At 52.6% G+C, this 56,727-nt stretch carries 53 protein-coding genes and 3 tRNA genes (2 of these 56 running past the window's edge); 20 read left to right on the top strand and 36 right to left on the bottom strand.

Features of this window, described 5'->3' with window-relative positions:
* The 6 genes from mnmE to Abin_RS12880 all read left to right on the top strand — a co-directional run.
* Positions 1-1,175, top strand: the 3' portion of a protein-coding gene (gene mnmE / locus Abin_RS12905) for a tRNA uridine-5-carboxymethylaminomethyl(34) synthesis GTPase MnmE (protein WP_048847554.1). 148 nt of this gene lie to the left of the window's left edge; 1,175 of the gene's 1,323 nt are visible here — the last part of the coding sequence; the start codon falls outside the window, past its left edge; its stop codon occupies positions 1,173-1,175.
* Positions 1,176-1,196: 21 nt separating this feature from the next.
* A complete protein-coding gene (gene mnmG / locus Abin_RS12900; protein ID WP_048847552.1) occupies positions 1,197-3,065 on the top strand; it encodes a tRNA uridine-5-carboxymethylaminomethyl(34) synthesis enzyme MnmG in 1,869 nt (622 codons plus the stop codon).
* A 2-nt stretch (positions 3,066-3,067) separates the two neighbouring features.
* Entirely contained in the window at positions 3,068-3,658 is a 591-nt protein-coding gene (rsmG, locus tag Abin_RS12895; RefSeq protein ID WP_048847550.1) for a 16S rRNA (guanine(527)-N(7))-methyltransferase RsmG, read from the top strand.
* Complete coding sequence (locus tag Abin_RS12890) at positions 3,651-4,442, top strand: ParA family protein (protein WP_048847548.1); 792 nt, start codon at positions 3,651-3,653, stop codon at positions 4,440-4,442. The genes rsmG and Abin_RS12890 overlap by 8 nt, the downstream gene beginning before the upstream one ends.
* 2 nt (positions 4,443-4,444) lie before the next feature.
* Positions 4,445-5,359: a ParB/RepB/Spo0J family partition protein gene (locus tag Abin_RS12885; RefSeq protein WP_048847547.1), complete on the top strand. Its 915-nt coding sequence runs from the start codon at positions 4,445-4,447 to the stop codon at positions 5,357-5,359.
* Positions 5,360-5,425: 66 nt separating this feature from the next.
* A tRNA-Lys gene (locus Abin_RS12880) sits at positions 5,426-5,501 on the top strand.
* An 881-nt stretch (positions 5,502-6,382) separates the two neighbouring features.
* Here the strand turns inward: Abin_RS12880 and Abin_RS12875 are convergent.
* The 9 genes from Abin_RS12875 to Abin_RS12835 all read right to left on the bottom strand — a co-directional run bounded on the left by Abin_RS12875 (position 6,383) and on the right by Abin_RS12835 (position 13,558).
* Positions 6,383-6,952: a recombinase family protein gene (locus Abin_RS12875; RefSeq protein WP_048847543.1), complete on the bottom strand. Its 570-nt coding sequence runs from the start codon at positions 6,950-6,952 to the stop codon at positions 6,383-6,385.
* Positions 6,953-7,178: 226 nt separating this feature from the next.
* Positions 7,179-9,098, bottom strand: coding sequence for a DUF927 domain-containing protein (locus tag Abin_RS12870; RefSeq protein ID WP_048847541.1), 1,920 nt, complete (start codon positions 9,096-9,098; stop codon positions 7,179-7,181).
* Positions 9,067-10,134, bottom strand: coding sequence for a DUF7146 domain-containing protein (locus tag Abin_RS12865; protein WP_048847539.1), 1,068 nt, complete (start codon positions 10,132-10,134; stop codon positions 9,067-9,069). The genes Abin_RS12870 and Abin_RS12865 overlap by 32 nt, the downstream gene beginning before the upstream one ends.
* On the bottom strand, positions 10,121-10,777 hold the full coding sequence (locus Abin_RS12860; RefSeq protein WP_048847537.1) for a hypothetical protein: 657 nt from the start codon (positions 10,775-10,777) through the stop codon (positions 10,121-10,123). The genes Abin_RS12865 and Abin_RS12860 overlap by 14 nt, the downstream gene beginning before the upstream one ends.
* The gene (locus Abin_RS12855) at positions 10,774-11,079 is read right to left on the bottom strand and encodes a hypothetical protein (RefSeq protein WP_052948228.1); all 306 of its coding nucleotides are present in this window, start codon (positions 11,077-11,079) and stop codon (positions 10,774-10,776) included. Before Abin_RS12855 ends, Abin_RS12860 begins: the two co-directional genes overlap by 4 nt.
* A gap of 142 nt (positions 11,080-11,221) precedes the next feature.
* The gene (locus tag Abin_RS12850; protein WP_048847535.1) at positions 11,222-12,448 is read right to left on the bottom strand and encodes a hypothetical protein; all 1,227 of its coding nucleotides are present in this window, start codon (positions 12,446-12,448) and stop codon (positions 11,222-11,224) included.
* Positions 12,445-12,873 carry a hypothetical protein gene (locus Abin_RS12845; protein WP_255319293.1) on the bottom strand — a complete coding sequence of 143 codons (429 nt, stop codon included), beginning with the start codon at positions 12,871-12,873 and terminating at the stop codon, positions 12,445-12,447. The genes Abin_RS12850 and Abin_RS12845 overlap by 4 nt, the downstream gene beginning before the upstream one ends.
* Positions 12,870-13,316, bottom strand: coding sequence for a hypothetical protein (locus tag Abin_RS12840; RefSeq protein WP_048847533.1), 447 nt, complete (start codon positions 13,314-13,316; stop codon positions 12,870-12,872). Before Abin_RS12840 ends, Abin_RS12845 begins: the two co-directional genes overlap by 4 nt.
* Positions 13,313-13,558: a hypothetical protein gene (locus tag Abin_RS12835; RefSeq protein ID WP_048847531.1), complete on the bottom strand. Its 246-nt coding sequence runs from the start codon at positions 13,556-13,558 to the stop codon at positions 13,313-13,315. Before Abin_RS12835 ends, Abin_RS12840 begins: the two co-directional genes overlap by 4 nt.
* Before the next feature lie 144 nt (positions 13,559-13,702).
* Between Abin_RS12835 and Abin_RS12830 the strand changes: the two genes are divergently transcribed.
* Positions 13,703-13,933 carry a helix-turn-helix domain-containing protein gene (locus Abin_RS12830; RefSeq protein ID WP_255319292.1) on the top strand — a complete coding sequence of 77 codons (231 nt, stop codon included), beginning with the start codon at positions 13,703-13,705 and terminating at the stop codon, positions 13,931-13,933.
* An 871-nt stretch (positions 13,934-14,804) separates the two neighbouring features.
* On the opposite strand, the gene Abin_RS12825 is transcribed toward Abin_RS12830, so the two are convergent.
* From Abin_RS12825 to Abin_RS12815, 3 genes are all read right to left on the bottom strand, one after another.
* A complete protein-coding gene (locus Abin_RS12825; RefSeq protein ID WP_146867633.1) occupies positions 14,805-15,377 on the bottom strand; it encodes a hypothetical protein in 573 nt (190 codons plus the stop codon).
* Positions 15,349-15,822 carry an ImmA/IrrE family metallo-endopeptidase gene (locus Abin_RS12820; protein WP_158319919.1) on the bottom strand — a complete coding sequence of 158 codons (474 nt, stop codon included), beginning with the start codon at positions 15,820-15,822 and terminating at the stop codon, positions 15,349-15,351. The genes Abin_RS12825 and Abin_RS12820 overlap by 29 nt, the downstream gene beginning before the upstream one ends.
* A gap of 350 nt (positions 15,823-16,172) precedes the next feature.
* Entirely contained in the window at positions 16,173-17,507 is a 1,335-nt protein-coding gene (locus Abin_RS12815) for a tyrosine-type recombinase/integrase (RefSeq protein ID WP_084593639.1), read from the bottom strand.
* Between the two features lie 580 nt (positions 17,508-18,087).
* On the opposite strand from Abin_RS12815, the gene Abin_RS12810 reads away from it, so the two are divergent.
* Positions 18,088-18,585, top strand: a complete 498-nt coding sequence (locus Abin_RS12810; protein WP_371862211.1) for a DUF4186 domain-containing protein — start codon at positions 18,088-18,090, stop codon at positions 18,583-18,585.
* Between the two features lie 271 nt (positions 18,586-18,856).
* Here the strand turns inward: Abin_RS12810 and ubiM are convergent, their stop codons facing one another.
* The 7 genes from ubiM to hisH are packed head-to-tail and all read right to left on the bottom strand — an operon-like array spanning position 18,857 to position 24,364.
* Positions 18,857-20,062: a 5-demethoxyubiquinol-8 5-hydroxylase UbiM gene (ubiM, locus tag Abin_RS12805; RefSeq protein ID WP_048847519.1), complete on the bottom strand. Its 1,206-nt coding sequence runs from the start codon at positions 20,060-20,062 to the stop codon at positions 18,857-18,859.
* A gap of 6 nt (positions 20,063-20,068) precedes the next feature.
* Complete coding sequence (locus Abin_RS12800; protein WP_048847517.1) at positions 20,069-20,659, bottom strand: nitroreductase family protein; 591 nt, start codon at positions 20,657-20,659, stop codon at positions 20,069-20,071.
* A gap of 43 nt (positions 20,660-20,702) precedes the next feature.
* Complete coding sequence (locus Abin_RS12795; protein WP_048847515.1) at positions 20,703-21,077, bottom strand: histidine triad nucleotide-binding protein; 375 nt, start codon at positions 21,075-21,077, stop codon at positions 20,703-20,705.
* Positions 21,077-21,586, bottom strand: a complete 510-nt coding sequence (locus tag Abin_RS12790) for a phosphoribosyl-ATP diphosphatase (RefSeq protein WP_084593637.1) — start codon at positions 21,584-21,586, stop codon at positions 21,077-21,079. The genes Abin_RS12795 and Abin_RS12790 overlap by 1 nt, the downstream gene beginning before the upstream one ends.
* Positions 21,583-22,371 (bottom strand): imidazole glycerol phosphate synthase subunit HisF, encoded by a 789-nt coding sequence (gene hisF, locus Abin_RS12785; protein ID WP_048847512.1) that lies wholly within the window; start codon positions 22,369-22,371, stop codon positions 21,583-21,585. The genes Abin_RS12790 and hisF overlap by 4 nt, the downstream gene beginning before the upstream one ends.
* Positions 22,371-23,702, bottom strand: a complete 1,332-nt coding sequence (gene hisA / locus Abin_RS12780) for a 1-(5-phosphoribosyl)-5-[(5-phosphoribosylamino)methylideneamino]imidazole-4-carboxamide isomerase (protein WP_048847691.1) — start codon at positions 23,700-23,702, stop codon at positions 22,371-22,373. The genes hisF and hisA overlap by 1 nt, the downstream gene beginning before the upstream one ends.
* Positions 23,702-24,364, bottom strand: coding sequence for an imidazole glycerol phosphate synthase subunit HisH (hisH, locus tag Abin_RS12775; RefSeq protein WP_048847510.1), 663 nt, complete (start codon positions 24,362-24,364; stop codon positions 23,702-23,704). The genes hisA and hisH overlap by 1 nt, the downstream gene beginning before the upstream one ends.
* Between hisH and Abin_RS15930 the strand changes: the two genes are divergently transcribed.
* The gene (locus Abin_RS15930) at positions 24,363-24,494 is read left to right on the top strand and encodes a hypothetical protein (RefSeq protein ID WP_255319290.1); all 132 of its coding nucleotides are present in this window, start codon (positions 24,363-24,365) and stop codon (positions 24,492-24,494) included. The genes hisH and Abin_RS15930 overlap by 2 nt on opposite strands.
* Here Abin_RS15930 and hisB read toward each other — a convergent pair.
* Both hisB and Abin_RS12765 read right to left on the bottom strand, forming a co-directional pair.
* The gene (gene hisB, locus Abin_RS12770; protein WP_048847689.1) at positions 24,491-25,087 is read right to left on the bottom strand and encodes an imidazoleglycerol-phosphate dehydratase HisB; all 597 of its coding nucleotides are present in this window, start codon (positions 25,085-25,087) and stop codon (positions 24,491-24,493) included. The genes Abin_RS15930 and hisB overlap by 4 nt on opposite strands.
* A gap of 143 nt (positions 25,088-25,230) precedes the next feature.
* Positions 25,231-27,315, bottom strand: coding sequence for an NAD(+) synthase (locus Abin_RS12765; RefSeq protein WP_048847687.1), 2,085 nt, complete (start codon positions 27,313-27,315; stop codon positions 25,231-25,233).
* Between the two features lie 156 nt (positions 27,316-27,471).
* On the opposite strand from Abin_RS12765, the gene Abin_RS12760 reads away from it, so the two are divergent.
* A tRNA-Gly gene (locus Abin_RS12760) sits at positions 27,472-27,546 on the top strand.
* A gap of 184 nt (positions 27,547-27,730) precedes the next feature.
* On the opposite strand, the gene Abin_RS12755 is transcribed toward Abin_RS12760, so the two are convergent.
* The gene (locus tag Abin_RS12755; RefSeq protein WP_052948227.1) at positions 27,731-30,061 is read right to left on the bottom strand and encodes a glycosyltransferase; all 2,331 of its coding nucleotides are present in this window, start codon (positions 30,059-30,061) and stop codon (positions 27,731-27,733) included.
* Positions 30,062-30,354: 293 nt separating this feature from the next.
* On the opposite strand from Abin_RS12755, the gene Abin_RS12750 reads away from it, so the two are divergent.
* Complete coding sequence (locus Abin_RS12750) at positions 30,355-33,195, top strand: glycosyltransferase (protein WP_255319289.1); 2,841 nt, start codon at positions 30,355-30,357, stop codon at positions 33,193-33,195.
* Between the two features lie 582 nt (positions 33,196-33,777).
* Positions 33,778-35,169: a beta strand repeat-containing protein gene (locus Abin_RS12745; protein ID WP_048847508.1), complete on the top strand. Its 1,392-nt coding sequence runs from the start codon at positions 33,778-33,780 to the stop codon at positions 35,167-35,169.
* Between the two features lie 108 nt (positions 35,170-35,277).
* Here Abin_RS12745 and Abin_RS12740 read toward each other — a convergent pair whose 3' ends face one another.
* The gene (locus tag Abin_RS12740) at positions 35,278-36,204 is read right to left on the bottom strand and encodes a rhamnan synthesis F family protein (RefSeq protein ID WP_048847506.1); all 927 of its coding nucleotides are present in this window, start codon (positions 36,202-36,204) and stop codon (positions 35,278-35,280) included.
* Between the two features lie 112 nt (positions 36,205-36,316).
* On the opposite strand from Abin_RS12740, the gene Abin_RS12735 reads away from it, so the two are divergent.
* On the top strand, positions 36,317-36,586 hold the full coding sequence (locus tag Abin_RS12735) for an HU family DNA-binding protein (RefSeq protein WP_006557723.1): 270 nt from the start codon (positions 36,317-36,319) through the stop codon (positions 36,584-36,586).
* A gap of 135 nt (positions 36,587-36,721) precedes the next feature.
* Here the strand turns inward: Abin_RS12735 and Abin_RS12730 are convergent, their stop codons facing one another.
* The 4 genes from Abin_RS12730 to Abin_RS12715 form a co-directional block, all read right to left on the bottom strand.
* Complete coding sequence (locus Abin_RS12730; RefSeq protein WP_255319288.1) at positions 36,722-37,957, bottom strand: MFS transporter; 1,236 nt, start codon at positions 37,955-37,957, stop codon at positions 36,722-36,724.
* A gap of 65 nt (positions 37,958-38,022) precedes the next feature.
* Positions 38,023-38,955 carry a methylisocitrate lyase gene (prpB, locus tag Abin_RS12725; RefSeq protein WP_048847501.1) on the bottom strand — a complete coding sequence of 311 codons (933 nt, stop codon included), beginning with the start codon at positions 38,953-38,955 and terminating at the stop codon, positions 38,023-38,025.
* Positions 38,952-40,124 (bottom strand): bifunctional 2-methylcitrate synthase/citrate synthase, encoded by a 1,173-nt coding sequence (gene prpC, locus Abin_RS12720; RefSeq protein ID WP_048847500.1) that lies wholly within the window; start codon positions 40,122-40,124, stop codon positions 38,952-38,954. Before prpC ends, prpB begins: the two co-directional genes overlap by 4 nt.
* A gap of 53 nt (positions 40,125-40,177) precedes the next feature.
* Positions 40,178-41,740, bottom strand: coding sequence for an MmgE/PrpD family protein (locus Abin_RS12715; protein ID WP_048847497.1), 1,563 nt, complete (start codon positions 41,738-41,740; stop codon positions 40,178-40,180).
* Positions 41,741-41,858: 118 nt separating this feature from the next.
* Between Abin_RS12715 and Abin_RS12710 the strand changes: the two genes are divergently transcribed.
* Entirely contained in the window at positions 41,859-43,277 is a 1,419-nt protein-coding gene (locus Abin_RS12710) for a helix-turn-helix domain-containing protein (RefSeq protein WP_048847494.1), read from the top strand.
* Positions 43,278-43,295: 18 nt separating this feature from the next.
* Here the strand turns inward: Abin_RS12710 and Abin_RS12705 are convergent, their stop codons facing one another.
* Entirely contained in the window at positions 43,296-44,708 is a 1,413-nt protein-coding gene (locus Abin_RS12705) for a DUF2142 domain-containing protein (protein ID WP_084593636.1), read from the bottom strand.
* 218 nt (positions 44,709-44,926) lie between these two features.
* Between Abin_RS12705 and Abin_RS12700 the strand changes: the two genes are divergently transcribed.
* Positions 44,927-46,366, top strand: coding sequence for a DUF2142 domain-containing protein (locus Abin_RS12700; RefSeq protein WP_084593635.1), 1,440 nt, complete (start codon positions 44,927-44,929; stop codon positions 46,364-46,366).
* A gap of 55 nt (positions 46,367-46,421) precedes the next feature.
* Positions 46,422-47,390, top strand: a complete 969-nt coding sequence (locus Abin_RS12695; protein WP_255319287.1) for a glycosyltransferase family 2 protein — start codon at positions 46,422-46,424, stop codon at positions 47,388-47,390.
* Positions 47,391-47,470: 80 nt separating this feature from the next.
* Here the strand turns inward: Abin_RS12695 and Abin_RS12690 are convergent.
* The 5 genes from Abin_RS12690 to Abin_RS12670 form a co-directional block, all read right to left on the bottom strand.
* Positions 47,471-47,545 (bottom strand) — tRNA-Gln (locus Abin_RS12690).
* 75 nt (positions 47,546-47,620) lie between these two features.
* A complete protein-coding gene (locus tag Abin_RS12685; protein ID WP_048847489.1) occupies positions 47,621-48,268 on the bottom strand; it encodes a TetR family transcriptional regulator in 648 nt (215 codons plus the stop codon).
* 102 nt (positions 48,269-48,370) lie between these two features.
* The gene (gene proC / locus Abin_RS12680) at positions 48,371-49,192 is read right to left on the bottom strand and encodes a pyrroline-5-carboxylate reductase (protein WP_048847487.1); all 822 of its coding nucleotides are present in this window, start codon (positions 49,190-49,192) and stop codon (positions 48,371-48,373) included.
* Entirely contained in the window at positions 49,192-49,692 is a 501-nt protein-coding gene (locus Abin_RS12675; protein ID WP_048847485.1) for a type III secretion system chaperone family protein, read from the bottom strand. Before Abin_RS12675 ends, proC begins: the two co-directional genes overlap by 1 nt.
* 88 nt (positions 49,693-49,780) lie before the next feature.
* The gene (locus Abin_RS12670; protein WP_048847483.1) at positions 49,781-50,071 is read right to left on the bottom strand and encodes an accessory factor UbiK family protein; all 291 of its coding nucleotides are present in this window, start codon (positions 50,069-50,071) and stop codon (positions 49,781-49,783) included.
* Between the two features lie 242 nt (positions 50,072-50,313).
* Here Abin_RS12670 and Abin_RS12665 point away from each other — a divergent pair, with 242 nt between their 5' ends.
* From Abin_RS12665 to Abin_RS12655, 3 genes are all read left to right on the top strand, one after another.
* The gene (locus Abin_RS12665; protein ID WP_048847481.1) at positions 50,314-51,270 is read left to right on the top strand and encodes a bifunctional enoyl-CoA hydratase/phosphate acetyltransferase; all 957 of its coding nucleotides are present in this window, start codon (positions 50,314-50,316) and stop codon (positions 51,268-51,270) included.
* 154 nt (positions 51,271-51,424) lie between these two features.
* Positions 51,425-51,595, top strand: coding sequence for a hypothetical protein (locus Abin_RS12660; RefSeq protein WP_170237851.1), 171 nt, complete (start codon positions 51,425-51,427; stop codon positions 51,593-51,595).
* On the top strand, positions 51,592-52,497 hold the full coding sequence (locus Abin_RS12655) for a DnaJ C-terminal domain-containing protein (RefSeq protein ID WP_048847479.1): 906 nt from the start codon (positions 51,592-51,594) through the stop codon (positions 52,495-52,497). Before Abin_RS12660 ends, Abin_RS12655 begins: the two co-directional genes overlap by 4 nt.
* An 81-nt stretch (positions 52,498-52,578) precedes the next feature.
* Here Abin_RS12655 and Abin_RS12650 read toward each other — a convergent pair whose 3' ends face one another.
* A complete protein-coding gene (locus tag Abin_RS12650; protein ID WP_048847477.1) occupies positions 52,579-52,995 on the bottom strand; it encodes a hypothetical protein in 417 nt (138 codons plus the stop codon).
* A 177-nt stretch (positions 52,996-53,172) separates the two neighbouring features.
* Here Abin_RS12650 and Abin_RS12645 point away from each other — a divergent pair, with 177 nt between their 5' ends.
* The gene (locus Abin_RS12645) at positions 53,173-53,475 is read left to right on the top strand and encodes a hypothetical protein (protein WP_048847475.1); all 303 of its coding nucleotides are present in this window, start codon (positions 53,173-53,175) and stop codon (positions 53,473-53,475) included.
* 81 nt (positions 53,476-53,556) lie between these two features.
* On the opposite strand, the gene Abin_RS12640 is transcribed toward Abin_RS12645, so the two are convergent.
* A complete protein-coding gene (locus tag Abin_RS12640; protein WP_048847473.1) occupies positions 53,557-54,315 on the bottom strand; it encodes a 2OG-Fe dioxygenase family protein in 759 nt (252 codons plus the stop codon).
* On the bottom strand, positions 54,308-56,727 hold the 3' portion of the coding sequence (locus Abin_RS12635; RefSeq protein ID WP_048847471.1) for a mechanosensitive ion channel domain-containing protein. It continues 88 nt past the right edge of the window; 2,420 of the gene's 2,508 nt are visible here — the last part of the coding sequence; the start codon falls outside the window, past its right edge; it ends in the stop codon at positions 54,308-54,310. Before Abin_RS12635 ends, Abin_RS12640 begins: the two co-directional genes overlap by 8 nt.

The following is a 56,727-nucleotide window of genomic DNA, read 5'->3' as shown; positions in this document are numbered from 1 at the left end:
TACGGTCTGTATGGCAGGACGCCAGAACGCAGGATAACCTGCTTGATGAGGCACTGGTATTATGGTTCCCGGGGCCCAAGAGTTATACGGGTGAAGATGGGTTTGAACTTCATCTGCACGCGGGGCCGGCAGTCATACAAGCCGTTGCAAATGCTTTGGTGGAAGCGGGGGCGCGGCCCGCAGAACCCGGTGAGTTTACGCGCCGGGCCTTTACAAATGGGCGTATGGATCTGGTCGAAGCAGAAGGCATTTCAGATCTGATAGAGGCGGAAACTGAAAGCCAGAGAAAGCTGGCTTTAGCGCAGACCGATGGTGCATTAAGCCGATTGTATGGGGCATGGGCAGAGCGTCTTAAACGGGTATTGGCGCATCAGGAAGCCCTGATTGATTTTCCAGACGAAGATTTACCGCCTGAGGTTGAACAGGGTCTTCTGGATGAAATATCTGCGCTTATTGAGGCTATGCAATCCCATATTCAGGAAGGTGAACGGGGTGAGCGCATCCGCCGTGGTGTTGTGTTTGCCATTGTTGGGCCACCAAATGCGGGTAAATCAAGCCTGTTGAACTGGCTGGCGGATAGAGATGCTGCCATTGTTTCCCCGGTTGCGGGCACAACGCGTGATGCCATTGAGGTCAATGGCAGTCTTGCTGGTGTCCGGGTTACATTTATTGATACAGCCGGGATGCGGGAAACTGAGGATGAAATTGAGGCTGAAGGCGTAAAGCGCGCTCTGTTTCACGTGAAACATGCAGACTGTGTGCTGCAAATGTTCGCGGCCCAAAACGTGCCAGAAGACGTTTTTCCGAATGCTATCCTCATTGGTAATAAAACAGACCTTGGGTCTGTGCCGGCAAAAGTGTTAGATACACCTGTCATTCCTGTCAGTGTGCGGTCAGGCGAGGGGTTAAGTGCCCTTAAAAAGCTGCTTGAACAGAAAGTGGAGAGTTTGACTGCCCGATCTTCTTTCGGTGCGCCGCTTCTGACGAGGGCACGCCACAAAGCCGGCGTGCAGGAGGCTTGTGCCTGTCTTGAGGCTGCATTGCAGCAGGATTGGCCTGAAATGAGGGGTGAAGAACTCCGGCTGGCCATGCGGGCACTCGGAAGGCTGACAGGGCATGTAGGGGTAGAAGATCTGCTGGATGCTGTGTTCGGACAGTTTTGTATTGGGAAGTAAGTTTCAAAAGGTCATGGTATAATGGACCGTTTTTTTGATGTGATTGTTGTCGGAGGTGGGCATGCAGGGTGTGAAGCTGCTGCTGCTGCTGCGCGTTGTGGCGCCCGTACACTTTTGCTGACGCATCACAAAAGCACTGTCGGGGCCATGTCATGTAATCCCGCTATTGGTGGGATAGGCAAAGGCCATCTGGTGCGCGAAATTGATGCGCTAGATGGGCTGATGGGCCGTGCAGCGGACCGTGCAGGGATTCATTTCAAACTGCTTAATCGGTCTAAAGGCCCTGCGGTACAGGGGCCCCGGGCACAGGCAGACCGGATGCTCTACAAGCAGGCAATTCAGGATCTTCTGGCTGAAACGCCTAATCTTGAGTGCGCAGAAGGTGCTGCCGGTGATTTACTCTGTGGGGCCGATGGGTCAGTCCAGGGTGTGGTTTGTGAAGATGGTACCACCTACCATGCTGGTGCAGTTGTGTTGACCACAGGCACTTTTCTTGATGGCGTCATTCATATTGGCCACGAGTCACGACCAGCGGGGCGCGTGGGGGAGCAACCGGCTATCGCTTTGGCGAAGCGGCTCAAGTCACTTGGTTTGACCACGGGGCGTTTGAAAACGGGCACGCCTGCGCGTCTTGTTAAAGACAGTATCGACTGGGCCTCTTTGGCTGAAGACAAAGGGGATGTTCATCCTGAACCCTTCAGTCGGCTGACCAAAGAAATCACAAACCCGCAATTGGTCTGTGGCATCACGTCAACAAACCAGAAAACGCATGATATTATCAATAAATATCTGCATCTTTCTGCTGTTTACGGGGGGGCTATTTCAGGCAGAGGGCCGCGCTACTGCCCATCTATCGAAGACAAGGTCGTTCGTTTTTCTGAAAAAACCGGGCACCAGATCTTCCTTGAGCCTGAAGCATTGCCAGACCATGACGGTGGCCATCTGATTTACCCGAATGGGATTTCAACCAGTCTGCCCGCAGATGTGCAGCAGCAGATGATCAATACCATTGCAGGGCTGGAACATGCTGTCATTGCGCAGCCGGGGTATGCGGTTGAATATGACTATGTGGACCCACGAGAACTGACCACGTCTCTCGAGTTGCGAAAGTGCCCCAATCTGTTTCTCGCTGGCCAGATTAATGGTACCACTGGGTATGAGGAAGCAGGCGCACAGGGGCTTCTGGCAGGTCTCAACGCAGCAAGGCGGGCAGGCGGGCAGCAGCCCGTCAGTTTGGACAGAGGCAAGGCCTATATTGGCGTGATGGTAGATGACCTGACAACGCAGGGCGTCAGTGAGCCGTATCGTATGTTTACTTCCCGCGCTGAATACCGGCTAACGCTTCGGGCCGATAATGCGGATATGCGTCTTACACAGTTGGGTATAGACTGGGGGTGCATTGGTGCTGAACGCAAAGCAGTTTTTGAAAAAGATTGTTCTGAAATCAAAGATGTTTCAGAACGTGCAGAACACGAAAGCTGGCAGACTAATGTGCTGGCTCAATCAGGTGTTAAAGTATCACAGGATGGACGCCGCCGGACGCTGCTTGAAGTTCTGGGGTATGGCGTAAGTGATGAGGTGATTTCTAAACTGGCCCCTTGGTATTTTTCAGCCTCTGAAAGAGTGCGGCATTATGTCAGCACGGAAGCCCGCTATAAGGGCTATCTGGTGAGGCAACGCCGTGAAATAAAGCAGTTGGAAGCCGAGAGCGAAATCCGTTTTCCTGCGGGTCTGGATTTTAGCGCTATTGGGGGGTTGAGTGCTGAAATGAAGGAACGACTTGAAAAATCAAAACCTGAAAACTTCAGTTCAGCACAAAGAATTCCCGGAATAACACCATCTGCTTTGGTTGCTATTCTGGCGCATGTTCGGCAGCGTGTGGCGCACTGATTATGGTTGATCTAATCCCCATTGTTTCACGTGAAACACAAGAGCGACTGCAAGCGTTTGTTACCCTGCTGGAGAAATGGAACCCCCGGATAAACTTGGTTTCCAGCCGGGATATGGCACACGTGTGGGAACGGCATGTGCGTGATAGTCTGCAAATTGCTCCTTTGGTTGAAGGGGCCTCGGCCTTTATTGATCTTGGTTCTGGCGGTGGCTTTCCGGGCGTGATTACAGCAATAGCAACCAACGTGCCCGGAACGCTTATTGAAGCAGACCAGCGCAAAGCCGCATTTCTGCGAGAAGCTGCGCGTGTTACACAGGCACCGATAACCGTTGTGGCTGAGCGGATAGAGCAGGCCAAGGTGGAGCCGGCCCCGGTCGTAACCGCCCGCGCATTGGCAGCGCTTCCCAAACTGCTGGAATGGACTGCTCCATTTCTTGCAAAAGGTGGCAAAGCTGTTTTTTTGAAGGGCCAGCAGGCCGAAGATGAGTTGACCGAGGCAAGACGCAACTGGCACATGGATGTTTCTATTCATCCCAGTGTGACAAGCCATGATGGTGTGATTCTTGAAGTGAGCAATCTTGAACGTGTCTAAGACTGATAAAAAAGCAAAAAAATGTTTTGTTCTGGCTGTTGCCAACCAGAAAGGTGGCGTGGGTAAAACCACAACAGCTATCAACGTGGCGTCTGCTTTGGCGGAAGATGGTGCTCGCGTCGTTCTGCTTGATATGGACCCGCAGGGAAATGCATCGACTGGTGTAGGTGTGGCTTATAATGCACGGCAGGGTGGCGCATATGCGCTGCTAATGCATGAAAAGCCAGCAGAAGATTTACTTCAACCAACAGAGATTGATGGCCTTTCTGTGATTGCCGCCAATACGGAACTGGTCGGGGCTGAAATTGAACTGGTGGATGCAGACGGGCGTGAAAACCGGTTACGCACGGCGTTAGAGCCTCTGACAAAAACAACCGATTACGTCATCATAGATTGTCCACCAAGCTTAAGTCTGCTGACCTTGAACGCGCTTGTTGCGGCTGATGGTGTTCTGGCTCCGCTCCAGTGTGAATTTTTTGCGCTGGAAGGGCTGGGGCACTTGGTTAAGACGATTGATCGTGTGCGGAAAAAGCTTAATCCTTCGCTAAAAATGACGGGTATTGCTCTGACCATGTATGATCGGCGTAACAACCTGTCAGAACTGGTTGCTGCCGATGCACGTAGCTTCTTTGGCAATGATGTGCTGGAAACGCTAATCCCGCGAAATATCCGTATTTCGGAAGCACAAAGTCACGGTCAGCCTGTAATGGTGTATGATCCAAAGGCAAGCGGTGCGGCGTCCTACCGTGCCTTGGCTGAAGAAATCAAGAGGAGAACATCGTAAGCATGGCACGTAAACCTGCTGCCCGCCCCAAGCTTGGGCGTGGTCTTGCCGCGCTGTTGGGCGATACGGCTCCTGCTACGGTTGAAAACACATCTGGCACTGCGTCCGTAAAAACAGGCCTGACGAGTGCCCCTGCCAGCACATTACCTGTCGAAGTTCTCGCCCCAGGGCCTTTTCAGCCACGTCAGGACATGGAGCCAGCGGCGTTGCAGGAACTGGCCGACTCAATTCGTGCCCGTGGTATTCTGCAGCCCATTCTGGTCCGGCCTGATCCTGATAAAAAAGACCATTACCAGATTATTGCAGGTGAACGTCGCTGGCGGGCTGCCCAATTAGCCCAGTGCCACACTGTCCCTGTTCTGGTGCGCGATCTGGATGAAGTTGATGCCATGGCTGCGGCTTTGGTTGAAAACCTTCAGCGTGCAGACCTGAATGCTATCGAAGAGGCTGAAGGTTTCAGTCGTTTGATGGAAGATTATAACCTGACGCAAGACGAACTGGCGCAGGCTATCGGTAAATCACGGCCGCACGTTGCGAATACATTGCGGCTGCTCCGGTTGCCGGATTCTGTGCGAAAGGCGGTAGGGAGCGGGGCACTGTCAGCAGGCCATGCACGCGCTCTTCTGGCTCATCCAGACCCCGTTGCAGCTGCGCATGACGTGCTGACCAAAGGCCTGTCGGTCAGACAGACTGAAGTGCTTGTTCAGGCTGCTTTAGAAGAAAAGAAAAAACCGCAAAAAACAGAGACCGCCAAAAAAGCGCGTGACCCTGAAATAGCTGCCCTTGAACGCGATCTGGCAACCCGGCTGGGGTTACGGGTTAAGGTTAATTTTGATGGGCGCAAAGGTGGTTCTCTAGAGATTCATTATAAAAGCCTGGATCAGCTAGATGATGTTCTGGCTCGCCTGAAAACATAATTTTCAGGCTTGTGTTTTATAAAAAGGGGTGATAAAAACCCCTCACTTCAGTCAATTAGACTGTAAGGGCGCATAGCTCAGTTGGTAGAGCAGCTGACTCTTAATCAGCGGGTCCAAGGTTCGAGTCCTTGTGCGCCCACCAATCTTTTCAAAGACTTAGGTGGTTTTTAGACTTCGGGGTGCCTCACCCGCCAGTCTTCCGGAGTCAATCCGGAGTCATTTGAAACGCCGGTTTTGCTGGCAGGGCAGGGGTTTTTCCCGGCTCATTCTGAACAGGCAGCCGTTTTATCTGCTCGCCCTCCGTCCTCACTCTACTCCGGTAACTTTTCTCCTCAATTTCGCGGGTATGAAAATTTGCCCTTGGTGCGGTCCGGGTACCCATGGTCGCTAGAGATTTTAGGCCGCCCCCACCCTGTTCATGTGTTTTGGCCAGTTTTCGGTGGTTTTTCGGCATTTTTGCCTGTTCCGCCCATCAATCCGGCCCACTTGTTTGAAAAACTTGATTGTTTTCAAAAATCACCAAGAAAATCTGCGCATGAGACTGGTGCGGTTACGGTGCCCAAGCCGGTCTGAAGATTGAACCCGCCCCCCTTAGGTAACCATTTCCAAGCTATGCGCAAAGCGCATGAGCCTGCTGGCATTGGCCTCTAGGCTCTTACCCTGCCCCTTACCAAAACGAGGTGTATAAGGTGTATTGGGTGTATAGAGGCGATTAACAATATGATTTATATACAGAAATCATGAACACCCGTGTTGATACACCTTCTGCAAAAAGGTGTATGAGGTGTATAGGCTACAAAAACGAAATGGCAGTTTTCTGCCATTTTTCAGCCTATTCCACGTTTTAAAGGTGTTTTTCCTTTGTTTTTAGACGTGAAAAATGGGCCGCTGGGGGCCTGTTTAGTCATGACATGGCTGCATCACTCAAAGTAATTTTGTGTCGTTTTACCCTGAAAAGCCAAAAATCGCGGGAAAGAAACTCGCGCGCTGCCCGCGCACACCACCGCCACGACAAAACCAGACTCAGCGAGCCATAGCATCTGCCAGACAGCGATAAACAGAAGTGCGGCCCATATTCAGACGCTTGGCTATCTCCGTGGCGTTCACACCCTCAGCAGCCAGTGCTTGCACCTGCTCTGCCTGACTACGCGCTGTAGGCTTACGCCCTTTGTAGCGGCCTTCCTCTTTGGCCTTGGCTATTCCCTCACGTTGCCGCTCTTTCATAATGTCACGCTCAAACTCAGCAACAGCGGCGAGCATGGTCAGCATCATCTTGCTGGTGGGGCTGGTGGTATCCAGTGTCATGCCATTCATACTGAGCACGATAAGGCCGCAGCCCTTTGCCTTGACCTCTTCCACAAGCCGCAGCAGGTCGGCAGTCGAACGGGCCAGCCTGTCTGGCTTGGTCACTACCAGTACATCACCAGCCCGCATGTGATCGAACGCCGCACTTAGTTGAGGCCGGTCCGTGCTGCCACCGCTCACCTGTTCACGGAAGATACGTTCACATCCATTGGCTGACAGGTCACGGGCTTGCGCTTCAAGTCCTGCCACCTGATCGGTGGTGCTGGTCCGTGCGTATCCGATTTTCATTTGAGAGCGTTCCTAAAATTGTTCCAAAAGGTCTAGACCCTAGACCTATATCGTCCCAAAATACGAAAAACAACCCTATTGGAACAGAAAACAGGGGCAAAAGTGTTCCACACCATTTGTTCCAATAGGGCATGGTCTATTGGAACGCTGCAAGCCATGTACAAAACGCATAGCGATGAAAATGAGGACCGAAGAGAGAGGCAATATCCCTCCGGTGAGTCCTATTTCACTTGTCACCAGTAGCGACAGAAAAGATATGCGCAGAAATAACGTAAACGCGGGTATTCTTTGCGTATCCCGGTGGTGCCATTAAATCCGAGTTTTTCCCGCCTTTGCCCGGAATAAGCAGACCACGTTCCACCAGAATTTTCTTGGCTTCTATCTGGTTCAGGCCTGTAAGAGCTTCTCGCATTCCAGCAGGGTTGAGGATAGGGCACCATATGTAGCGGCCGTCTGGCCCTTTAGCCCAACGCCGCCAGCCCGCCTGCTTCTGCGTGCGGTAGCGTTCTGGTGGTGGCTTACCTTCTCCCCATTCTACCGGCATTTCATCTGCATCCTTGTCTATCCATGGTTCCAAGCGGGCAGAAAGGTTTTGTGTGATGAAATCCCGCAACTGCTGTATGGCCTGCTCATCTTCTCTGCGGCCTGCGGTGCCACGGGCACGAAGCCAATCGCCAAAGCACATGCTGACCAGAACGTCAGGCGTATCATGGTCCCAGCCGGTTAAGCCGAACTCGGTGGCCAGTTCGCCAGCAAGAGCAATCATGGCAAAACGCCGAGAGACAGAGCGCACTTGTCCGGATGCATTAGGCCAGTGTGAAAGGTAGATTGTGGAGATTGCTTCCATTCGTGCCAGCAGGCTTTCACGGAATATTCTGATGCCTTCCGCCTCCATACGCTGGGTGAGGGTGTCCAAGAAGGCTCGGAGGGGTGCGCCGTAATACTGCCCGCAGGCATTACCCAGATAATCCGAAAACTCTCCGGGGCTATCGCAATGGTGTATGTTTTCAAACATGCCCATGTTGTGCCCAGCATCGGCAGGCACATCACAGAAACGCACTTCCTGACCTGCTTTTGTGGGACGCCCCGCCAATTTGTTCATATCGTCGAGAGTGTTTTCTCCCGTACTAAGAAACAAAGAGCGCCAACGAGCCGTAGCACGAGCGCCACCTGTTCGGCTGGCTCTTACCTTGCCTTGTCCGTTTGCCAGCATGTAGGCCACGTCACCAATTTCTTTGGGGTCTAGCTGTCCTACTTCATCCATTGGGAGAAGGGCGTCACACGAACTCAGAGCAACGCTTTCCATGCCGTTAGAGGTTGAGCGCCAAGACCGGGCATAACCTTTGGCTCCGGACTCCGGTGTGCCTCCGCATACGCTACATGCCAACAGGAGGGCTGTAGATTTACCAGCGCGGGATGGACCAACAAACGAAACGCCGCCTCCTTCTAGGCCCAAGACACCCAAGAGAGGGGCTGCAAAGCCTGTGCAAACGGCCATGACAAGGCGGGAGTTACCTTTGCAGAACTGGCCTATATGTTGCTTCCAGTCTTCTACCGTGCCGGAGACGCCAAAAAGGTTTGGCTCTTGCTCGGTTGTTTGCAGCACTACCCGCTCTTTTAGATTGCCGTAGGTAGTATCTGGCAGCACATACACCATCCCTCCGCTGAGGGTGTGCCAGCCTATGCGGTTGACTGAAAGCGCCCTGTCAGTGCTGGAAATTGAAGAGAGCCAGTCAGCAAAGGCCGCTTTGGCTGCTGGACCAGATTGAAGAGTAAGGCCACCATCCGCCAACTGGCTCCGCAGTTCGGCACAGTCTCCAGCAAACATGGCACGTGGAAACGCCTGTTCATGTTGCTGTCCGTCTCGGTCAGTCCAAGCCAGTAATATGCCCCAGCCTTTCCCATCTGCTCCGCGCGTTTCTGCGACTATCCAGATAGGGCCAGAGAGCTTCATATCTGTCTTGTTGCTGTCTGCTGCCTTACGGAACAGCCCGTGTGCGTCACAGAAAAACCGCCCGCACGGAGACTCTATGCGCTGGCTTACGCTTTTCTTTTTACTTTGTGTGCCAGGCATCGGTACCACCTTGGCGGAGGTCAGACCGGCCCGCACAGTATTACGACCGTTCTGGCCCTTTGAGTCCGTCATGTTCTGTCAGGACGTTATTCCAGTCCTGCCCCTGTATCTCTGGCATGGCGAGCCGAACTGTGCGGCCCTGCTGTGCGAATTGTGAGAGAGCAGCATCCAGCGCCTTCCGTGCGGAAGCATTGCCGGTATCATTATCTGCTGCGACAATAATTTCTGTGATGGTGTCAGGCAGTTTCATGGCGGCCATGTTGCTGAGGCTAACAGCAGCCAGCACACGGTATTCCGGGCAGGCAATAGCGCAGGAGAGGGCGGTTTCTATGCCCTCCGCAACAATCGCCACGTCACCCTCCGGCGCTATACCAAGGGCAAGCGCAGAGGCACCACGCCAAAGGCGGATGCACCCGCCAGCAAAACTACCAAGCACCTTCTTTGGATTTTTGAGGTCAGCTTTACACCATATACCGGAGGGAGATTGCGCCAGCCATGTTCTGTGGCAGGCCACCAGCTTGCCACTAGGCGAACAGATAGCGGCCAGCATAGCCGGTAGGGGACGGCGGACTTCCTGACACCAGACCGCAGGCGCGAAGCGCAATGCACCCGGAGCACGGCCCAAGGCTCGCAAGTCTATGCCACGGCCTTGCAGATATGACTCAACTGGCGTGCCTGCTATCCCTGCTGGCGTGTCATGCCACAAACGCCGGGCCTTGGCTCTCCGTTGCTGAGCTTCTTTGTCCAATTCCTGAGAAGTATTCAGTTTTTCTTGAATAGGGCGCCGCTGCACGGGGGCGGAGGTGGTTGTGTTGCTTAGGCCAAGCCAGTTTTCTGACCATTGCATGGCGTCCTTCCGGCTTCCACCGAACAGGCAGGCAGCCACAAGGTCCAGCGCATCGCCACGCTCCCCGGAACTGAAATCCGCCCATACGCCCCGCCGTGCGCCAGATAGACGCACAGCAAGGGACTGGCCCGGCTCCCCGGCCAGACTACCCACACGCCATTCTACACCGTCCTTTTTGCCATGTGGCAGCAGTTCAGGTGCAAGGCGCGTGATGTGCTCCGCCAGAAGCCGGGCCAGTTCGGAGGCGTTATGCCGCCGCATAGCACACCTGTGGCTGGTAATCTTTCAGGTCTGGCCTATGACCTTTCATTCCACCACGTTGCCAATTCTGCATATCTTCAATGAAACGCGCATCGGCCTTCTGCTTTGCCTTGGTATATTCCGGCTTTTCTTCAATGAAACTGCCATAGGATACGGCATGTCCTGCCAGAACCCTTTGCATGGCAGCATCACGTTCTTCTGCTTGCTTCAAGATTTTACCCCAGCCAATAGCAACCAACCATTTCTTGGCCTCTGCTGCTCGAAGGTCATTTTCCAGCCCCATCCAGAACCATCCGAGGGCAGGAGCCATGGGGATGAACCGTTCTTCGGCTCCCTCCGTCCGGAAGCCTTCTGATAACTCCTCAAAACTCTTTTCAGCGACTGTTAACTTGCTGAGATGAAGCCAAGCCTGAGAAAGCCCAATAACGACACCCGTGGTAAAACCCGGCTTAAAATCTCTGGCGTATTCCTGAACAATATTGGACATGTCAGAATTGAACGGGGTGGCATGCAATTGCCAGTCAATGCGCCAGCAGAGATAGAGAAAGCGGCCAAGCAGATTAGGTTTTGCGTCTGATGTGCTGCCACTCCATAATTCTATAGGACGGTTGGTGGCGCTTGAGGTGGTTGTGTTGTCACTCATGCTGCACCTTCCATTTTCACAGAGGCTTCCGCTGTGCTCTTGACTGACTGCCCCGCGACCCATGCACGCAGGGCTTCCACTGAGTAACCAATGCGCCTCCGAGTAAGCTGCACAAAGGCAGGGCCCGTGCCATCCAGCCGCTTTGCCTGCAAGGTGCGGGGTGCAAGATTTACCAGTGCGGCGGCCTTGGCTTCTGACAGAACGAGAGGCGCTATGGTTTCCTTGTGTTCAGGTGCAGGAAAATGAGAAATGCCGCCCATTATACCTGACGTATTATTCTGAATTGGTGCCATGGAAGGCATGGAAAATCTCCTTTAGTTCATGGGGCTCCACGCTGCATGTGTGTGCGGCGTAGCGCATGAACTGAGGATTACTCGCGGATGTTCATTCAGGTCTTTTCAGTACTTTTCAGGCTGAACAAAAATGAAAAAATGAACTCAAGACTTATTCCGAATTTTCCTTGTATGCCTTCTGAAACCGAGCGTGGAGGCGTTGTTTTTTGCTTTTGATAGTTCCATGTCCGGCAGCTTTATCGACAACAAGGTCTGTTGCTTGCCATGCGTTCTTAGCTTTTCCAGCACGTATGAGGTTGAACATTTCTTCTATCAGACGCCCATCTTCTTCTAAATTCCCCCGTTGGGTTTTTGGGAGAGGCAAGGAAGGAACGCGAGAAACGTTGGCCGTTGTTCGTTTGGTGGCGGTTGCCAGCGTGTTTGTATCTGTCTCATTTAATGGAGGATGTGGTGTATAAATTTTGACATGTCGCCATTTTTTAGGGGCTATACATATCTCTGATCTGGCCAAGCCAATCTTGTGTTCATTCCACAAAGTAGGTGAAACTTGTTCATCTGTTCCTAAATAATACCCTTTTAGCTCTTCTTTTTGCATAAGAGAGCAAAAATATCTCCGGAATATCCTGATCTCATCAAAGAGAGCATGGATGCTTCCCTTAGATGCCATTTTAACCCGGCATGCTCCTACTCGTCTCATCAGAGAAGGCACTAACTCTTGATCGCCATAAGCGACCACCGCACACCAGATAGGGAGCGATTCAAGGCAGGTTATCCGCACATCTAGAAAACTCACCCCTTCTACGGTGACCTTGTTTTCATCAAACGATATTTTGCACTCAAGAGAGAAATACTGACATGGAATGGTTTGCCATTTTTCATCTGTAATTTTTTCTTTTCCATAAGCTGTCAGACGGCCGCTTTTTAGAAGAGACTTTATGTTTTCATAAATGGCGTAACGATACCGTTCAAACTCTCGAAGGGCCTTAGGCACTAAATCAGTAGGCCCCAAAAAACCCCTTACCTTGTCAGGAAAATCAAAAGCCTGCTCTGGTATACCGCTTAACATACATTCGCACATTGCTCGGCTCATGCCATCAAAATTGGCTTCTATCCAATCATCAAGAAGCGCAAAGGCATGGTAACAATCAGAGAGCCTGATACCATTTTTCAGCCGGTCTTCCGTAGACGGAAGAGTATACATTTCCCACACAACCGCCCCACATCGGTTAGCCCCATGAACCTTGGAAGGGAGCGCGGCGGGCCTGTCATGGGGTTCAGGCGTTCGGTGGCCATACCTAGCCGCGCTTGGTTCCATAATTGAGAACAAAACAGGAATAGGCAATAGGGGACTTGCGGAGGGCGGCTGCATGGTAATCATGCTGCACCTCCGGCCACATCACGCGCCAAACTGAGCGCCAATCGGATTTCAGGGTCATCGCCACAATCGTACCAGCGCAGACAGATTGGCAAGTGCCGCTCAAGCACCTCAGCCTTGGCTCGCTGCCCCTCCGGGGTCACAGCACGAAGGTCTGCCATCTGGGTTATGATTCTGGAACGCTGGGCAATCAAACCATCAAACCGAGCTTCCCATGCCGGATATTCTGGGGCCGTTACGGGTGGCTCCGGGCTGGCCTCCATCGCCAGAATGGCGCGTTCTACCTGCCAATAGCGGCGCAACACATCCTGCAAGGCGGCATCCTGCCCTCCGGCTGGGCTAGACGAAGCGACAACAGGCACGGCAGCACCGGCGGCGACAAGAGAAGCCTTAAGAACGTTACGGCGGCAAACGGAGGACTTGCTCATATCTGAGCACCCCCGGTCAGATCACCCAAAAGGCTCATGACCAGCAGGAACTCTCCTGATTCGTCGGACAAGTAGCAATCGCGCATTATGTCTGGCAGCAAGGTTTGCAGAATGGTCGCTTTGGCTTTCAAGCCAGATGGGGTGCGGGCAACAGTTTGGGCAATCTGTTTCACAAGGCTGTCTTCTTGCCTGCAAAGCTGATCGAGGTTGGCTTCCAGCCTCTTCTGTTCTGGCGAGCCGAACTCATGCTCTACCAGATAATCCGCAGACCCTATCTGCTTATGCACCCGCCATAACTCCGCACAGAGCGCCAGTAGGGCAGCATCCTCACCAGAAGGGGCAGCAGACGCCATGACGGGCAGAGCTGCGGCTGTGGCGGCCAGCACGGAGGCAAGAGCACCACGGCGAGACAGGCCGGGGCTGTGTGGCGTGGTCTGGCTCATCGTGCCACCTCCGCACCATTCGTCACGGAGGCCACCAGCACGGCATGAGGAAGGGTGTGGTGGTGTGTATGGCCTGTCATCCCTCCGGAGGGGCCGTGCAGGTGTTCAGGATGCAGGAAACCAGCCAGAGCCAGCAGAGAAAGGCCAGCCGCAGCAAATGCGGCCAGAGCATCGCCATGAAGGCGAGCAAGAGTGAGCACTGCCCAGCATGTGCCGGGCATGGTATAGGCGCGTTCAGCCATTACCGTCTCCTAGTGCGAGCGGTTGTGGTTAGGCCAAGTGCGGGAGGGTCCAAGCTCCCCATTTGGCCGCAAATTGCATTGCCCTATTATCCGAACATAGTTACGATAAATCTGCAATGAAAAAATCGTATCAGGGTTCGGATTTTGTTAGCTGTTCAATGTAAAATGGCCCGCGCAGCTATAGGCTGGGGAGTGCGTGACCTCGCAAAGGAGGCAAGTGTTTCTCCTGATACCATTGCCCGCCTTGAAAGAGGCGAGGAACTGAAAGCCAGCACGATAGATGCTATCCAATCCGCTCTAGAAGCCGCAGGCGTCCAGTTCATCCCTGAAAACGGCGGAGGGGCTGGGGTTAGGTTGCGGAAGGACAGTGCATAATAGCCATGGTTTATAACTGGTCCATAATGGTCATACTGACCACCATACTTGCTGGCTGTGCGCAACAGTCCCACCATCGGCCCGGTGATACGCCTGCCTGCATGAACTACCGCTCCATGATGACCGCCCCTATGCCGCCAGAAGCAATGCAGAGGCTACAGAAGCAGTGTGAGGACTCCATGCGGGCAACTACAGCTACACCCAGACTAAAGAAGGACACAGTCAAATGAGAGCGTTGGCTATATGCACCTTTGCTCTGTTCGCTATCGCTTTCCTATTGGTGGCGGCCACTCTCGCACTAGCCCCGGAACCCTCCGGAGCCTGCACACTGGGTATCTGCTTCTGATGGTCCTCCTTTAACCGCTCAAAATACTACCGACTTTCCGGTAGTAACGTGATGAACGACAACTGCCCCAAAGGGCTCATGTTGCGCCCCTTACGCTATGACCTCCGTGTATCCCCCGTAAACCAAGCAGCAGCGACCACATCAGCCGCCTTGGCTACTGCCAGGCACACAAGAAACCCCACAGCGGTCATACCCACTACACTCATCATAACAACGCACTCCCATCAATCTCACGGGTTTAACCCCGTTATGGCTGGGGCGGTTTCAGGCGCATAGCTGGCAGGCATTGAGAGCAGAGTGTGGGTAAAAACTCGCCTGATTCCACCTAACGCCAAATCTGGCGTTACCTCTGACACGAGCAACGGGCCGTCAAAATTGCCAATATCACGCCGCTATGCCCCTCAGCATCTGAGCTGGGGGTATGCAATTCTGCACAGGCCCTTCTCAACGGAGGGCTGGCCTCAAAAAGTATTCAGTTTTTCTTGAAAGGAGTGAACCTGTAAGGATGGCTCACAGGTGCAGAGACTATTTCCCACAAATATCTTTGATCTTTACCACGGTATCGGAAAGAGCGGAAAACAGAGCGGTGAGTGCTGTAGTTAGCTTTTGCTCCTGATTATTTTCTGATTTCGGCGCTTCATTTTTATGGATCATTTTGGCCAGTGTAACAAAAATAGTAAGTGGAATAGCACCAGCTAATGCCACCATAAGACCAGAAGAAATCATGGCTCTGGAATTATCTTGAGAAATAATACTTAAATATTCTTCCGTTCTAAGCATAAGAATAATAGCAATAGGAAGGCATAAAAGCTCAATTCCAGAGATAATCATAAATGCCATAAAAAGCCACCTTCTAAGAAAGCGAATTTCTTTAGCTTCCTCTATGGCGTCTTTTACTTCATCTGGCGTAATTGTCTGAACTGGTAAAGGCTTCGGGGCAACACGTCCCAACGGAGGCGTAGTTGGACCATCGAACCCAGGAGCGCTACTGCTGGTCGATGAATTTTTGGAATCGGCCTTCCCCTGCGGTGAAGCGGGGGAAGGGTTAGTGTTAGCTGGTGTCTCTCCTTTAGGTGGAGAGGAATCCGAGGTTTCCAAGTCTGTATGTCATCGCAGCTTCAGAGACCTGAAAGAGGTTGGTCAGCTCTTGAAGCGAAGTGATGCCTTTTTTGTTAATCAAGACGTTCAGATAAACGCGAGGCATTAAAATGTCAGCAGCAAATCGATTGGCTGCAACCTCACAGGGGTTATAACGCTCAGCCGAGTTTTCTCTAAAATCACGGAAGCTTCTTCCGTGCCCCAGAAAATGGTGACCGAGTTCATGGGCTATGGTGAAGCGTATTCTGTTCTCAGGGTCATCAGCATTATAATAAATGACTGGACGACCTTTTGGGCCTAACGGCAAATACTCTCCACTGATTCCCGGAGCAGAACCAACAGGCAACGGTTCGACATCAATGCCGGCATTCCGTGCTATAATGGCTGGGTCAATGGGGAGTTCTGCGCTCGGCCAATGCTGAGAAAGAACATCCGTCGGGGTCATGATATGATCCGGCATTACATCCTCTCTTATTCAATCGTTGGCACAAACACGAACAGCCCCCTCCAGAGAGAGAGCTTTCGAGCGCAAAACAGAGCGAAACTGCTCTTTACGTTATATGTGCGGAAAATGCAGCTTAAGCAACACCTCAACGTTTAGTTGAGGACATTGCTCATCTGTAAGCATGCACGTTAGCAGTCTACTGCAAAGACGATCCTGCCAATTGAAACAGAGACTTATATGAGACCACGCGCGCAGTCGAACAACATATAAAATCTCGTATTAAATTTTGCTTGAAGCTTACGCATGGAACGCCCTGATGCATTTCGTTACATTTCGGTTTGATAATTTATTCATACTCTCCCCAGTTGCACCACGTTGCTTGCATGCGGTTCGATTCCTGAACTCTCTGCCACCCGCAGCACATGGGCTGCCCACGCATCCAGAGCCGCCGCCCTCTCTTTAAGGAACTCATGGCGCTGATATACGGCGGCCACGCCGCTTATGGCTCCCTCCGTGTGGTTCAGCACCTTATCCGCCACATGGGGGCCAATGCCTAAGCGGGCCATTGTGGTGACACCCGTGCGCCGCAGGTCATGCAGCCGCCAGCCGTTCGCAGGCAGGGCGGAGGGTTTCTTTCCCGCGTTTTTTTGCTCTTTAGCCCCGTTTTCTACCTGCTCCTGCGCCATCAGGGCTTCAAGGCGTTCCTTGCCATCCGAAAATCCGGATATGGGCGTTCTGCCCGTATTGGTGAACACAAGCGGAGATATGGCGCTGGTTTTGGGGTCGGTTTGCCGATGGAGAGAGGCCAGAACCTGCCGGGCTGGCTCGGACAGGTGGACAATGTGCTCTTTGCCGTTCTTGGTGCGGCTGGCCGGAATGGTCCATGTGGTCAGGTCAGGCGTGATTTCGTCCCACCTCATGCCAGCAACCTCACTCCGGCGCTGGAGTGTCAGAACAAGCAGGCGGAAGAACGGGCCAAAGGCGTAGGGCATCTGGCAGGCGGCCCGCCATACCGCGCCCAATTCAGCATCGGTCAGCACCCGGTCACGGGAGACTTCGCGGCCTTCTATCACCGCATTGGTAAATGGGTTTTCCGTAACCAACTGGCGTTTAACGGCCCAGCCGTACATGGCGCGGCCATATGCCTGTAGGCGGCGGGCAGTGGTGGGGTGTTTTTCCGCTACTTTATCAAGCCGGTTCTGCACTTCGGCCACGGTTAGGGCATGGGCTGGGCGGTCCAGCATGTCTGCAAAATTGAAGCGCAGGCGGCGCGGAGCCTCCGTACTATGGCTTTCGCTGCTGTCCCGGAGGGCGTTGCTGGCCCAGCGTTCTGTGAGCACCTGAAAGGTGAGCGCATTAACAGCGGCCCGTTTGGCTTCTTCAATCGCCTGCTGCTGGAAGGCGTGTGCGGCTGCTTTCTTGTCCCCGGCCGGGTCACCTCCGGCCAGAACCTTCCCCCGTGCTGCTTCTGCCAGTTTGCGAGCTTGCGCCAAGGTTAATTCGCCATACTGCCCAAATACCAAGCGCCGGGGCTTACCGGCAAAGCGGTAGTTAAACAGGAAGGTTTTGCTGCCCGTGGCGTTCACCCGAATGGCAAAGCCCTTCACATCGCTATCCGTGAACATGGCATCCCGCTTTCCCGGCGGGCAGGTGAGGGCGTCTATTCCCGGCTTGGTAAATTTCATGCCACGGCTCCTATACACCTTACACACCTCACAGAACCGTGAGGTGTATAGTCAGGAGTGGCAAAAAACCCAATAAAATCAGTAATATATCTATGTGTTGTACACCTATACACCTTATACACCCTGTTTTGGTGTATCCCCCGCTGCCATTTTCCCATCATCACCCCCTGATCGAGTTTTCCGGAGTCAATCCGGAGTCATTTGAAATAGTAATCCGTGCATCTTCATGCGTCACGCTGCGCGAAGACGCTCTATAATCACTAGGAAATATAAGGGGTTTTGCATCTCTATGCATATACGTGCGCCTTAAGTGTACATTGGCCGCACTGTCTCTTAATCAGCGGGTCCAAGGTTCGAGTCCTTGTGCGCCCACCAATCTTTCCTAAAAATTGGTGATTTACGGCAAGTGTGAAAATTACTTTCTCACATTCCTTTCTGTCCTGCAAATATGATGAGGCGATTTTCTCTGAAGGCTGCCTCTTTACGTTTCAGGACAGATCAGTTTGCCCTATTTTAGGTTTGTTCTCCCGTATGAAAAACCATAGATTGAGTTTGGTTTCTGATGGGAGCGAGGCTTATTTTGGCCAACAAGTCGGACAATTCATCTATACCAACGCAAGGAAATCTCTTTCTTCCTGAGTTTGATCTGCCCGTTGTTCCGGCTGACGTCTGGGATAAGCTGGCACGGTCCGAGTTTCGGCGGCAGTTTCATCTAACCAAAGTCGATAGGGCTTATTTACAGGAAAAAAGTCTTCCTATTGTCTTAGAACATGCCGCAGATTTTATAGCCAAACGGCTTGCCCCATCGCATCCTGTAAAGGATGGGCGGCAGACACCGTGGAAAGGCCACCCGGTCTTTACTGCACAACATGCAACAGGAACATGCTGCCGTTCTTGTGTGGAAAAATGGCACCACTTTGTAAAAGGGGTGCCGCTAACCCAGCAGCAGCAGGCGTATATTCTGGCAGTCATAGCCGGCTGGCTGGAGCGTGAAGAACAGCATCCTGAACAGGCAGAAGATGAAGGACAAGATATCCAACGTTACTTTGCACAGCGGAAACAGAAAACGCGTAAATAGCTTTAGGGGCTAGTCTGTTTCGGACACAATAAATAGCTGTGGAGACAAAAGGGTTATGGCCAAATAAAGACTAAAAACGCTCAAATGTTACGCAGAGATGTAGTGAAGATTTTTCATGGAGAGCCTAAGCACTTTCGGCCAAGGCTTTATCTATACGATTACAAAGTTATCTCGGCGCTTGTGCAACAATCCCAAAAACTGGTTTTTTAAACCTGAATATTATGGATTTTTGGGACTGTTGGCTAAAAGAGTCTTGCTGACAAACTCTGGTTCAGGACGCCTTTTGAGGCGGTGTATTCCGGTCCATCAGTAATGTTGTGACGGCATTTTTAAACGGCGTGAACGCATCAGCCAGCCGCAATCCTGTTTCACGCAACTGGCGGAATGGAGCGCCATCATGCGTATAAAGGGTGGCAATACCATTTGTCCCTGCAAACAATGGCGCTGTTGCCAGACGGTGCTTTTGCTCAAATCGACGCAGACCTTGCGCAAGCCCGGCATCTCCAGAGGCAGAGACATTGCAGATGACTTCCTCAGACAGGATTTCCTGCCCTCTGAGGCCCAGGTTGAAGCCGTGAGCGGTAATGGGGTGCATTCCTACGGCAGCATCGCCCACAAGCGCAAGACGGCGGCTGGTAAAGCGGTGCGCATACACGCCTTTCAGCGGATAAGCATGGCGTGTGCTGACCAGACGCATTTTGCCCAGCCGATTGCCAATGCGCTGCATCATTTCAGCGTTGAAATCGTCACGTGGGGCGTCAAGCAGGCGTTTGATCTCTTCGGCTGGGAGGGTAAGCACCAGAGATGACGCCATACCGTTTACCGGCAGCAGGGCGACCGTCTGTCCTTCATCAAACCACTGGGTTGCTACATTATGGTGCGGAGATTCATGCGCCATGCGGCACACCAGCATAGTGCGTTTGAAATCATGAATAATGGCACCTATCCCTGCGCGGCGGCGGGTTGGTGAAAAACGACCATCAGCCCCAACAACCAAACTGGCATTCAGTTGCCCGGCAGAGTGATGCACTACGGCCTGATTAGGGTTTTGTCTGACTGTTTCAACAGTAATGCCATCTAACAGGGTAATGCCCGGACGCGCAGTAGCGGCTGCATAAAGCGCACGCCGGATCTGATTGTTAGAGACCAGCCACCCAAGCGCATCAACACCCCGCCCGTTGGTGTCAAACGTCAGGGGATGACGAAATTTTCCTGTCTCAACACGCGCTTCACGCAAAGGGCAGATGGCAGAGTGCGGGATGTGATCCCATGCACCATTTTCCTGCAAAATGCGGACGGAGTGATGCGTCAGGGCAATTTCGCGCCCATCGAACGAGGGTTCTTCCCATGCAGCCGCAGGTGCACGCTCCAGAACCGTGACAGACAACCCTGCCTGTTCCAGAGAAAGGGCTGTCGCAAGTCCTACGGGGCCACCGCCAATAATTGCGACATCGGTTTGTGCTGCTGGGGTTTGCATCGTGCGTTAGTCCTTGTCTGCCGCAAAGGTTACAGGCTGGCCTGTCCAGCGGGCGGTAAAGGCTGCCGGGTCTGGCCGGCGGGGTGCTGCCGGGGCATTTGTAGGGGTGCCGATAAACAGAAAGCCTGCCAGTTTATGCGGGGCTGGAAAGCCAATTTCTGCGGCCAGAACCGGGTCTTCCACCACGTCCCCCGATACCCAGATACCGCCGAACCCTGTTGCATGCAGAGCATTCAGAACATTCATGGTTGCTGCTGCCACAGCCATTTCCTGTTCCCATAAAGGAATTTTATTCTCTGGCCGTAAATGCATGCCTAAAGCCAGAATAAGCGGCATGGTAGAAAAACGGTTACGGCGTTTTTCAATTTTGAATTCGGGCGCATCCGCATCCAGACGCTGCATGCTGGCGACAATCCGCTCTGCCATCTGTGGGCGGGCGTCGCCTTCAATGACAACATAGCGCCATGGCCGGAGCTTACCGTGATCAGGCGCACGCATGGCCGCAGCCAGAATGTCTGAAAGCTGCGCTGCGTTGGGGGCTGGTTCGGCCAGATGGTCTGTCGACGCACGGCTAAGAAGCATATCCATAGGTGTCATGATCAGGAACTCCGGTTGCCAGAGACGATAAACGCTATGTTAGTTAGACAGGGAAAGGAGGCAGGGCCTTGCCGCCTAGAAGGTGCAGATGAAAATGAGGCACTTCCTGCCCTGCATTCTGGCCTGCATTGGTAATGATACGGTATCCGGCCTCATTCAGGTTTAGCTCAGCCGCAATATGGCCGGTTGACTGCATCAGGGCTGAAATTTCTTCCGGTGCGGCATTTTTGCTGAAATCAATAAACGAAACATAGGGTTTTTTAGGAATAATGATGACATGCACAGGCGCTTTTGGCGCAATGTCATGAAATGCCAGAACCCATTCGTTTTCAAAAACCTTGTTGCAAGGAATATCGCCATGCAGAATTTTGGCAAAGATGTTGTCTGGGTCGTAAGGCCCTGTTCCGTTCACAGCCATCACTTATCCTTTTTTGCAAAAGTTTCTTTTGGACGAGACGCTTTTTCTGCAATGCCACTTGTGCCTTCGCGGCGGCGCAGTTCTGCCCAGACGTCGTCTGGTGTAATGCCAGCATCCACCCAGAGAACAATAAGATGGTAGAGCACGTCAGCACTTTCTCCAACCAGAAGATCTTTCCGGCCAGCTACGGCTTCAATCAGACATTCAACCGCTTCTTCCCCAAATTTCTGGGCAATTTTATATGTGCCACGCGAAAGAAGACGTGCAGAATGGCTGACTGAAGGGTCCGTGCCTTTGCGGCTGAGCACAACGTCATACAGACGGTTCAGCACGGTCATGTCAGCTGGTTCATTCAGAAGGTCAGCCTGCACACCCTCCTGCTTTATGGGTGTCTGTTTGGGAGCGGCTACCTTTTTTGATTGACCTTTGGCCGTTGTTTTGGCGGCCCCTTTGCCGGTGGCTTTGGGGGAGGCCTTGGCACTTGCTTTGGTGCTGACTTTCTTGATCATGTGCGAGACTTTGCCTGGAAAGGGGAGGGAGAAGGACGAACCGGCAGGCCTGCTTCAGCCAGAGCGGTTTTAACCTGAGAAACTTTGAACTGGCCAAAATGGAAAACACTGGCTGCCAGAAGGCCTGTGGCCCCAGCTTTGGCACCTTCCACAAAATGTTCAAGTTCGCCTACGCCGCCCGAGGCAACGATAGGTAACCGAACCGCCTGTGTCGCGGCCTTCAGCAATTCAAGATCAAAGCCTGAGCGCGTGCCATCACGGTCCATGGAGGTCAGCAGAATTTCGCCTGCACCCCGTTCGGCCACTTCCTTGCACCACTCTATGGCATCTCGCCCTGTGGGGGTGCGGCCACCGTGGGTATAGACTTCCCATTTGCCGGGGGCAGACTGGCGGGCGTCAATCGCAACCACCACGCACTGGCTTCCAAACTTGCGTCCGGCTTCGTTAATCAGTTCTGGTCGGGATACGGCTGCCGAGTTCATGGCGCATTTGTCCGCACCCGCCAGCAGCAGGCGGCGCATGTCATCCGTTGTGCGCACACCACCGCCCACCGTTAGCGGCAGGAAAATCCGTTCAGCCGTGCGACTGACTACATCCAGAATGGTGTCACGGTTTTCATGGCTGGCGGTTATATCCAGAAATGTTAATTCATCCGCGCCTGCGGCGTCATAGAGGGCAGCCTGTTCAACCGGGTCCCCTGCATCGCGCAGAGAGACAAAATTGACGCCTTTGACAACCCGGCCATTCTTGACATCCAGGCAGGGAATAACGCGCAGTTTCAGCATCAGGCCAGAACCTTGAGCGCTTCGGCAGGGGAAACGCGGCCATCATACAGGGCACGGCCAACAATCACCCCTTCAATACCGGGGGCATGATCAGCGGCTTTGCGTAATGCTGCCAGATGCTCAATGTTGCCCACGCCGCCGCTGGCGATGACCGGAACCGTGACTGTGTTGGCCAGTGCAACAGTCTGCTCCAGATCCAGACCTTCCAGCATGCCGTCACGGCTGATTTCCGTGAAGATAATGGCGGCTACCCCGGCTTCCTGCATGCGCAGGGCAAGTTCGGTTGCCTGCATGTCAGACACTTCAGCCCACCCTTCGGTTGCCACATGGCCGGAGCGGGCATCAATCCCGGCAACAATCCGGCCGGGGAAGGCGCGGCACGCTTCACGCACAAGGGCCGGGTTTTTGACTGCGACAGACCCGAGAATAACGCGCGTAACACCGGCTTCCAGCCACGAGGCAATGGCTTTCATATCGCGCAGGCCACCGCCCAACTGCATGGGAACGGTGGTGGCTTCCAGAATGGCGCGGACGGCCGCTACATTGGCAGACTGACCAGCGAAGGCTCCATTCAGATCAACTGCGTGCAGCCATTTAAACCCGGCATCACACCATGCACGGGCCTGGGCGGCCGGGTCATCTGAATAGATGGTGGCATCGTCCATTTCCCCACGGCGCAGGCGCACACAGGCTCCGTCTTTCAGGTCAATGGCGGGATAGAGCGTCAGTGAACGTGTGGAGGATGTGGGCTCGGCCGGAGCAACGTCTGCCTGGGTCATGCGGGGTGCTTCTGCTGTTGTGGAACGATCGTTATCAAGAAGTTTGGTAAAGAACAGGCCTGATACGGTCTGATCACCTATACGGGCGTAATGGGGGTGGGTGCCCCATTGGTCAAAACCTGCCTTACGAAACAGATCAATGGCGGCTGTCTGGGTTTCCGGCACGTCCACATTCAGCACGCGGTAGCCCATGCTGCGGGCTGCGTTTTCTACCTCATGCAGCAAGATGGTGCCCAGTCCCTGCTTCCGGGCGTAAGGGGCGACAAACAGGTGCATAAGGGTAACGCACATAGCCTGGGCTTCGTTGTTGCGCGGGGCGCGAACCAACTGGGCACAGCCAACAATCATACCATCCAGTCGGACGGCAAACAGCATCCGTTCAGGGACTAACAACAGCCCCTTGAAATAGCGCGACAGCACCTGCCGTCCTTGAGGCTGAATCCACCCAAACCCGCCTCCATCCAGAATGGCGGCGTCCACGGCCTCACACAGGGCGTGCAGATCATCTTCGTCTAGTTGAAGAATACGCTGAACAGGTTTTTTCCGGGACATCAGGCGGTCCAGCGTGCGTCGGGCTGCCACGTTAGAAAGTTGGCCAGAATCCGCAGGCCAACGGTCTGGCTTTTTTCTACATGGAACTGTGTGCCGGCCACATTCCCATTGCAGACAATGGCAGGGACCGCGCCGCCATAGTCTGTCGTGGCAATCAGTGTTTCAGGTGGAGTGCCCTGCAGGGCGTAGGAGTGCACAAAATACCCATGTGGCGCAGTGCCCAGCTCATCGGTCAGCGGGTGTGGCTGCGTCAGGTTCAGTTCATTCCACCCCATTTGCGGCAGGCGCAGGCCGGGGGCTTCCATAGGAGCAATTGTCCCTTTGATCCACCCGAAACCGGGGGTTGTGCCGTGTTCAAGCCCCTGTTCCGCCATAAGCTGCATGCCTACGCAAATACCCAGAAACGGGGTGCCATTGCGGGTGGCTGTCAACAAAGCGTCTTTCAGGCCGGGTTGGGCGTTCAAACCCTGCGCACAATCAGCAAAAGCGCCCTGACCGGGGAGAATCAGCCGATCTGCTTGCAGAACTGCCTCGGGTGAGTTGGTGATGGTGACATCTGCCACAATGCCAGACAGTTCAGCCGCCCGCGCGGCAGCCCGTGCAGCGGAAGCCAGATTACCGCCGTCATAATCAATCACGGCAATGGAAAGAGACTGGGTCATGGGACCTCGCACTTCTGGTCCTGTTCTTGGGGCAGGGGTGATGCACCCAATAGGGCAGGGCCCGGTCGAAAATATAAAACAGGCAGGGGCGGCAGCCCTACGGCAGGCTGCCAGACCCGGCCCTGTTTAGAGCACTCCCTTGGTCGAGGGAATGGCTCCTTGCGCACGGGGGTCCATTTCAACCGCCATACGCAGGGCACGGGCCAGAGCCTTGAACGCGGCTTCAGCAATATGGTGGCAATTTTTCCCGGCTTTTTCTGTCAGGTGCAGCGTGATCATGCTGGCCATGGCAAATGCGCGGAAAAACTCCTCAACCAGTTCTGTGTCCAGTTCACCAATGCGGTCACGGTCAAACGTGGCATCAAACGCCAGAAAGGGACGACCGGACAGATCAACCACCGCTTCGCACAAGGCTTCATCAAGCGGTACCAGTGCGTGGCCAAAACGGCGCACGCCCCGTTTGTCCCCCACAGCCTGTTTCAGGGCCTGCCCAATGGCAATGCCTGTGTCTTCTACCGTGTGGTGGCCATCAATATGCAGGTCCCCCCGCACTTTGACGGTCAGGTCCAGCAGACCATGTTTGGCCAGTGCTGTCAGCATATGGTCAAAAAAACCGATGCCGGTATCAATGTCTGCCTGTCCTGATCCGTCCAGATCAAGAGTAACGGCAATATCGGTCTCGCTGGTAACGCGATGAAGGGTGGCTTGGCGCGGTGTGCTCATGATGCGGAGTGTATAGCTGAACCCGGCGTCAGATACCATCATGCAGACAGGGCAGCCGTATGGAATCTGACAGGCGGCGATGCAGGCTTTGGACTAGACACGCCCCTGCTGCTTTAATGGGCCGGGAACGCGTCAGGGAGAAATCAGGGCACGTTCTGCTCAAGTTCAGACAGCCACACCCGGGCGTTGCCGTCGGAGGGCGCGCGCCAGTCGCCGCGTGGGGAAAGGCTACCGCCCGCCATAATTTTGGGGCCATTCGGCATGGCAGAGCGTTTGAACTGACTGGTGGCAAAAAACCGGCGAAGAAAAACATGCAACCAGTGTTTGATGGTCGGCAGGTCATAGGCTTTTCGGTCTTGCTGCAGAAAGCCCGGTGGCCACTGCCCGGCGTCTAGGGTTTGCCAAGCGTGTTCTGCCATGAAGGCAATACGGGATGGCGTAAAACCGTAGCGCAGCACATAAAATAGGGTGAAATCATGTAGGGCATAGGGGCCGATAATATCTTGCGTGCTTTGCCCGCTGCCGTCTTCACCCGGGGGGACCAGTTCTGGTGAGATTTCAGTAGCCAGAATGGTGGAGAGCAGCGGCGTCACGTCTGCAGAAAAATGACCAGACGCAATCGCCCAGCGGATGAGGTGCTGAATAAGCGTCTTGGGCAACCCTGCGTTGACGTTGTAGTGGGCCATCTGGTCACCCACACCATACGTGCACCAGCCCAGCGCAAGTTCTGACAGATCACCCGTGCCAATGACCAAGCCATTATGCATGTTGGCCAGACGGAACAGGAAGTCGGTGCGCAAGCCTGCCTGCACGTTTTCAAACGTGATGTCGTGCACAGCTTCGCCCTGCGCAAAAGGATGGTTTATCTCCTTGAGCATCAGACTGGCGGCCGGACGAATATCCAGAACCTCGTTCCCGGTGCCTAGGGCGGCCATAAGTGATTGTGCGCTGGCCAGTGTTTTTGCTGTCGTGCCAAACCCCGGCATGGTGTAGCCCAGCACGGCGGAGCGTGGCCAACCCAGTTCATCAGCGGCACGCACAGCTACCAGCAATGCCTGTGTGGAGTCGAGCCCGCCGGAAATACCAATGACCATGGTTTTGGCCCCGCTGGCCCGCAGCCGCTGCTTGAGTGCTGTCACCTGAATAGTGAACGCTTCAAAGCAATCCTGTGCCAGTTTGGCCGGAGCATTTGGGACAAACGGGAAGCGTGGCAAAGGCCGCCGCAGCCCAAGGTCTGTCATAGGCGCGTCAAGCTGGAAGGAAATGCGTCGCCAGTCGGGGGCATAGGCGGCCATGGCGTTGGCATTTGCGGTGAATGACCCCATTCGCAGGCGTTCCTGCCGCAGCAGGGTCAGATCAATATCGGCCGTGATGGTCTGTTTGCCGGTTGGAAAGCGTTCACTTTCGGCAAGCAGGTTCCCGTTTTCAAAAATGGAAATCTGGCCGTCCCACGCAACGTCAGTGGTCGATTCGCCTTCTCCTGCGGCTGCATAAATGTAGGCCGCCACACAGCGCGCGGACTGCGATTGACACAGCAGCGTACGCGTTTCCGCTTTGCCGACAGTAATGTCACTGGCTGAAGGATTGGCGAGAATGGTGGCCCCAGCCAGAGCCGCCAGTGTTCCGGGTGGCACCGGAACCCACATATCTTCACAAATTTCGACCCCAAGGCAGAAGCCCGGTAGATCAGTTGCCTCAAACAGAAGGTCGGTACCAAATGGTGCTGAAACGCCCCCAATACGGATGGTCTGGCCGCGGATGGCGGCTCCGGGCGTAAAGTGGCGTGCTTCGTAAAACTCACGATAATTCGGCAAGACCGCTTTAGGCACAACACCCAGGATAGCTCCCCGGTGCAGCACGACCGCACAATTATAAAGGGCATTGCCATGACGCAAAGGTGCCCCAACAACCAGAACAGGTAATAACTCGGCTGTTGCGCGCGCTAAGGTGGTAAGCGCACCGTCAACCGCATTTAGCAGGGCTTCCTGCTGGCGTAGGTCATCTATGGCGTAGCCAGAAATTCCGAGTTCTGGAAACACGCACAAGGAACACCCATCCCGTGCGCTGGCTTCCGCCGCATCAAGTGTGCGTTGCATATTTGTGGCCGGGTCTGCCAGAGAAACAGGAAGAGTGCAGGCTGCCACGCGGGCAAATCCTTGATGATACAGCGCGCGGAATAAAGAAGTCTGCACAGAGGTTGCTCCCCGGTTTCTTTCAAGCGCCGTCATGATTGCAGAAGACGGCAGGGAAGGCCAATTAACCATTCAGAGCTCAAAAATGCAGATTTCCGTAGGCGGCAGAGACCGCTGAAACAAAAGAATAAAAAAATATAAAATACCCCCTTGCGCGATTTGCCTTTCCCCCTTAGAAGGTGGCCATCCGATGCGGGCGTAGCTCAGGGGTAGAGCACAACCTTGCCAAGGTTGGGGTCGTGGGTTCGAATCCCATCGCCCGCTCCAGATTTTCCTAAGAAAATCAGGGGTGTAGATAAATAAAAAGTTTTATTTATCTAACTGCATCAGATTTTCCCAAAGTCTAAAATAGTAATACAAAGCAATGGTTTTTGTCATTTAGGCACAATCCTGCCCATGCCGAAACTGATTATTGGCAAGACGAACTCTTTGTCTTGCCAAACAGAACCTCTTATCGCGGGGCTGCATCAGGCGTTGTCAGGCGTAGCCAAGAGTGTCGCTTTTCCAGTAATGCGACAACGCGTGGTTTATGGTCTGTCGTTTCTGTGACGCCGTTTGTCATAGAACTATCATGACGGCGATATTCAGCCAGCACTTCGGGAACATGAATGCCGATAAAGCCATGTTCTGAAAAAGCACACCACAGGTCAAAATCTTCCCAACCCATGGCATCACGCTGCACATAGTAACCGCCTACAGCAGCCCATGCCCATTTTGCGACCATGGCCATGGCATCAATATAATTGCCAGGCATCAAGGCGAGGGGAGAGAAAGTGTTTGCGCCAAGCGCGTCATTATGGCCGTTGGCACCAAACTGTTCGATAATTGGGTAAGAGAACGCAGCCTGTTGTGCGTGAATGGCTGTAAACAACCGTTCACATGCCTGCGGGCAGAGCCGGTTGTCGGCATCAAGTTGCATGGCATAGGGCGTTTCTGTTGCGGCCATGCCGATATTGCGTGCGCCACCCAGCCCCTGATTTGTAGCCGATTGCAGAAGGACAATTCTGTTGAAGCGGCGGGTATGACGGTCGCACCATTCTGTGATTACAAGAAGAGAATCGTCTTCTGATCCATCATCAACAATAATCAGATCAAGGGTTTCAATCGTCTGGGCTGCAACACTTTCCAGTGCTTCGAGAATAAAATGCCCGTAATTGTAAGACGTAATGACAACACTGACGTCTGCTTGGCCGAGAGCATCATGAAGGAAAAGGATGATGCTATCAGGCACGAGCGGCGCAACTGGCATGGTCGCTGTGCTGGCTTTGAGAAGACGTGCGCTGGCTTGAGCCGCATCCAGCCCCGTGCCCATGGAAAGAGCAACATCCCGCGTCAGAAGGCTTAATCGCTGAGGCCCGAAAAACCACAATGCTTCATGAAAGGCGTTTTGAGCCAGTTTTTTTCGAAGTTCCGGGGATCCAATCAGCAAGGTCAGATGGTCGCGCCAGTCCTGTTCCGTGGCTGCCAACATGCCGTTTTCGCCGTGTCGGATGATACGTTTAAAAGGGCCGGTCGGGGATGCAATGGAGCAGACATTTCCTAAAGCGGCTTCAAAAAACTTGATCTCGCTTTTGGCTTCACAAAAAATATTTCCAGCCTCCAAAGGAACAATGGAAATATCGAACCGTGCCATTTCGGTAGGTAGATCTTCAAGCGGCACAAAAGTGCGCCATTCAATCTTGTCTTCAAGCCCCGCCAGTTCAGGAAATTCCTCAACCAACAGCAAAGGCAGAGTGTTGTTTAGCGTAAACAGAACAAGGCGCACTCTGTCGTCTTGTTTCAGAAGGTCTGCCAGAACATGCGACACCATTTTGAAGTCACGCTGGTGTGTGCGCGAACCTGCGGCATACCCAATTCGAATGGTTGAGTCTGGGCCTGTAAGTGTTTTGCGCCGCGCGGCAAGCCGTCCACGTTTCAGGGTTTCAGTGTCGAACGTATTAGGCAGCACCAAGGCTGGCTTCAGACCAATACGCAAAAGCTGATCAACAAGCTCCACCGTTGTGGTGAAAGCCATGTCGCATTGCTCTGCCGTTTTATGAATATCTGTAAATATCTGTCGGGTGGTTTCTTCGGTTACGGTAGCCGAATGACGAATACCGTCAATAATCTCTATTTTGGCCAGATCAGGTTTGAACACCAGATCATCAATATCAAAAATAATCGGTTTGTTTTGTTCTCGGAAAAGACGCAGCATGGTGGCAACATGGTCGCTTATCCGTGCCCGCCAGATGACAAGAACATCTGCCCAATCGACATCATCTGGGCCGACTACGGGACATTCCAGCACGCGTGTTTCGATGCCACAGGCAGCAAAGGCTTTGCTCATGCGCTGGCAACGATAAATCTGGCCGGTAGTGCCAAGCTCTCCGGCGACAAACAAAAAACGCTTCGGGCCAGAGTAACGGGTTGGCAGAGGATTGGGACTATAGGCGAGTTTGGCAGGCGTGGGCAGAGCAGAAGCCACAGGTAGAGGGGGAAAAGCCGGGGTCAGTGGCGGATAACGCAAGGCCCGCCATACACGCCGTAACCGGGACGGATGAGGCAAAAAAGGGCGCAGGCTATCGTCAAACCCGTGTCGGTATTGTTCTACAGTCTGGTTAAGGTCTGAAAAAATTTGGTTACTTTGCTGAATACGATCAAGGAGGAGGTTGTTTTCACCCTTCAACTGATCAATCGTCTCTTTGGCAGCACTAAGGGCTGCGTAAGCATCTGCCAGAGTCTTTCGCAGATGCTGATTTTTTTCTTCAATGTTGTCAGTCGGGGAGGGAGTGCGTTGAGGCATTATCTTGCTACAAACAATCGGCAATAAGGTTAATTTTATAAAAACAAAAACAGAAAAACGATATATACTCTATACTCATGGTTTGAACGTAAGGTCAAACCATTGCAAATACAGAAAATTTTCAAATAAATCCAATATTGGGTTGAAGCTCTGTTTTGTTTATAAACAGTTTTGATGAAGGGCCAATGGTTGCTCCTTTCACGTTTTGATCATGTTCAAGAGAGACGTTCTCGGGAAGGAAAGTGCAGTGGCAAAGGTTACAAATCTTTCTTTTCAGGAGAGTCGGAATAATCATGATGCCTGAAACTCATAAAATGTCTTGTGATTCAGCAAAAAACCCAAGAAACTCTCAATTTCCCGACCAAAATACCGAAAAAGAGGCTCAGGCGTCTTCAACGTCAGTATCGCCCGATTTAACGCATCAGCTTCAGCTGGCAGAAGATCTGGTCGAGGGGTACCGCGCGAGTGCCCGATTACAGGCTCTGCGTTCGGATGGTATGTTTTCCGCACTGGCTGCCGAGCGGCATTATCGTGATCTTGAACATGGCTCTTTGTCTTGGAAAGTGACGTTGCCTCTTCGGGCGGTTCGGGCGTTGCTTGCCGGACGCACACTGTCCGGGCGACCTGTGAAGGACGTTACGAAGCGCGTCAGGGAAATAGCGCGCGAAGAAGGATTGAAAAGTGTGTGGGATCGGGTGGTTATGCGATTACCCGATTTTCCTGTCCCCGCACGTTTCAAGAGCCAGCCGTCTGAACCCAGCGTAAAGGCACACATAAAAGAAACAAAAAAACGGGTTGAAGAGATAATTCTTTCACCTGTTTCTGCTGGTACACGCAGCAGTTTCACACCCTTTTTTCTGATTGTTGCGGAACTTTCCATTCCGCAGTGCGCGAAATATCGAGTCTGGCAGCGCAAAGAAGCCTTGGAAAGCCTCGGTTGGCGGGTGGAAGTGGTGGACTGGCATGATCTGGGCCGTGCTCTCTCCCTGCTGCAAACCTGCACACATGTCATTTTTTATCGGGTTCCCGGTAACAAAGAGGGAATGCAGTTAATCCGTGAGGCCCATAGACTTTCCCTGAACCCTTGGTGGGAAGTCGATGATCTGATTTTTGACCCCGCTTCCTATGAGAAAAACAGCAACCTTGAAACGCTTTCTGGCGCAGAACGGCGTAACGTTCTTGATGGGGTTGTTTATTATCGGGCTGCCTTGCAGGCCTGCCATCGGGCCATAGCTTCAACACGTGGTCTTGCGGCAGCCATGAAAGAAGCTGGCGTGTCTGACGTCAGTGTTATTGAAAACGCGCTTGATACAGAAACATTGGCTAAAGCCAGCCAGATTTTTACATCCCAGCCCAACCGGAATGTGAAGCCAGAGCAGGATATTATAATATTTTACGGGTCTGGTACAAAAACCCATGACATGGACTTCCGTGTTGCGGCTGCAGGGATTGCTGCTGCAATGGAAGCGGATTCGCGGTTGCGGCTTCAGATCGTTGGTGATCTTAGTCTTCCGGTAGAGTTTGCTCGTTTTGGGTCTCGAGTGGAAAAACTACCAGGGCGAAGTTACAATGCGTATTTAGAGCTTCTGGCTCAAGCAGATATTGCCATTGCGCCGCTTGAGCCAACGCTTTTCAATGATGCCAAAAGTAACATAAAATATTTGGAATCCGCTATAGTCGGTGTTCCATCGGTTTGCTCTCCGGCTCAGGCGTTCCAAGACGTTATTGTTAATGGCAAGACTGGTTATCTTCCCGCGACAGAAGAGGAATGGAAAACACATCTCCTTACGTTGGCTGCCAGCCCGTCTGAACGACAATTGATAGGGAATATGGCGCGTCTGGCGATGGCGGAGCGCTATGATCCGGCCACAGTTGCTACTCAGCAGGTGCAGCCAGTATGCGGTAAGCCAATAGCGCCAGCCCGAGAGCAGCTGCGCGTGATGATGGTAAATGTTTTCTTTGAACCGCGATCATTCGGTGGTGCCACGCTTGTGGCGGAAGAAATGGCGAAAGCCATGCGGCAACGTGGTGTGGATGTGGCTGTGATGACATCCCGCCCCTATCTGCCGGATCATCTGGATGCAGCAGTACGGTATCATCTTCATGATATGCCGGTTCTGTCAGTACCTGTTCAGGATGACCCGATTTCCGGCCTTGATAATCCCACGATTGGGGAGAGTTTCCGTGAGTGGGTGAGGGTCTGGGCCCCCGATCTGGTACATTTCCATGCCATACAGGGGCTAGGCGTTTCCATGATGCGCGTCTGTCAGGAGTTAGGCATCCCGTATGTAGTAACGCTACATGATGCCTGGTGGTTATGTGAGCGACAGTTCATGGTAAAAGCCGATGGCCAATACTGTTTCCAGAAAAAGATCGACCTGCGTGTTTGCGAAACCTGTGTGCCAGGGGCGCGGCATCTCAGAGAGCGGGCTGTTTTGATGCATGAAAGTTTGAAACATGCCTCAGCGCTGCTAAGCCCGAGCCAATCTCATCTTGATCTGTATGCGGCGAACGGCTTTGCCGTTGATCGTTTGATTATCAACAAAAACGGTTTTGTCTGGCCCCGCCGTCCACATACAAAACGTCATCCAGAGGATAAAATTCGGTTTGGCTATGTAGGGGGAAATGAAAAAGTCAAAGGTTTCCCGCTTATTAAGGAAGCATTTGAAAGTATTAGCTCTGATAGATGGGAGCTTGTTCTCGTTGATAATACAATTAAGCTCGGGTTTAAGTCTATAAATGTTGGGCACTGGAAAGTGCGTGGAGAAATAACAGTTGTGCCGTCCTATACGGCGCAAGAAATTGACGTTTTTTTTGATAGAATCGATGTGCTGTTATTTCCATCACAGTGGAAAGAGAGTTTCGGATTAACTGTTCGCGAGGCATTGGCGCGAGATGTCTGGGTCGTTAGCACGTCTCCTGGAGGTCAATCTGAAGATATTATTGACGGTGTAAATGGCACCCTTATTCCTCTCGATGGCCAGCCGAATACGTTGAAAAATGCAATTAGTGAAATAATTGAGAACGATTCGCGATTTGATAATTACGAAAATAAAGTTAAAAATAAACTATCTAACCATGATGCTCAGGCTGATGCCCTTTTGCAAATTTATTGTTCGATTAAGGAAAGATAAGGAATTTCAGTTATTTTTATAAATAGGCGAGAGTCTCTACGTAAAATGGAAATGATAATTTATAACAAACAAAAAAGACATTTCCTGTTGGGAGAATCCATGCCTCACTGCATAAATTATCAGGAAAAATTATAGCTCAAAGGAGGGCGGGGAGGGCACTTGGTTTGGAAGGAACGGTCGCCCCAAAGGAAATAAAAAATTGTAGTCAGAGGCGGCATAACCCCATTTTTTTTCATTCAACTGGTTGGCTGTGTGACACGAGAAAGATGCCAACCAATCCAAACATTAAAAAAATGACATTTAGACAAGTTTTTTTTGGAATTTATTTTAGAATCAAATATCAAAAAATATAAAATAGTGTACTATATTGCGAATATAGAGCAGAAAACTATTACAGAAAAAAGAAAAGTATTCGATTTATTGTGAAGAAAATGTGTTAAAAAAGACGATACGCTGTAATATTACTCAAAACTTCCTTGCATGTTCATGTTGACTTCGCCTAGAACTGAGCCTGACATTAATGTGCCGTTCGTAAGGGGTGTCTCCTCATTGCCACGGCAGATCAGTGAGAAGGACGAATAGATGGCGATTATTACCGTTGTCGGCGCGTCAGGTGGAAACGTACAGGTAACTGTTGACGGTTCCGATACTGCGACGCTCGTCCAGCAGGCCAATGCTCTCTCAGCGAAGCTGAGCGGGGAAATCGGGTCTCTGGATGCGCGTAACCTGGCCGCAGGCACAACCACGTTCAGTGGCAACCAGTCTGGTTATGGTGTCATAACCGCAGCTGGTTCATACAAAGTTGGCGGCAATGCTGAATGGCTGTCCGTTGGCTCTGACGCCGCATCAAACCCAAGCGCAGCCCTTGACGGCTGGGTGAACATTGATGCGAGCAAAGGTGCGTCCAACCTGACGGTTCTGGGCGGCACCAATGCTGGTATCTCTTTCCGCGCTGGCAGCCAGAGCGGCACGTTCCTGGCCGGTTCTGGTGACAACCTGTTCCAGGGCAGCAACCTGTCCAATGCAGGCAACTGGACCATCAACACGGGTGACGGAAACGACATCATCAACAGTGGTAATGGTAACAACACCATTTCTGCTGGCGCTGGTGAAAACACCATCACACTGGGTCGTGGTGTGAACTATGTTCACTCCTATGGTCAGGACACCATCACGGCAGATGCCGGTGTTCAGAACATTACCCTGAACGGTGCAAGCTCCTTCGTTGATGTTGCTGACAACTCTCTGGTTGTTGATAACGCTGGTTATCAGCAGATCACTGTTGGCGGCGGCAGCACAGTTACTGGTGGTTCTTACGACTACATCAACCTGGCCGGCACAACCGGCACAGTGAACGGTGGTCAGCTGAGCACCATTTCCGCTGCAACGGGTGACTTCCAGGTTACGCAGACGGATCAGGCCAACATCGATATCGCTGGCAACCTGACCTTCATCCGCGGCACCGGGCAGACCACCATTACGGCAGGTCAGAGCACCATCTTCGGTGCCCAGGGTCTTGACGCTATTGTCAATTCCACCAGCGGTACATCTCTGTTTGTTGCAAACAGTGGTAACGAAACGCTGGACGGTGCTTCTTCCGTGTTCGGTATCCATGCGTTTGGTAACGTTGCTGGTACAACCGGTTCTCAGCTGTTCATCGGTGGCTCTGCTTCCGATACGCTGGTTGGCGGTGTTGGCGATGCGACCCTTACCGGTGGTTCTGGCGCAGCAAACGTGTTCGGCTTCCGTAACAGCATTGCTGGCGGCAACTACACCATTACCGACTTCGGTAGTGCAGCAGGCAACACCGTTCTGCTGGTTGACTACGACTACACCAAGAGTGACTTCCAGAAAGTTCTGGATGCGGCAGCGCACCAGAATGGCAACACGACCATCACTCTGTCTGACAACAGCAAAATCACCTTCACGGGTGTTGATAGCCTGTCTGTCAGCGACTTCTCTAACCTCAAGTAATCTTGTTGGTTTGAAGTTGAGACTAAGGGAACCGGGCTTATGGCCCGGTTTTCTTTTAAATACGGTATAAATAAAAACAAAAAACTCTAAATATTGGAAAATAGATTTTTAGAATCTATAGCGATCGATAGTAGATAAAGCGTTATAAAGCGCCCGGCCTTTCCATGATGAGTGAACTCTGTTTCTTGCAGATGTTTGAGAAAGATATGATTTTATCCAGTTTGGGTTAAAGTCATTCTGGGTGGAAATTAGGCGTTCCCATTCATCCAAATGTCGAATGTGATAAGGGTTATCGCGGAGCAGTTCCTGCTTGAGAAAAGGAACTTTTCCTGTGACCAGCATCTGACGCCAGAAAACATGCATGGGGTTAGCGGGAAACAGGCGAGCCAGGGGAGACTCCATATCACTCCAGAGCGTATGAAGCGGTATGCCGAGACTTTTTAATGCAACGGAAAGCCCCAGTTCTCCGTGCCAGATGATTTCTGCGCGCGACATATCAGCAAAGGGCTGGCGGAATACACGTTGGAGGGAGGGCGACTGCCATACGTCGCCTGCAAAGCCGATAAACCAAGATTGGATGTGGGGTGTAATGGCGCGTGAGGCAACTAATCCCCATGCTGGTGCATTATGGATCTGAAGTTTTTGCAACAGGGAAGGAAGGGGGGAGAAGGGGCCGAAGACACTGTCATTTGCCAGAAGAACAAGTGGCGCGTTTTGCGTAACGTCTTGATTTATAAGATATTGCCACGCCCCAAAATCAAGCCCTCCGTTCTCGCGGCACCAAAGGTGGATACCGTGTTGCGTGCAGAAGTTTCGTGTTTGTTCTGTAATAATAGGAGCGCCAGAGACTATAATGTGAAGTGTAAAGCCGCATAATATCAGGTTTTTCAGGTAAAACCGTGTGTAAGGGGGTAAATCACCAGTAGGGCAATAGGCGGCAAAAAGGCAGACGCCACCGTCTGGCACCACGGGTTTTGGTATGTCACCTGTGTGGTTTTTGCTGATGTGTGCGGAAGAAATCGAAACAGGGTGCATTTTTAATTTGGTTTTTTCGTAAAAATATGGCTACAAGCCGCGAGAGTTGTTGGTTATCCTAACCGAATAATTGTTACTCATATAGTTCTGTCTGAAGGGAGATACGGTCTCAATGAGCAAGGCCTTTATTGCAGCAGTGATCCAGGATTCGATCAACTGCACCGGCGTGGCCGCCAATCAGGCAGCAAACGATCTGATGGATGCAATCATAGAAGAACTGAAGCGCGAAGGGGGATTCACCCTGCCGTCTTTTGGTACTTTTACTGTGCGCAAGACCAAAGCTCGTAAAGCCCTGAACCCACGCACGGGTGAACCAGTGAAGGTGAAAGCAGGTAAAACTGTACGCTTCAAGGCCAGCCCGAACCTGAAAAAAGCTGTCTAAGCATAATTTCAGAATAATAGAAAACAATAATATCTGTTAAACTAGATATGTTGTTTGAGCGAAACGGCTCTGAGGGGAAACCTTCAGAGCCGTTTTGTTTGAAAGTGCAGACTTATGGTGCGGGTGGGCCGTTAGTTAGTCCGGCTTGATATCTTCCAGTCGATCCAGCTTCCGCAGGCCGGGGAACAGAACCATCCAAACTCCTGTAATTACCAGAGTGCCAATGCCGCCGACTACCACGGCAGGAACCGCACCGATCAGGCTTGCCAGCATACCGCTTTCAAATTCCCCCAGCTGATTAGATGACCCGATAAACAGCATGTTCACGGCAGAGACACGGCCCCGCATTTCATCCGGAGTGCCCAGTTGCACCAGTGAGCTACGCACCATGACACTGATAACATCAGCACCACCAAGAACCGCCAGCGCCAGAACAGACAACGGGATGGAGTCTGACACCCCAAACAGAATGGTTGCGACGCCAAAGATAGCAACGGAGAGGAACATCCACCAACCAGCATGACGGCCTAGGGGGTAACGCGCCATGACCGCAGCCACAAGCAAGGCCCCAATAGCGGGGGCGGCTCTTAACAGGCCGAGACCCCAAGGGCCTGCGTGCAGAATGTCTGTGGCATAAAGGGGTAGCATGGCGGTGGCTCCGCCCAGCAGCACCGCAAAGAGATCAAGAGACAGCGCACCAAGCATTGTTGGGCGTCGTCGCAGAAACGCAATGCCGCCGAATACAGCCGCCAGACTGGCTGGTTGTTTGGCGCGGGCAGGGAAGCGCAGCGTCATGGACGATGTGGCAAGTGCTGCAATACTGAACCCAATGGCACATAAGGCGTAGCAGACATCCGCGCCTAGCCCATAGAGCAGACCACCAAGTGATGGCCCGGCGATGGACGCCACTTGGAACAGGGAAGAAGAAACCGCCGCCGCCCTAGGAAATACTGAAGCGGGAACCATGGAAGGCAGAAACGTCTGTTGGGCGGGCATTTCAAACGCCCGGCACATGCCAAAAAGCGCAACCAACCCGTAGATCATGCTCGGGGCCAGATGGTTGGTGAAAGAAGCCACGGCCATGAAAGCAGCCGCCAAGGCTTCAATGGTCTGGCAGGTGATGACAATACGGCGTCTGTCATGCTGATCTGCCGCGTGCCCTGCGGGGAAAATGAAGGCCACCATGGGCAGAAACTGTGCCAGCCCGACAAAGCCCAAAGCAGCAGCACTGTGGGTCAGGGCATAGATCTGCCACCCAACAGCAACAGCTTGAATCTGGGAGGAAAAGGCTGAAAGCGTGCGTGCGGTCAGAACGGCTTTCAGGCCGGGCAAAGCGAGAAGGGGCGTGCTGCCCGCCGGATGATCTGTCATGGTAAGGCTGTTCATAGCAGGATAAGTCTGCCCGAACAGCCTTTCGCGTTAAAACAGATCAGTGATCAGGCCGCTTTTGGTGTGTCTGTCTGATTTTGTGGCAATATTGTTGTAATAATACTGGCATCCAGCGCCTCATAATCATGATAACGCAGGGTTTTATAAAGTTCTTCACGGGTTTGCATGCGCCCCAGCATCGCTTCCGTGCTGCCGTTCTGCTTCAGCGTTGCATACAGATCAGCTTGGGCCTTGTTGGCAACGCGCAGAGAACTGACGGGCCAGATAACCATGCGGTAGCCCATTTCCTGAAATTCAGACGCTGTGAAAAATGGCGTGCGTCCAAATTCTGTCATGTTGGCCAGAAGCGGCACGTCAGGGAGACGGCGCGCAAATTCTCGAAACATTTCGGCCGTGGTCAGCGCTTCCGGGAAAATGGCATCCGCACCAGCCTGATGATACAGGCGCGCACGCGCTACAGCACCCTCGATCCCTTCCTGTGCGGCGGCGTCGGTGCGGGCGACAATAACCATATCTCGTCTTGCTTTTGCAGCTGCCGCGACTTTCAGAGCCATATCGTGCGGTGTGCTGAGCTTTTTATCGTTCAGGTGCCCGCATTTTTTTGGCAAAATCTGATCTTCTACATGCACGGCGGCGGCGCCGGCTTCTTCAAACGCGCGCACCATGTTCATGACGTTCAGAATCTCACCGTATCCGGTGTCACCATCGACCAGCAGCGGCAGTTCGGAAGCCCGAACAATCTGACGGATGAAGAAACAGACTTCATCCACCGTGATAATACCCAAATCTGGTAGCCCCATGCTGGCTGTCATCGCGGCGCCAGAAAGATAAAGTCCCTCAAAACCCGCATCTTTGGCCTGTAGGGCGGCCTGCCCGTTATGCGCGCCAGGAAGTTGCAGGATACCCGGTTGGGCCAGAAGTTGCCGAAACCGTTGGCCAGCGGGGATGCTGGGTTGGGTGCTGCCTGTCAGGTACGTCATGCTGCATTCTCCAGTCCGTCCCGTTCGTGCAGGGAGGGGAATCGACGGTTTTCCGGGCCTGTATAGGTGGCAGAGGGACGGATAATCTTGCCGTCCTGCCGCTGTTCCAGCACGTGGGCGCTCCACCCTGCTGTGCGGGCAATGACAAACAGCGGGGTAAACATGGCTGTTGGAATACCCATATGATTGTAAGCCACCGCACTGAACCAATCGAGGTTGGGGAACATGCGGCGTTTGTCTGCCATAACCTGCTCTATTCGTTCCGCTACGCTGTAGAGGCGGCGCGATCCGCTTTTCTGCGCCAGCTTATGGGCGGCCCGTTTGATAATCTGGTTGCGGGGGTCAGCAATGGTGTAAACAGGGTGGCCGAAGCCGATAATGACTTCCTTGGCTTCCAGCCTGCGCAGAATGTCAGACTCGGCTTCTTCCGGGCTTGCGTAACGCTGCTGGATATCAAGCGCGACCTCGTTCGCACCGCCATGTTTCGGCCCGCGCAACGCGCCGATTCCGGCCGTAATGGCGGAGTAGATGTCTGACCCTGTGCCTGCCACGACTCGACAGGTGAAGGTCGAGGCATTGAACTCATGCTCGGCATACAGAATCAGCGAACTATGCATGGCGTTCACCCATTGTTTGGGTGGTGTGCGCCCGTGCAGTAGATGCAGGAAATGGCCGCCAATGCTGTCATCTTCAGTCTCTACCGCAATGCGGCGGCCGTGATTGGAAAAATGGTACCAATACAGCAGCATGGACCCCAGACAGGCGATCAGTTTATCCGCAATGGCGCGGGCTCCAGCACTGGGCGTGTCTGACCGTTCGGGCAGCACGCACCCCAAGGTGGAAACACCTGTGCGCATCACATCCATGGGGTGTGTTGCCGCAGGCAGCGTTTCAAGAACACGCAGCACGGCATCAGGTAGCCCCCGCAGACTGCGGAGTCTTTCTTTATAGGCATGAAGTTCGGCACTGTTGGGCAAGGTGCCGTGAATCAGCAAATGCGCCACTTCTTCAAACGAGCACGCTTCGGCCAGATCCTGAATATCGTAACCGCGATAATGCAGGTCATTCCCGCTTTGCCCGACGGAACACAGGGCCGTGTTGCCTGCTGATACACCAGAAAGCGCAACAGATTTCTTCTGGCGGGGATGGAGTGTCGTGGTGTTATCCATAGCACGGGTCTCCTTCAGCATCGGTGCCTTTTCGGCACTCTTGGTGGTTTGGGTCAGGCCAGTGTGGCCAATGCCGGGGCTTCCTTGGGGCGGTTAGTGCTTGATTGCCGGAAATCAAAAATGCCGGGGTTGAGGTTTTGCGAAATCCGGTTGGGTGGAACAATCAGTTCAAGTGCAGACAGATCCGCAGCTTTCAGGTTTTGCAGGTTTTGCACGGTATCAAGGAAGCGTTGACATTCTGATGGAGAAATCAAGTCTTCGGTCAGGATCTGAAACTTGCGAATATAGTCAGGCCGCGTCCAGGGTGTTCTGCCCAACGGGTGGGCATTGGCTACAGCCTGTTCTTCCTCAAGGACGCGTCCGTCTTTCATGCGGATAATAATCTTGCCGCCAAAGGCTTTTACCGCAGGGTCTTCCGCGTGGTAGCGGGCCGTCCATTCAGGCGTTTCCACAGTGCGGATCTTGTTCCAGAGCCTTACGGTATCCGGGCGGCGTGCGCGGCCGGGTTCGTAGGAGTGGACATGATGCCAACTGCCATCCTGCAGGGCGACAGCCACAATATACATGATGGAGTGATCAAGCGTTTCACGCGATGCAGTTGGGTCAAACTTCTGCGGATCGTTTGATCCTGTGCCAATCACGTAATGGGTGTGGTGGCTGGTTTCGATGACAATTTCTGACACATCTTCAAAGTTTTCAATCTGCTTGCCCAGCCGGAAGGCAAGATCAATCAGCGCCTGGCTCTGATATTCAGCCGAATGTTCCTTGGTGAAGGAAGATAGAATGGCGCGTTTTGGTTCGCCCGGTGCGGGCAATGGCACGATATAGCGTGCATCTTTCCCATCCAGCATCCAGGCAATAACGCTGTCTTCGCCTTCATAAATCGGGCTAGGTGCGCCTTCGCCCCGCATGGCGCGGTCCGTGGCTTCTACGGCCATTTTACCGGCATGCGCCGGGGCAAAAGCCTTCCATGATGAAATTTCGCCTTTCCGGCTCTGCCGGGTGGCGGTGGTCACATGCAGCGCCTGCCCAATAGCCTGATAAATGACGGAGGGCGGTAGCTTCAGCAACGTGCCTAACCCAGCGGCAACTGACGGCCCCAGATGGGCAACGTGATCAATCTTGTGTTTATGCAGGCAGATGGCACGTGTCAGGTCAATCTGGATTTCATATCCCGTTGCAACGGCGCGGATAAAATCGGCCCCGGAACTGGCGCATTGTTGGGCAACAGCCAAAAGCGGAGGGATATTGTCACCGGGGTGCGAATAGTCGGCGGCCAGAAACGTGTCATGGTAATCCAGTTCCCGAACAGCCGTGCCGTTTGCCCATGCAGCCCATTCTGCATGCACGCGGACATCTGGCCCCATACCGAACAGCGTGGCCCCGCCCGGGTGCGCATGCGCCAGTGCTTGTGCCCGTGCGCTCATGACCGGGTGGCGGTTAAGCGATGCCAGCGCGACAGAGGCGTTATCAATCACGCGGTTAATGACCATTTCCGTGACTTCGGCTTCAACTGGCACCGTATCTGCTGCCACTTCGGCAATTTTCCAGGCCAGCTGTTCCGTGCGGGGCAGGCGGTCGGTTTCCGGGTGAACTGTGATGATGTGAGACTGCATGGTCTGACCTCTGATTTGTATCATTGGCCTGAGTGTTGCAGAGTAGAGACCCAAGAAAGAAGCTGCATAAAAGCGGAAAGAGGCGAAGAAAAACGCCCCCATTGCAAAGATTGCGAATATGACGAAACCGGCCATCAAGCTGTTTGTAGGAAGCCGCCTGAACACTCTGCGCCAGCAATCCGGGCTAACGCAGGCTGTTCTGGCGCAAAAACTTGGGATATCAGCAAGTTATCTGAACCAGATTGAACGCGATCAGCGCCCGCTGCCCGACAGATTGCTTGAAGAAGTATGTCGTGTTTTTTCCGTAAACCCTGCCTATTTCAGTGATGTGGAAGAGGTGAGGCTGGTGCAGGCCTTGCGGGAGATACTGGCTGATCCGCTTTTTGACGCAGCCCGACCCAATTTCACGGAAATGTTAAGTGCTGCACAAAAGGCTCCGGCTTTGGGGCATGCCGTCATGCAGCTTTACAGTGCGTATCGCAACGCGCAGGAACACGCGGCTTCCTTGGCGGATATGCCCACCCAGCCAGTGCTTGAACCGTACGAGGCGGTAGGCGACTGGGTGCAGACGAATCATAACTATTTCCACGCTTTAGATAGTGCAGCCGAAGCGTTGTACGCAAAGCTTTCGCCCAAGGAAGGATGGCTGCACCCAGCCCTTATTCAGTATGTGCAGGATGAGCATAACCTCAAAATTGTGACGGACCATGCGCTTGAGCAACGGGGCGTAAGATGGAAGCTGGAGCAGAAAAGCCATACCCTGTTTTTGTCACAGGATGTTTTGGCAGAAGATAGTCTTTTTTGTCTTGCACAGGTTGTTGGACAGCTGGAGCAGGGTGCAGTTATGGACCGTATTCTGCGTCGGAGCGGCCCAAAAGGGGAGAATGCTCGGGCATTGGCGCGCCTGTATCTTGGAAACTATTTTGCGGGGGCGCTTCTTCTTCCCTATGAACTTTATCGGAATGCAGCACTTGAAATGCAGCATGATATTGACCGGCTGCATCGCCGTTTTGGCGTCAGTTTTGAACAGGCATGCCATCGTTTAAGCACGTTTCAGAGACCGGGATCAGAAGGGATCCCATTTTACTTCATGAAATTGGATATTGCCGGGAATATTCTTAAAAGTTTTTCGGCCAACCATTTTATGCAGTCGCGCTTTGGTGGTCCGTGCCCACTGTGGAACATTTTTCGGGCCTTTACCACGCCGGGGCAAGTCCAGGTACAGCTTTCCCGCATGACAGATGATGTTGTGTACCTGAATGTTGCGCGTACAGTGCGCCATAGCAGTATGTCGTATTTTGACCGACCGAGACAGGTGGCGGTGGTGTTGGGATGCGATATTCGCCATGCTGGGCGAATGATTTACGCAGCCGGTCTGGATGTTGCAGACCAACGTAATGCCGTGCCTATTGGGCCGGGATGTCGCGCGTGCTCCCGCGATGACTGTCGCCACCGTTCTCTCCCCGTTTCAGGACGCGGTATCGATGCCGGAAGCGAGGAGCGCGGTGTCGTACCTTACCGCGCTGCCAAGAGCTAATTAAAGTTTATGTAGAAATTAATGCCAGTAGCGAGCGTACACAGTGATTGCCTCGATAGAAATGTGTAATACGCATATGAAATTGGCAAACAATAAAACAGAAGAAAGATAGTTGTTGTTTAATTTAAGTTTCGGGACACACAGAGAAAATGCGCAAAGATAGAGAGCCCAGCTTAAAATGAAGTAACGTCCTTGCAAGCCACTAACGATACCTTCGCCAGCATGGGAAAAACCGACGTAAAAAGCAAGAATGATGAGAAGGGAGTAGAGAGCCCCAAGGGCTAATAGAAAGCCGCTTGAAGCAAAACTCTGTGCACGATTTTTTTCTATTAAAGCGAGGCCGATCATAAGGCTAACGCTTATCAATCCTGTTTTTTCTCCAATTTTAAAAAAGAGAGGGATAGGGCCTCCGCCAAATCGGCCCCAGGCATCTTCCCACCACCAGTATGTGCCAATTTTATAGGTATTTAAAATTTCCTGTAAAAAAACAATCGGATGAATAATCATATTTTGGATTTGGACGTGAGAATCTCCGCCTGTATTCCAGTAGTGAGCCGGGTTGAAAGGGTAAAATCCATTCCAGACCACAGCAGATGAGACGCTGGCACTACAAACCAAGACACAGTATTGGAAATATTTTTTCTTTGATTTGAAAAAAGCAGATGGAATTAGAAAACAGGTAAGACTTAATAGGCTGCAAGTGAGCTTGAGAAGTCCAAGTATAATAGCTAAAGCAAAAATGCAGTTAAGCCAGAAGGCAGCATGTGAGGTTTGTGATAAACGAAGGCGTAGACAGCAAGCGATAAATATTAATGCACCCAGATTGGTAACAGGGTCAGCACTATATGTGGTGGCAAGATGTAATGCCGTCGGCGTCGTCAATAGTACGAGGAGTGGTAGCTTCGTGCATGGCAGAATGGAAAGTAAAAGACATAATAAGAACATGTAGCCAAATAGATTTCCTAAACGCCCTGCGTAGTACTGTGTATCTGGTCGGCTATGAAACAGTTTGGCAATATCCATTCCGATAGCAGATGGAATATACATGATAGGAGAGTAGGAGGCTGTTGAAGGAAACTGAAGAGTGATTTTTCTAACTGATGTAGAACTAATTGTTAGAGCACGATCTTGGGCGACAAGGACGTCTGCTGGTAAACTCTGATTTCGTTTTTCATTAAAATAGTCAACCCAATCAATCATATGGCTATCGAGTCCTCCCCCAAAAGCATGATTGGCGTAGCGTTGTGCCAATAGGTTTCCTTGAGCCACCTGTTGGGCCCTAAAAAAATGGTACATTTCATCAATGCCGCTCATTGGTGTAATGCGATATACGAAAATGATGCCAATAATGGATAAGCCCAGAAGATATATAAATTCAGGTAAACTAAGCTTTGATTTACACCATAGGAAAGGGGAAATAATTTTTTGCATAGATGTGCTCTTTGACGATATGTAAAATAACTAACACAATGTGCTTATAGATGAAATTATAATAAAAGAGAACAACCCAAAATTATAGATGTTTTTTTGTGGTTAAAAATATAATTTCAATATGGAAGCAAAAAATCGCAGGAGGTTTATAGTAAAAAAAATAATTTTTACGGTATAGTTAGGTGCAGTATATTCCGTATGGTTAGAGGAAAGTCAGTATGAAAATTAAAAGGCTGGTTCTACTTGAGGGGTTAGTATGCCTTCGCAAGTCAGGAGTGCTACTCTATCTGTACGGGTTTTTTATGCTGATTGCTGGTATTGAATGCATTGTGCTTACCCCTCCTTTTCAGGTGGCAGATGAATTCAACCATTTCATGCGGGCTATTCAGATATCGGAAGGGCATATTGTTGGTATAAGACGCGACCCGCTTACAGCAGGGGGTATTTTACCGTCTTCATTAATTAATATGGGACAGTCATTTAATTATCTAAAATTTAGCCCAGACAAGAAAGTCGATCTTGTTGGTTTATCTGACGCATATATGATGCCTTGGTCGCAGCAGACTGAATTTGTCGGCTATGCCAGCACGGTTTTCTACCCCCCGTCATCATATGCAGGTGTTGTTCTGGGAGTCTGGTGTGGTCATGCATTAGGAATGCGGCCACTGGCGACGCTGTATATATGCCGAGCAATCAATGGCCTTATCTGTTTTGGTCTTGTTATGATAGCTTTAGTTCTTGCTGGGCCGGTTGCTCCATTTTTGGCCATTATGCTGGCGCTCCCCATGAGTATCAGTCTTATGGCATCAACTTCCCAAGATGGTATTTTGCTGGCGCTGAGTGCGTTGGTATGCGCTATTCTGAGCCGGTGTTTTAATAAAAAAGACGAAAGAATAACTAAAAATCTCATCCTTTTGTCTGGCATTCTCTTGGCCTGTATAGCGGCTGCAAAAATGCCTTATGCATCACTTCTGTTTCTTCCTCTCTGCCTGATGGTAAGAAGAGGGGTGTCTGTTTTATGGCCCGTTATATCCTGCTGTGTGGGATGGTTGCTTTTTGTTGGGTGGGCCATGCTCGGTATAAGACCGAGCATTACAAAACTAGCTCCTATAGGGGCCTCCCCCCGTGACCAGATAGTGTTTGTACTTCATCACCCATTGCGAATGGTTACCACTGTTGTTGAATTTGTACTGAGTAGTTTCCGGCAATTGCTACAAGAAGCAATTGGCGTTTTGGGCTGGTTAGATACGTTTTTTTCTCCCACATTTTATTATATTGCGGAAACCTGTCTTACGGTTTGTTTTTTGACGATGTTCTATAGCGTGGTAAGAAAGCCCCAGAAGAAAAATATTATATACGCAGCATGTGTTCTTTTTCTACTGTTTGCTTCTGGTACAGGTATTATTCTTGCATTGTATGTCAATTGGACGCCTGTTGCGGCCACGCATATTGATGGTGTGCAAGGAAGATATTTTCTTCCGCTTATGTTGTTTCTGCCTATTATCGTTCCGCTGCTTGCACACCAAAATTCAGATAAAAAAAATATAACACGCAGGCGCCAAGATATAGTTTTAATTACTCAAATGATTGCATGTGGCTTTATGGTGTTTTCTACCTTTTCTCTTTATACAAACCTAAGTATGCGCTTCTGGCCGTAAATGAATGGGTAATAGGTATTACAGCAGAACCTGTTTGCTATGTTGGTAATGGCAGATGGCACAGATGGACATAGGAAAGCAGATGCTACCAAGTGATACAGCCCTTAGGGTGGCGGTTCTGATACCCTGTTACAATGAAGAGCTATCAATAGCCGAGGTTGTCAAAGGGTTTGGCGCAGCTTTGCCCAATGCGGTGCTTTATGTTTATGACAACAATTCTTCAGATAATACTGTTGCTAAAGCAAAAGAAGCCGGTGCATTGGTCTATTCAGAACGAATGCAGGGAAAAGGGCATGTTGTCAGAAGAATGTTTTCGGACATTGAAGCTGATTACTATGTCTTGGTAGATGGTGATGCTACTTACGAAGCAGAAGCAGCGCCACGGATGCTGAAAAAGGCTGCCTCTGAAGGTTTGGACATGGTCAACGGGGCCAGAGTGACTGACCGGGAGGCCGCGTACCGTCGCGGGCATATTCTGGGGAATAAGGTTTTGACTGGCTTGGTCATGTCGATTTTTGGTCGACGTATGACCGATATGTTGTCTGGTTACAGGGTTTTTTCGCGCAGGTTCGTCAAATCTTTCCCTGTAACATCTGCAGGTTTTGAAATTGAGACCGAATTAACGGTTCATGCGCTTGAATTGAATATGCCGCTGGCAGAAGAACCGACGCGCTATGTTGAGCGTCTGGCGGGATCGGTCTCAAAGCTTAGAACATATCATGATGGTTTTCGTATTTTGAAAACCATCCTCTCTCTGATTCAAAGAGAAAAGCCGCTGCTGTTCTACTTTGTTTTGTCTCTTGTGTTTGCTATTGCGGGCTTCTGCATTGGGATTGGTGTTATCACGGATTATATGGAAACGGGCTTGGTTCCACGTTTGCCGTCAGCCGTTTTGGCAACAGGGTTAGAACTTCTGGCTGGCTTATGTTTGTTGTGTGGCATTGTGTTGAACGCAACAAAACATGCCCGGCAAGAGGTAAAGCGTCTCTTTTATCTATCTTACCCAATCCGTATTCTGTCTTGAGGATAGAGTACAGCAGGTCCGTAAGCGACGGAGCTCGCCCATATCTTAGACTAGTGTAGTTTAACGGATTATAAGAAAAATGGCTGGGGCGGGAGGATTCGAACCTCCGCATGGCGGAATCAAAATCCGCTGCCTTACCGCTTGGCTACGCCCCATCATAAAAATGTGGTTGGCCCTTAATAAGACCAACCAGACCAGTTCGTAAAGAGACCTAACGGATAGTTTTTTGCTTAGTGTGAATTTTCTGGGGCATCGGGCTGGGGTGGTTGGGGCTCTGCGAAATCAACATCGGGCAAGCCACCGTCTGTCAGGCTACCTGCACCAGTAGGAAACAGCTTGAATCGCGCGGCTTTATCCAAGGCCTGATCCAAGGCAGCCATGGTGCTGCCCATGTCTTCACTGTCGTCTTTTTCCCATGTGCGGAGCGTATGGGTCCAGACCCCCATGACCAGATTGATGCGCACAATGCCACCAAGACCTGTTGTGCTGATGCCCGCGGCATCTGCCATCCAGCGCATGCTTTCAATCGTGGCTCCCCCCAGAATGACAGCCAAAGCCGGGTCAAAGGGAAGTGCGCGCATAACAGCCTTGATGCCATTTCGGTATTGCTGAAACACATCCAGACGCCGCATCAGCAGATCAAACAGGCGTTCCCGCGAGTCACCCGTTGCGGTGTCATCAGCCAGTGCGGATTCATCGGCAATACGGCCCAGACGAAGCAGGAGAGAGGCGCGGCAGGGAAAGCGATCTCGTGTTTCAGCCAAAGGCAATCCAGCCTGACGCGCAGACTCCAGCAGCGAGACGGAGTTCCATCCCCCTTGTTCTGCTTGCGTCATGGCAGCGGAGAGAAGGGCTACATCAAAATCGTCAGTGTCCATTGAAACGGCCTGTCAGCAAAAAAGAGTAAGTCAAAGCACGGCCTGTTCTGTCAGCATTCCACTAGGTGGCATGGTGGCAGAACAGGTCGTTTACGAAAAATATTACGAAGAAAGCTCGTGGGCTCTGTGCGCAGCCGCACTAATGGCCTGAGAAACGGCTTTAGGCCATGCGTCTGGCTGCATCAGTATTTTCAGGGCCTCGGCTGTTGTTCCACCGGGGCTGGTTACCTGAATGCGGAGTTCACTGGCATCCAGCACGGAATGATCAAGAAGCGCTCCGGCACCAAAAATAGTGCGTCGTGCCAGCTTACGGGCTGTTTCTGGTGGAAGGCCTTGCTCAATACCCGCCTTTTCCATCAACTCCGCCAGAAGGAAGATGTAGGCCGGGCCGCTGCCTGAGACAGCAGTCACAGCATCAATCAGGTTTTCCTGCTCAACCCAAACCGTTTCCCCAACCGAGCGCAGCAGAGCATCGCATTGGTCTTTTTGTTCGGCCGTTGTGCCTGCTTCCGCATACAGGCCGGTTATGCCCGCGCCAATGGCGCATGGGGTATTGGGCATGGCCCGAACCACAGTTGGATTGGCCGATGGATTGGCTTTTTTATAGGTCTTGGTCAGGCTTTCAATGCTGCGCCCAGCCATGACCGAAAGCAGAACGGGGTTGGAGAAGTGCTGGCCCAGTTCTTCAAGGATAGCATCCGCTTTCTGGGGTTTGACCGCGACAATCACGATATCTGGGGTAAAGTCGGCAGGAATATCAGCAACGGTGCGGGCATGATGGTGAGGCGACGGCAGCGCATGATCATGCCGGTCAAGCACGACGGATGGCTTCTGCCCGTGCTTCAGCCACCCTTCAAGCATGGCATTGCCCATCTTGCCGCAACCGACCAGCAGAACAGAAGGCAGAGGGGAGGACGAGGGCATCAGGCTTCTCCTACACAGTCAAGCATGGCGGCTGCCAACGCATCTGCCGGTTCCTGCCCACCCCAGAGGAAGAACTGGAACGCCGGGTAGAATCGTTCACACTCGGTCAGGGCAAGGTCAATCAGGTCTTCAAACATTTCGACTGATAGGTGTGTTCCACGCAGCAACAACGCATGGCGAAACAGGACCACGCCGTCTTCCTGATCCAGACTGAAATGGCCAATCCATATTTTCTCGTTAGCCATGCCAATCAGTTCATACAGCGCACGCTGTTGGGTGGCCGGGGCTTTCAGGTCAAACGCACAGGTAAAATGTACGGCACCCAGTTCAGCCGACCACGAGAAAAACAGTCCGTAGTCACACCATTTGCCGGGGGCTTCTACGGCCATTTCGGTCAGGTTGCACCGTTCAAAATTCCACCCAAGACCACCAATAACCTGTTCCATCAGGTCGAGCGGATTGGCAGCGGACGCTGGGGTATCAAAGCTTAGTGCGGGCATGGCTCACTCTCTACTGCGGGGGTGAAGCGGGCAGAAGTCTGGCCGAATGGCAGAGTCTGGCTCCGCCATTCCCGGAAAAAGCGGTGGTTCAGGCCGAGTGATGTGTGTGGGATGCGTGGGCTTTTTCTTCCAGCGCCAGCACACGGGCTTCCAGTGCAGCAACGCGTCGTTCAGCATCTTCCTGACCAATACGGGCCTGGGCTGCCAGTTCGCGTGCTACTTCAAACTCTTCGCGCCGTACAACCTGAAGGCTGCTGAGCACTTCATCAACACGGCTGCGTACAATAGCGTTGATTTCTTCGCGCACACCGGTCAGGGCAGAAAAAGCACCGCCCGCCACGCCGGCAAGATCATCAAAAAAGCGCGGTTTGTCAGTCATTGCCGGTTCTCCACTCAGTAAGTCGCCAAAGGGGCATCGTGTCATTAAGCCTTGGCGTGTTTTGTCTTCTTACGGCTTATAGTCAGTATAATGGTCAGAGGCTATTGGTTCTTTGAAAAGCCTGCTGATTTCGGTGGCATAAAAGCGGAAACAGACCGTGTGACCTCACGACTTTTTGCCGCGCTGCCCCTGCTATGCCACAGCTATAAAAACGAGCGACTGGCCGCAGAAAGGGATCAAACATGCAGGATGGAGAGACGTTGGGCACAGTAAACGCCAGTCATCACTGGTTTGATGATCTTCTAAGTCGCGCCAGCGCACTTCCGGCGGTTTCTGTTGCGGTAGTTTATCCCTGTAGCCCTGTTGTTTTGAATGCTGCGGTTGATGTGGCGGAAGACGGTTTGCTGCATCCGGTTTTGCTGGGGCCTGAAGAAACGATCCGGTCTTTGGCTGCTGAATGCGGCCGGGATTTGAGCCTCTGTAAAATCGTGTGCTGTCCGGACGCAAAGGCCGCGTCTGAATACGCTGTGCAGTTAGTGCATGACGGAACTGTTAGTTTGATTATGAAAGGAGCACTCCATACGGACATGCTGCTGCATGCGGTGCTTCAGCATGAAAACGGGCTGCGTACAGGGCGGCGGGTAAGCCACGTGTTTGTTATGGATGTTCCTGCTTATCCGCGCCCTTTGCTGGTCACGGATGGTGTGGTGAATATTGCCCCTGATCTGGCCTGTAAGGTCGATATTCTGCGTAACGCTGTCGCTCTGGCTCACACTTTGGGCCTCAATATCCCCAAAGTAGCTGTGTTGTCGGCCGTTGAAACCGTTACGGCGGCCTTACCGTCCACCATTGATGCTGCCGCCCTGAGCAAAATGGCCGACAGAGGCCAGATTACAGGGGCGTTGGTTGATGGCCCGTTGGCGTTTGATAACGCAATTAATATGGACGCAGCGCGGGAGAAAGAAATTGTATCCCCCGTTGCAGGCCAGGCGGATGTGCTGTTGGTGCCGGATATTGAAGCAGGAAATATGTTGGCGAAGCAATTGACGTTTCTGGCCGGTGCCGATGCTGCCGGCATTGTGCTTGGGGCCAAAGTGCCGATTATCCTGACAAGTCGTGCCGATTCAGAACGCGCCCGTGTGCTGTCTTGTGTGCTTGGCAGGCTGGTGGCGGAAGATCAGGCGACAGGTCAGTCCTAGACGGTTTTTCTGCCAGAATTGAAGGGGGCCTGCAAAGCAGTCTTGTCCATTGACCGCAGGCTTCTGCGTTCCCATTATTATTATCAAGATATTGAAATCATTAAGGCACGCTCAATAGACGTGCCTGTTTGCATGAAGTGGAGATGGTCACCCTATGACAACCATATCGGCAGAGGCATTCCTGCAGCCTCGCCTGAAGGCTCTGGTCGCGGAGGCTCAAGAAGCAGGTTATTCTCAGGATGTTATTATCGCGTTGCTGATAAGTCTGCTTGATACGGACATATTTTCTGCTCCCTCTGACACCCGGAAGGGAGAACAGGCATGAGTGTGCGCGACCCGTATGAGGTTCTGGGCGTTTCAAAAACAGCCAGTCAGGATGATATCCGCAAGGCCTACCGCAAGCTGGCCAAGAAATACCACCCCGATCTGAACCCTGGCGACAAGGTAGCGGAAGAACAGTTCAAGGCTATTGGTCAGGCAAATGAACTGCTGTCCGATGCTGAAAAACGTGCCCGGTATGATCGTGGGGAAATTGATGCCTCAGGGCAGGAGCGGATGCATCCCGGTTTTGGTGGTGGTCAGCGTGGCTATGGCGAAGGAATGGGGGGCTTCCGCTATGGCGGGCCGGGTGGTCCTGGCGGGGCTGGTTTTTCGGAAGAAGACCTGAGCGACCTGTTTGGCAGCATGTTCAGCGGTGGCCGCGCACGACGAGGCCCGCAGAAAGGGGCGGACCGCTCTTATTCGTTGAAGGTCAGTTTTCTTGACTCGGTCACCGGGAGCACATCGCGCATTACGTTGCCGGATGGGGCTACGTTGGATGTTAAAATTCCACCGGGAATTGAAGACGGCCAGACCTTGCGTTTGCGGGGAAAGGGGGATGCGGGTGTGCAAGGTGGCCCGCAGGGTGATGCGCTGATTACTGTCACGGTGCTGCCAGACGCAACCTACACACGTGATGGTCATGACCTGCATGAAACGCTGCCAGTTGATCTGAAAACGGCGGTCCTTGGTGGGTCCATCACCGTTCCAACCCCAACCGGGGCTGTGAAAATGAACGTGCCTGCGGGTTCAGACACGGGCACAAAATTACGGCTTAGGGGGAAGGGCGTGCAGGCTCATGGCTCGCGCGATGCGGGGAATTTGTATGTCACCTTGCAGATCAAGATTGGCAAGCCTGATGCGGCGTTACAGGAATTCCTGAAAAACTGGACGCCCGACTCTGTCTAAAACAGCTCCCTGTAATGTTGGGTGAGAACCCCAGAAAAGCCTGCTGCCCTGAAAAGGGGCGCAGGCTTTTTTAATGTGGGGTCAGTTATCGCGATACAGGGGCAGGTCCAGCTTATGGTTGCCTGTTCCCTTGACCTGAAGCTGGGCACTGTTTTCAGAAATCAGCGAGAACGTAACAGTCAGGTCACCCTGCTTCGCGCTCCATGATGTGCCAGACTGGCGGGACAGGCTGAACTTATCCTGGCCCACAATTTTCTTGAGCGCTTCAGGCAGTGTCACCAGCAGGCGCGCGGCAGGACCAACGGCTTTGTTGGCTGCCACGGAAACGGGGCTCATGGCCATGATGGCCCACTGACCTTCGAACAGGGATGTCGGATACTGCGTGTGGGCATCAGCCAGAGCTGGTGCTGCTGTGCTGGCAGCCTGTGCCGCTGGGAACAGAGCAGCCGTCGCCAGAGAAACAGCGCAGGCAAAAGAAAAAACGGACAGGCTTTTCATGACCGGAACTCCTGAAATGGGTCTTCTCATGTGCCTGTCTGGGCCAGCTTCGTCTATCCCTTCACATCGGGATCGTGATGCGCACGCTTTAAGGAGCGGCCCTTGACGGATGAGCATTTGATCACCAGATAAGTGGGGATTACAAATCTGCATTGCAAAAAATGAAAGGGTTTTGCCATGATAGGAACAGAGTCATCTCACGATGAACCCGTTTCCATGCACCCTCTCGCGGCGGATGAAGGGCAGATCCCAGCGGATTATGACGTGACGACGGCCGATGTCAGGGAAGATGTTACGGCACAGACGCATGCCGTTATGCCTGACCCCGTTATCCCCGTTACACCAGCCCCGGTTCAGACCGCACCAGTAAAGGAACATGACGTTAGTATGAAAGAAATAGCGCAGATGGTGGGTGCCATGGTGTTTGTTTTCGGTTTTGCCGCCCTTGGGTTACACGCCATTTCATATGCCGGATACTAAACCCGACAGCACCAAGACCGGTGATTATTGGTTTTTTTGAAAAGGCATGGAGGGCCAGAAAAGCGCTCCATGCCTTTTGTTTTATTCATGCCGTAAGGTAACGACCAGCACATCCCGGTAGGCAGGCCGCGTCGGGTCAACAGGTTTGACCGGCGTTACGCCGTGGTAGACACGGCTATCATTTACGAATGCCGTATCCAGTGGTTGGGTCAGGGTAAAGCTCCCTACACATTTGCGGTTCAGATCGTGAATGGTGGTTTCACCACTGGCAATGTTTTCCCGGTTCACCATCAGCACACACACCCAATCCACACCATCCCGGTGCAGGCCTTCGGGGGTTGGCTGCCCCGCTGAGTCCGGGCTGGCTTCAATCCGGAATTGATGAATTTCGGTATGCCAGGCTTTGGGTTGCAGGGTTGCGGGTGTCAGGTCTGTCGCAACACGATGGGTCAAAGCCAGTATGGCCAGAAGGGCCGGATTCTGGCCGATGGCCGGGGTCACGGGTTTGAACCAGCGTTCAATACCCCCATTCAAGGTATTGTAATCCCGGCTCTGGTAATGGGGCTGATGGGGCTTACGAATAATACCATCGTCCGTGAGCGAGAACGTGGCATAGCGCCGCCGCCGGTAGCGGCCGCCATCGGCCATATAGCGGTCCACGCCCAGATGATTCCAGCTTTCGGCAAATTCCTCCCACTGTTTCAGGCCAAACTGTTCCAGCAGGGGCCGCATATCGGCGGCTGGCTGGTAGGCAAAACCTGATTCAGACAGTGGCTTCTCCAGCGCGGTAAGGCGCTGGAGGTCAGTCTGGGAGAGGGAGGAAGCCGGTGTTTCAGGCATGTGCTGGGCCTTCTGCTGGGCCGTGGCCCTGCGGTTTGTTGCCATGTGACAGCGAGGGAGAGGGTGGTTCCGGGGTGGTAACCGGGGAGGGCGCGTCACGCGGCGGAGGGAACGCATCAGGCAGATCATCAACTGTCAGATGCATCGAATTGCCCGGTGGCGTGGTGTAGTAGGATGTCGGGGTGTAAAACTTCACGCCAGCGTCGGCCATACGGTTGGCCAGACGACGATAAAACTCGCGTTGCACTTTCCATTTCATCATCGGGGCAGTGCGGATGGTACCGATAAGGATCGCCCCGTTACTGTCACTGCAATCGACGCCCAGATCATTATAGTCAGAGAAAATAATGTGACGGAACGCATCCTCTTTCCGCATTTCTTTAATCACATCAGACATGATGTGGACCACTTTTCCGCTATCTTCGCTTAGATCAAGAACCTGCTTGACGATGATCTGGTTGAAGCCACGTCCCGTATTGGCAATAGAAGTTACGGACGAAAACGGAATAATATGCAAATCGCCATCGAAAGATCGTACTCTTAGCGTACGAATGGAAAGTTGCTCCACCGTCCCGGCAACACCGCTGGTTGTGACCCAGTCGCCAACCTGAATGGCGTCTTCAGCCAACATAAAGAAGCCGGTGATCACGTCTTTCCAGAGGCTTTGTGACCCGAAGGACAGACCAACACCCAGAATCCCGGCACCCGTCAGCAATGGTGTGACGTTAATCCCGATCTGCGACAGGGTGGTGACAGTAACAATCACAATAATAAAACCCAGCAGCACGGTGCGGATAATCGGCAGAATGGTGCGCAGACGGGTCGCACGCCCTGCCTGTGCGGAGGACGTGTAGCGGTCAATCTGCTTGTTCAGCAGACCGTTAATGACTTCCCACGCAACAGACGCAATGACCAGCCCGATTGTCAGAATAACGGCGGCACTGATCAGTCGCGAACCAAGCGGATTTTCAAGGAAGAAGTGAAAACTCGGGATGCTCCAGCTTTGGGCAATGCTGACGCAGGTGACAAAAATAATGAAGACCGTCAGCATGCGGCGCACAAACGGATAGTAATAGTCGGCGCGTTTTTGCAGGCCGGGATATTCAGCTTCCGTTGTGTCGCTGATACGGAAGAGCCGGTCTTGCAAGCCATAGGTCAGAACCGCAATCAGCCGGGACAGAACCAGGCAGACAAGCGTCAGGATTGTGCCGCGCAGAATCCATTGATACCCGCCCTTAAGGTGGGCCGCCCAGACAAACCACAACGCGATATCCAGAAACAGAACCGGTATCCACCAGAAACGGGCCATCGCCCCGGCAAAGGCCCAGAATGCGTTTTTACGCAGTGTTTCTGACGGCTGTAGGGCATTGGCTACAATGTGGCGTATGCGCCAGATGAAGGCAGCAATAATCAGATGCTGGATCAGAATAACGGCCCGCAGCATGGCTTCCGTACCGCGGGGTGCCAGATTGAACTCACTCCCCAAAGTCGAGAGGCAGATAACCAGCGATGGCGCGGCAACCAGCACATTCCACCACCGGGTGAGCATCCGGGCCGTGCTATCGCTGGCCGGTGCCAGCCGAATGGCAGGAGAACGAGGGGCCAGAGCCGTTTCAACCAGCAGATACAGGCCACGCGCAATGACATATGCGTTTGTCAGCGTGATGGTAACGGTGCGGGCCTGCGTGGTGGTGGTCAGGAATTCCGCGCCCAGATACCCAAGGGCCAGGAACACCACAACCGGCAGCAGCTTCAGCAGAAAGTGCAACACGTTGTAAGGCACACGGACCAGATACCGCATGACTTCATTACGTCTGCGTTGATCATCAGCGCGGGTTTGGGTGTTGTCGCCATCCGGGGTTGAGGTCGCAGCCTCCACGCTTTCAACGGCTGCCGCTGCTTCCTGCTTGCGTTCCCGGGCTTCAGCGTGGGCCGTGACAGATGTCAGAGGTTTTTTCAGAAGCATGCTGGCGCAGCGTTCAAGCGCCAGAGCCACCAGCAGAATAATCAGTGCCCGACTGAAGGCATCAATCAGCGTCTGGCGTGTTTCCGGGTTGCGAAGTTCAGAATGGAACCAGGAACCGACAGACCCGAGATCCTTAAACAGGCCAGCAAAGTTGCGGACATACCCCTGCATGGACGATGTCAGGCTATCCAGTTCGGAATTGACGTCACTATCCACCACAGCCGGGGCGGTCGTGGCTGCTTTTGCAGGTGCGGCGGTAGGCAGACCCTTTGCCATAAGGGACAAGGTATGGGTGAAATCTTCGCGCTTTTTAGGATCATTCAGAACGCTGAGAAGCTGTTGAGCGTCCTGTTGGCTGAGTGACCCGGTGCCGGTGGCGACAGGTGCTGCTTCTGCGTGCGCCTGTTCAGGAATGCTGAAAGACACCCCGACCAGCATGGCACAGA

This window comes from Acetobacter indonesiensis (assembly GCF_000963945.1).
Classification (GTDB): Bacteria; Pseudomonadota; Alphaproteobacteria; order Acetobacterales; family Acetobacteraceae; genus Acetobacter; species Acetobacter indonesiensis.
Note: the sequence above shows the minus strand (reverse complement) of the source record. Positions and strands in the feature narration are given on the sequence as shown.

Coding starts and splice junctions, on each gene's coding strand:
- mnmG (WP_048847552.1), top strand. CDS start 1,197: ATGGACCGTTTTTTTGATGTGATTGTTGTCGGAGGTGGGCATGCAGGG.
- rsmG (WP_048847550.1), top strand. CDS start 3,068: ATGGTTGATCTAATCCCCATTGTTTCACGTGAAACACAAGAGCGACTG.
- Abin_RS12885 (WP_048847547.1), top strand. CDS start 4,445: ATGGCACGTAAACCTGCTGCCCGCCCCAAGCTTGGGCGTGGTCTTGCC.
- Abin_RS12875 (WP_048847543.1), bottom strand. CDS start 6,952: ATGAAAATCGGATACGCACGGACCAGCACCACCGATCAGGTGGCAGGA.
- Abin_RS12870 (WP_048847541.1), bottom strand. CDS start 9,098: ATGACGGACTCAAAGGGCCAGAACGGTCGTAATACTGTGCGGGCCGGT.
- Abin_RS12865 (WP_048847539.1), bottom strand. CDS start 10,134: ATGCGGCGGCATAACGCCTCCGAACTGGCCCGGCTTCTGGCGGAGCAC.
- Abin_RS12860 (WP_048847537.1), bottom strand. CDS start 10,777: ATGAGTGACAACACAACCACCTCAAGCGCCACCAACCGTCCTATAGAA.
- Abin_RS12855 (WP_052948228.1), bottom strand. CDS start 11,079: ATGCCTTCCATGGCACCAATTCAGAATAATACGTCAGGTATAATGGGC.
- Abin_RS12850 (WP_048847535.1), bottom strand. CDS start 12,448: ATGATTACCATGCAGCCGCCCTCCGCAAGTCCCCTATTGCCTATTCCT.
- Abin_RS12845 (WP_255319293.1), bottom strand. CDS start 12,873: ATGAGCAAGTCCTCCGTTTGCCGCCGTAACGTTCTTAAGGCTTCTCTT.
- Abin_RS12840 (WP_048847533.1), bottom strand. CDS start 13,316: ATGAGCCAGACCACGCCACACAGCCCCGGCCTGTCTCGCCGTGGTGCT.
- Abin_RS12835 (WP_048847531.1), bottom strand. CDS start 13,558: ATGGCTGAACGCGCCTATACCATGCCCGGCACATGCTGGGCAGTGCTC.
- Abin_RS12820 (WP_158319919.1), bottom strand. CDS start 15,822: ATGACCCCGACGGATGTTCTTTCTCAGCATTGGCCGAGCGCAGAACTC.
- Abin_RS12815 (WP_084593639.1), bottom strand. CDS start 17,507: ATGAAATTTACCAAGCCGGGAATAGACGCCCTCACCTGCCCGCCGGGA.
- ubiM (WP_048847519.1), bottom strand. CDS start 20,062: ATGCAAACCCCAGCAGCACAAACCGATGTCGCAATTATTGGCGGTGGC.
- Abin_RS12800 (WP_048847517.1), bottom strand. CDS start 20,659: ATGACACCTATGGATATGCTTCTTAGCCGTGCGTCGACAGACCATCTG.
- Abin_RS12795 (WP_048847515.1), bottom strand. CDS start 21,077: ATGGCTGTGAACGGAACAGGGCCTTACGACCCAGACAACATCTTTGCC.
- Abin_RS12790 (WP_084593637.1), bottom strand. CDS start 21,586: ATGATCAAGAAAGTCAGCACCAAAGCAAGTGCCAAGGCCTCCCCCAAA.
- hisF (WP_048847512.1), bottom strand. CDS start 22,371: ATGCTGAAACTGCGCGTTATTCCCTGCCTGGATGTCAAGAATGGCCGG.
- hisA (WP_048847691.1), bottom strand. CDS start 23,702: ATGTCCCGGAAAAAACCTGTTCAGCGTATTCTTCAACTAGACGAAGAT.
- Abin_RS15930 (WP_255319290.1), top strand. CDS start 24,363: ATGGGACCTCGCACTTCTGGTCCTGTTCTTGGGGCAGGGGTGATGCAC.
- hisH (WP_048847510.1), bottom strand. CDS start 24,364: ATGACCCAGTCTCTTTCCATTGCCGTGATTGATTATGACGGCGGTAAT.
- hisB (WP_048847689.1), bottom strand. CDS start 25,087: ATGAGCACACCGCGCCAAGCCACCCTTCATCGCGTTACCAGCGAGACC.
- Abin_RS12765 (WP_048847687.1), bottom strand. CDS start 27,315: ATGACGGCGCTTGAAAGAAACCGGGGAGCAACCTCTGTGCAGACTTCT.
- Abin_RS12755 (WP_052948227.1), bottom strand. CDS start 30,061: ATGCCTCAACGCACTCCCTCCCCGACTGACAACATTGAAGAAAAAAAT.
- Abin_RS12750 (WP_255319289.1), top strand. CDS start 30,355: ATGATGCCTGAAACTCATAAAATGTCTTGTGATTCAGCAAAAAACCCA.
- Abin_RS12745 (WP_048847508.1), top strand. CDS start 33,778: ATGGCGATTATTACCGTTGTCGGCGCGTCAGGTGGAAACGTACAGGTA.
- Abin_RS12740 (WP_048847506.1), bottom strand. CDS start 36,204: ATGCACCCTGTTTCGATTTCTTCCGCACACATCAGCAAAAACCACACA.
- Abin_RS12735 (WP_006557723.1), top strand. CDS start 36,317: ATGAGCAAGGCCTTTATTGCAGCAGTGATCCAGGATTCGATCAACTGC.
- Abin_RS12730 (WP_255319288.1), bottom strand. CDS start 37,957: ATGACAGATCATCCGGCGGGCAGCACGCCCCTTCTCGCTTTGCCCGGC.
- prpB (WP_048847501.1), bottom strand. CDS start 38,955: ATGACGTACCTGACAGGCAGCACCCAACCCAGCATCCCCGCTGGCCAA.
- prpC (WP_048847500.1), bottom strand. CDS start 40,124: ATGGATAACACCACGACACTCCATCCCCGCCAGAAGAAATCTGTTGCG.
- Abin_RS12715 (WP_048847497.1), bottom strand. CDS start 41,740: ATGCAGTCTCACATCATCACAGTTCACCCGGAAACCGACCGCCTGCCC.
- Abin_RS12710 (WP_048847494.1), top strand. CDS start 41,859: ATGACGAAACCGGCCATCAAGCTGTTTGTAGGAAGCCGCCTGAACACT.
- Abin_RS12705 (WP_084593636.1), bottom strand. CDS start 44,708: ATGCAAAAAATTATTTCCCCTTTCCTATGGTGTAAATCAAAGCTTAGT.
- Abin_RS12700 (WP_084593635.1), top strand. CDS start 44,927: ATGAAAATTAAAAGGCTGGTTCTACTTGAGGGGTTAGTATGCCTTCGC.
- Abin_RS12695 (WP_255319287.1), top strand. CDS start 46,422: ATGGCACAGATGGACATAGGAAAGCAGATGCTACCAAGTGATACAGCC.
- Abin_RS12685 (WP_048847489.1), bottom strand. CDS start 48,268: ATGGACACTGACGATTTTGATGTAGCCCTTCTCTCCGCTGCCATGACG.
- proC (WP_048847487.1), bottom strand. CDS start 49,192: ATGCCCTCGTCCTCCCCTCTGCCTTCTGTTCTGCTGGTCGGTTGCGGC.
- Abin_RS12675 (WP_048847485.1), bottom strand. CDS start 49,692: ATGCCCGCACTAAGCTTTGATACCCCAGCGTCCGCTGCCAATCCGCTC.
- Abin_RS12670 (WP_048847483.1), bottom strand. CDS start 50,071: ATGACTGACAAACCGCGCTTTTTTGATGATCTTGCCGGCGTGGCGGGC.
- Abin_RS12665 (WP_048847481.1), top strand. CDS start 50,314: ATGCAGGATGGAGAGACGTTGGGCACAGTAAACGCCAGTCATCACTGG.
- Abin_RS12660 (WP_170237851.1), top strand. CDS start 51,425: ATGACAACCATATCGGCAGAGGCATTCCTGCAGCCTCGCCTGAAGGCT.
- Abin_RS12655 (WP_048847479.1), top strand. CDS start 51,592: ATGAGTGTGCGCGACCCGTATGAGGTTCTGGGCGTTTCAAAAACAGCC.
- Abin_RS12650 (WP_048847477.1), bottom strand. CDS start 52,995: ATGAAAAGCCTGTCCGTTTTTTCTTTTGCCTGCGCTGTTTCTCTGGCG.
- Abin_RS12645 (WP_048847475.1), top strand. CDS start 53,173: ATGATAGGAACAGAGTCATCTCACGATGAACCCGTTTCCATGCACCCT.
- Abin_RS12640 (WP_048847473.1), bottom strand. CDS start 54,315: ATGCCTGAAACACCGGCTTCCTCCCTCTCCCAGACTGACCTCCAGCGC.